The 48,328-nt window shown below is 71.2% G+C and carries 38 protein-coding genes; 20 read left to right on the plus strand and 18 right to left on the minus strand.

Annotation, left to right across the window (positions count from 1 at the left end):
* Positions 1-409, plus strand: a 409-nt coding sequence (locus KME77_RS18150; protein WP_504739335.1) for a peptidase associated/transthyretin-like domain-containing protein, incomplete at its 5' end; no start/stop codon positions are given.
* A 73-nt stretch (positions 410-482) separates the two neighbouring features.
* Here KME77_RS18150 and KME77_RS18155 read toward each other — a convergent pair.
* Positions 483-1,841 carry an amidase gene (locus KME77_RS18155; protein WP_219468955.1) on the minus strand — a complete coding sequence of 453 codons (1,359 nt, stop codon included), beginning with the start codon at positions 1,839-1,841 and terminating at the stop codon, positions 483-485.
* Positions 1,842-1,994: 153 nt separating this feature from the next.
* Here KME77_RS18155 and KME77_RS18160 point away from each other — a divergent pair, with 153 nt between their 5' ends.
* A complete protein-coding gene (locus KME77_RS18160) occupies positions 1,995-2,237 on the plus strand; it encodes a hypothetical protein (protein WP_219468958.1) in 243 nt (80 codons plus the stop codon).
* Here KME77_RS18160 and KME77_RS18165 read toward each other — a convergent pair.
* The 7 genes from KME77_RS18165 to KME77_RS18195 all read right to left on the minus strand — a co-directional run bounded on the left by KME77_RS18165 (position 2,194) and on the right by KME77_RS18195 (position 12,942).
* Complete coding sequence (locus KME77_RS18165) at positions 2,194-3,690, minus strand: aminotransferase class V-fold PLP-dependent enzyme (protein WP_308250751.1); 1,497 nt, start codon at positions 3,688-3,690, stop codon at positions 2,194-2,196. The genes KME77_RS18160 and KME77_RS18165 overlap by 44 nt on opposite strands.
* An 85-nt stretch (positions 3,691-3,775) precedes the next feature.
* Positions 3,776-3,985, minus strand: coding sequence for a DUF4236 domain-containing protein (locus tag KME77_RS18170; RefSeq protein WP_246610062.1), 210 nt, complete (start codon positions 3,983-3,985; stop codon positions 3,776-3,778).
* Between the two features lie 47 nt (positions 3,986-4,032).
* Complete coding sequence (locus tag KME77_RS30345; protein WP_219468961.1) at positions 4,033-8,037, minus strand: discoidin domain-containing protein; 4,005 nt, start codon at positions 8,035-8,037, stop codon at positions 4,033-4,035.
* 24 nt (positions 8,038-8,061) lie between these two features.
* Complete coding sequence (locus tag KME77_RS18180; protein ID WP_219468964.1) at positions 8,062-9,915, minus strand: glycoside hydrolase family 127 protein; 1,854 nt, start codon at positions 9,913-9,915, stop codon at positions 8,062-8,064.
* A complete protein-coding gene (locus KME77_RS18185; RefSeq protein ID WP_219468967.1) occupies positions 9,908-10,675 on the minus strand; it encodes a carbohydrate ABC transporter permease in 768 nt (255 codons plus the stop codon). The genes KME77_RS18180 and KME77_RS18185 overlap by 8 nt, the downstream gene beginning before the upstream one ends.
* An 81-nt stretch (positions 10,676-10,756) precedes the next feature.
* Positions 10,757-11,671 carry a carbohydrate ABC transporter permease gene (locus tag KME77_RS18190; protein WP_219468969.1) on the minus strand — a complete coding sequence of 305 codons (915 nt, stop codon included), beginning with the start codon at positions 11,669-11,671 and terminating at the stop codon, positions 10,757-10,759.
* The gene (locus tag KME77_RS18195; protein WP_219468972.1) at positions 11,668-12,942 is read right to left on the minus strand and encodes an ABC transporter substrate-binding protein; all 1,275 of its coding nucleotides are present in this window, start codon (positions 12,940-12,942) and stop codon (positions 11,668-11,670) included. The genes KME77_RS18190 and KME77_RS18195 overlap by 4 nt, the downstream gene beginning before the upstream one ends.
* Before the next feature lie 126 nt (positions 12,943-13,068).
* Here KME77_RS18195 and KME77_RS18200 point away from each other — a divergent pair, with 126 nt between their 5' ends.
* Positions 13,069-14,076, plus strand: a complete 1,008-nt coding sequence (locus KME77_RS18200; RefSeq protein WP_219468975.1) for a LacI family DNA-binding transcriptional regulator — start codon at positions 13,069-13,071, stop codon at positions 14,074-14,076.
* A gap of 70 nt (positions 14,077-14,146) precedes the next feature.
* Here the strand turns inward: KME77_RS18200 and KME77_RS18205 are convergent, their stop codons facing one another.
* The gene (locus tag KME77_RS18205; RefSeq protein WP_246610064.1) at positions 14,147-17,530 is read right to left on the minus strand and encodes an alpha-L-arabinofuranosidase family protein; all 3,384 of its coding nucleotides are present in this window, start codon (positions 17,528-17,530) and stop codon (positions 14,147-14,149) included.
* A 234-nt stretch (positions 17,531-17,764) separates the two neighbouring features.
* On the opposite strand from KME77_RS18205, the gene KME77_RS18210 reads away from it, so the two are divergent.
* The 8 genes from KME77_RS18210 to araA all read left to right on the plus strand — a co-directional run bounded on the left by KME77_RS18210 (position 17,765) and on the right by araA (position 27,201).
* Entirely contained in the window at positions 17,765-18,748 is a 984-nt protein-coding gene (locus tag KME77_RS18210; protein WP_219469049.1) for a LacI family DNA-binding transcriptional regulator, read from the plus strand.
* A 74-nt stretch (positions 18,749-18,822) separates the two neighbouring features.
* Positions 18,823-19,812 carry an ABC transporter substrate-binding protein gene (locus KME77_RS18215; protein WP_308250752.1) on the plus strand — a complete coding sequence of 330 codons (990 nt, stop codon included), beginning with the start codon at positions 18,823-18,825 and terminating at the stop codon, positions 19,810-19,812.
* Between the two features lie 58 nt (positions 19,813-19,870).
* Positions 19,871-21,382: a sugar ABC transporter ATP-binding protein gene (locus tag KME77_RS18220; RefSeq protein ID WP_246610066.1), complete on the plus strand. Its 1,512-nt coding sequence runs from the start codon at positions 19,871-19,873 to the stop codon at positions 21,380-21,382.
* Positions 21,379-22,395 (plus strand): ABC transporter permease, encoded by a 1,017-nt coding sequence (locus KME77_RS18225; protein WP_219468978.1) that lies wholly within the window; start codon positions 21,379-21,381, stop codon positions 22,393-22,395. Before KME77_RS18220 ends, KME77_RS18225 begins: the two co-directional genes overlap by 4 nt.
* A 31-nt stretch (positions 22,396-22,426) precedes the next feature.
* A complete protein-coding gene (gene yjfF, locus KME77_RS18230) occupies positions 22,427-23,410 on the plus strand; it encodes a galactofuranose ABC transporter, permease protein YjfF (RefSeq protein ID WP_219468980.1) in 984 nt (327 codons plus the stop codon).
* A 43-nt stretch (positions 23,411-23,453) separates the two neighbouring features.
* Positions 23,454-25,106, plus strand: coding sequence for a ribulokinase (araB, locus tag KME77_RS18235; RefSeq protein WP_308250753.1), 1,653 nt, complete (start codon positions 23,454-23,456; stop codon positions 25,104-25,106).
* Positions 25,103-25,750, plus strand: coding sequence for an L-ribulose-5-phosphate 4-epimerase (locus KME77_RS18240; protein ID WP_219468983.1), 648 nt, complete (start codon positions 25,103-25,105; stop codon positions 25,748-25,750). Before araB ends, KME77_RS18240 begins: the two co-directional genes overlap by 4 nt.
* The gene (gene araA / locus KME77_RS18245; protein ID WP_219468985.1) at positions 25,747-27,201 is read left to right on the plus strand and encodes an L-arabinose isomerase; all 1,455 of its coding nucleotides are present in this window, start codon (positions 25,747-25,749) and stop codon (positions 27,199-27,201) included. The genes KME77_RS18240 and araA overlap by 4 nt, the downstream gene beginning before the upstream one ends.
* 68 nt (positions 27,202-27,269) lie before the next feature.
* On the opposite strand, the gene KME77_RS18250 is transcribed toward araA, so the two are convergent.
* From KME77_RS18250 to KME77_RS18265, 4 genes are all read right to left on the minus strand, one after another.
* The gene (locus KME77_RS18250) at positions 27,270-28,349 is read right to left on the minus strand and encodes a serine hydrolase domain-containing protein (RefSeq protein ID WP_219468989.1); all 1,080 of its coding nucleotides are present in this window, start codon (positions 28,347-28,349) and stop codon (positions 27,270-27,272) included.
* A gap of 128 nt (positions 28,350-28,477) precedes the next feature.
* Positions 28,478-29,977 carry a sensor histidine kinase gene (locus KME77_RS18255; RefSeq protein WP_219468991.1) on the minus strand — a complete coding sequence of 500 codons (1,500 nt, stop codon included), beginning with the start codon at positions 29,975-29,977 and terminating at the stop codon, positions 28,478-28,480.
* Between the two features lie 25 nt (positions 29,978-30,002).
* Positions 30,003-30,704: a response regulator transcription factor gene (locus KME77_RS18260; protein ID WP_219468995.1), complete on the minus strand. Its 702-nt coding sequence runs from the start codon at positions 30,702-30,704 to the stop codon at positions 30,003-30,005.
* 9 nt (positions 30,705-30,713) lie between these two features.
* The gene (locus KME77_RS18265) at positions 30,714-31,145 is read right to left on the minus strand and encodes a PLD nuclease N-terminal domain-containing protein (protein ID WP_246610068.1); all 432 of its coding nucleotides are present in this window, start codon (positions 31,143-31,145) and stop codon (positions 30,714-30,716) included.
* Positions 31,146-31,166: 21 nt separating this feature from the next.
* Between KME77_RS18265 and KME77_RS18270 the strand changes: the two genes are divergently transcribed.
* The 3 genes from KME77_RS18270 (at position 31,167) to KME77_RS18280 (ending at position 33,743) form a co-directional block, all read left to right on the plus strand.
* Positions 31,167-32,372, plus strand: a complete 1,206-nt coding sequence (locus tag KME77_RS18270) for an FAD-binding protein (protein ID WP_219469003.1) — start codon at positions 31,167-31,169, stop codon at positions 32,370-32,372.
* Between the two features lie 90 nt (positions 32,373-32,462).
* Positions 32,463-33,314: an LLM class flavin-dependent oxidoreductase gene (locus tag KME77_RS18275; RefSeq protein ID WP_219469006.1), complete on the plus strand. Its 852-nt coding sequence runs from the start codon at positions 32,463-32,465 to the stop codon at positions 33,312-33,314.
* 36 nt (positions 33,315-33,350) lie between these two features.
* Positions 33,351-33,743, plus strand: coding sequence for a DUF3224 domain-containing protein (locus tag KME77_RS18280; protein ID WP_246610070.1), 393 nt, complete (start codon positions 33,351-33,353; stop codon positions 33,741-33,743).
* A gap of 35 nt (positions 33,744-33,778) precedes the next feature.
* Here the strand turns inward: KME77_RS18280 and KME77_RS18285 are convergent, their stop codons facing one another.
* The 3 genes from KME77_RS18285 to KME77_RS18295 are packed head-to-tail and all read right to left on the minus strand — an operon-like array spanning position 33,779 to position 36,887.
* Positions 33,779-34,678, minus strand: coding sequence for a TauD/TfdA dioxygenase family protein (locus KME77_RS18285; protein WP_308250754.1), 900 nt, complete (start codon positions 34,676-34,678; stop codon positions 33,779-33,781).
* Positions 34,679-34,705: 27 nt separating this feature from the next.
* Entirely contained in the window at positions 34,706-35,716 is a 1,011-nt protein-coding gene (locus tag KME77_RS18290; RefSeq protein WP_219469008.1) for a hypothetical protein, read from the minus strand.
* Between the two features lie 4 nt (positions 35,717-35,720).
* Positions 35,721-36,887 (minus strand): ATP-grasp domain-containing protein, encoded by a 1,167-nt coding sequence (locus tag KME77_RS18295; RefSeq protein WP_219469011.1) that lies wholly within the window; start codon positions 36,885-36,887, stop codon positions 35,721-35,723.
* A 420-nt stretch (positions 36,888-37,307) separates the two neighbouring features.
* Between KME77_RS18295 and KME77_RS18300 the strand changes: the two genes are divergently transcribed.
* The 4 genes from KME77_RS18300 to KME77_RS18315 are packed head-to-tail and all read left to right on the plus strand — an operon-like array spanning position 37,308 to position 42,241.
* The gene (locus KME77_RS18300) at positions 37,308-39,143 is read left to right on the plus strand and encodes a class I tRNA ligase family protein (RefSeq protein ID WP_219469014.1); all 1,836 of its coding nucleotides are present in this window, start codon (positions 37,308-37,310) and stop codon (positions 39,141-39,143) included.
* Entirely contained in the window at positions 39,140-40,948 is a 1,809-nt protein-coding gene (locus KME77_RS18305; protein ID WP_219469019.1) for a lysine N(6)-hydroxylase/L-ornithine N(5)-oxygenase family protein, read from the plus strand. Before KME77_RS18300 ends, KME77_RS18305 begins: the two co-directional genes overlap by 4 nt.
* Positions 40,923-41,195, plus strand: a complete 273-nt coding sequence (locus KME77_RS29935; RefSeq protein WP_219469022.1) for a cupin domain-containing protein — start codon at positions 40,923-40,925, stop codon at positions 41,193-41,195. The genes KME77_RS18305 and KME77_RS29935 overlap by 26 nt, the downstream gene beginning before the upstream one ends.
* Positions 41,192-42,241 (plus strand): FAD-dependent oxidoreductase, encoded by a 1,050-nt coding sequence (locus tag KME77_RS18315; protein WP_219469025.1) that lies wholly within the window; start codon positions 41,192-41,194, stop codon positions 42,239-42,241. The genes KME77_RS29935 and KME77_RS18315 overlap by 4 nt, the downstream gene beginning before the upstream one ends.
* A gap of 506 nt (positions 42,242-42,747) precedes the next feature.
* Here KME77_RS18315 and KME77_RS18320 read toward each other — a convergent pair.
* A complete protein-coding gene (locus KME77_RS18320) occupies positions 42,748-43,728 on the minus strand; it encodes an AF_0692 family protein (RefSeq protein WP_219469028.1) in 981 nt (326 codons plus the stop codon).
* 73 nt (positions 43,729-43,801) lie between these two features.
* On the opposite strand from KME77_RS18320, the gene KME77_RS18325 reads away from it, so the two are divergent.
* Together KME77_RS18325 and KME77_RS18330 are read left to right on the plus strand one after the other, a co-directional pair.
* Positions 43,802-45,370 carry an FAD-binding oxidoreductase gene (locus tag KME77_RS18325; RefSeq protein WP_246610071.1) on the plus strand — a complete coding sequence of 523 codons (1,569 nt, stop codon included), beginning with the start codon at positions 43,802-43,804 and terminating at the stop codon, positions 45,368-45,370.
* 489 nt (positions 45,371-45,859) lie between these two features.
* Complete coding sequence (locus KME77_RS18330) at positions 45,860-47,398, plus strand: acyl-CoA carboxylase subunit beta (protein ID WP_219469032.1); 1,539 nt, start codon at positions 45,860-45,862, stop codon at positions 47,396-47,398.
* A 50-nt stretch (positions 47,399-47,448) separates the two neighbouring features.
* On the opposite strand, the gene KME77_RS18335 is transcribed toward KME77_RS18330, so the two are convergent.
* The gene (locus KME77_RS18335; RefSeq protein WP_219469036.1) at positions 47,449-48,135 is read right to left on the minus strand and encodes an SDR family NAD(P)-dependent oxidoreductase; all 687 of its coding nucleotides are present in this window, start codon (positions 48,133-48,135) and stop codon (positions 47,449-47,451) included.
* Positions 48,136-48,328: the final 193 nt, after the last annotated feature.

Consider the following 48,328-nt stretch of genomic DNA (forward strand, 5'->3'; position numbering starts at 1 on the left):
GTCGGGCAGCCCGCCGCAGGGCGGCCCTCCGGCGGGCGACCCCGGCGCCCAGGACCTCACCCCCACCGACGACAAGCGCTACCTGCGTGGCGCGCAGGTCACCAACGGCGACGGGATCGTGGAGTTCACGACGATCTGGCCGGGCTGGTACCGCGGCCGTACGGTCCACATCCACGCGATGGTCCACTTCAGCGACGCGCGGGTGCTGACCACCCAGATGATGTTCGACGAGGCGCTCAACACGAAGGTTCTCGCCAACGCCCCGTACGCCTCGCGCACCGGGCGGGACACGCTCAACGACTCCGACAGCATCTACAAGGACAGCATGCTGATGAAGGTCACCGAGGAGGACGGCGGCTACCTGGGCGTGATCGTCTTCGCCGCCGACTCCGACAAGGACGGCGCCTGACCGAGGCCACCAAGGACGGCGCCTGACCGGGGCCATTGAGGACGGCGCCTGATCCGAGCCGCCGGAGGGCGCGTCAGTCGCGCGGGTCGAGCGGTGTCAGGCGCGGCGCCCGCGCCTCTATCGCGGCCGCCGCGTCCAGGCACAGGTCCTCGCGGAAGCGCGGCCCGACGATCTGCACGACCTGCGGCAGCCCGCCGGCCTCCCCGACGGGCACCGCGACCGACGGCAGCCCCAGCAGGTTGACCGCGACGGTGGTGCGGAGCCTGCCCGGCCAGGCGGCGGCCCAGCCCGCCTCGAGGTCCTCGCCGACGCGGAAGGGGCCGTCCGGCACGATGGGCATCAGGACCAGCGGCGTGGCGGCCATCCACGCGGCCCACGCGCCGTGGATGGCGGCCCGCTCCATCATCGGGTCGAACGCGGCCCGCCCGCCCGCCTCGGACCAGCTCTTCTCGAACCCCGCCCAGAACCGGACGAAGTCCGGCGAGGCGACGGTCTCGACCGGGGGCTGCTCCTCCTGGACCCGGCCGTAGGCGGACATGATCTGGAAGTAGATCTCGGCAGCCCGCTCCAGCGCCGGCGGCCGGCCCTCCTCCACCTGGTAACCGGCGTCGGCCAGCAGCTCGGCGGCCCGTCGTACGGCGTGATCGTCGGTCACCACCGCCACGCCGCGGCCGAGGGCGGGGCCGCGCAGGGGAGCGGGGGCGTGCCAGGGGTCGGCGGGGACGGGCCCGCACATGTGCTCGAAGGCCAGCCGCAGGTCCGCCACCCGCCGCGCCATCGGCCCGTGCACGGCCAGGAGCTGGAACCCGAACGGCAGCGCCGGGCCGGTCAGCGCCACCCTGCCCAGCGACGGCTTCAGCGCGGCGACGCCGCAGCACTGGGCGGGCCAGCGCAGCGAGCCCGCGCCGTCGCTGCCGACGCCGAGCGGGCTCAGCCCTGTCGCCACCGCGACGGCCTCGCCGCCGCTGGACGCGCCGGGCGTGTGGGCCGCCGACCAGGGGTTGCGGGTCGGGCCGTGCAGCGCGTTGTCGGTGTGCCAGCGCATGCCGAACTCCGGCATGTTCGTCCGGCCGATCGGGATGGCGCCCGCCGCGCGCAGCTGCGCGACGTGCGGGGAGTCGCGTTCGGCGACGGCGTTCCGGAGCGGGACGATGCCGTGCGTCGTCGCCGAGCCCTTGACGTCGACGTTCTCCTTGACCGTCATGGGGACGCCGCACAGCGGCCCCGGCTCGGCGCCCTCGCGCAACGCCCGGTCGGCGGCGTCCGCCGCGTCGAGCGCCTCCCGCTCCAGGACGGCGGTGATGGCGTTGACGCGCGGGTTGACGTCGGCGATGCGGTCGAGGTGCGCCTGGACCACCTCGCGGGCCGACACCTCTCCGGCGCCGACCAGCCGGGTCAGGTCCCCGGCCGGAAGTTCCCACAGCTCTGCCACGGCAAGTCTCCTCAAAGGGGGTTGGGCGGTGCCGAGGAATCTAGGGGGAATCGCGGCGAAGGTGCAGTCTTGTCTTCTCGCGCCGCTTCAGCCAGCCGCACGAGATAATGCGTTTTGCCAGCTCTTGGCGCCACTCCTGAGACTGTGGTTGGTGTGGACGGGTCGGGGGATCGCTGGATCCAGGCGCTCCAGGAGCGGGCCGCCCGCCTGGCCTTCCCGGACTGGCGGGCCGGTCCCGACGACTGGACGAGCCTGTACACCAGCTTCGGCACGGACGGCGCGCCGGTGACCGAGGTGGCCGTCTACCGGGGCCACGAGCGCCTTCACCACCGCCGTTACACCGGTGCGGAGCTCACTCGGTTCTGGACGCTGCTGATCGACTCGATCGCGGAGTGAGCGCCGCGGCCTCCGTACGGATGCGCTCCCACACCTGTTCGAGGTGGCGCCGCTCGGTCGCGGGGGAGCCGACGGCCAGGCGCAGCAGCACCCGGCCGCCCGCCTTGGTGTGGGTGAGGTAGAGGTCGCCGCTCGCGTTCAGGCGCTCCATGAGCGCGAGCGTCGCCGCGTCCGCCTCCTCCGGCTCCCTTCCCTCCCAGCGGGGACGGAGGCAGACCAGCCCCAGCGGATGCGGCTCGTGCACCTCGAAGCCGGGGTCGGCGGCCACCCACGAGGCGAACTCCCCGGCCAGCGCCACGCACGAGCGGATGTGCGCCCGCAGCCCCTCGGCCCCGTACCAGCGGATCACCGCCCACAGCTTCAGCGCCCTGAACCTGCGGCCGAGCGGGATCTGCCAGTCGCGGTAGTCCACGACGGACCCCGCCGCCGTCGCGGCGTTGCGCAGGAACTCGGGCATGCTCGACAGCGCCTCCAGCAGCGGCCCCCGGTCGGCCAGCCACAGCACCGTGCAGTCGAAGTTGGTCAGCAGCCATTTGTGCGGGTTGGTGGAGTAGGAGTCGGCGTACTCAGTAACCCCCGCGTTGAGCCAGCGCAGTTCCGGGCAGACCGCGGCGACCCCGGCGTAGGCGGCGTCCACGTGCAGCCACACCCCGTGCCTGCGGCACACCTCGCCGATGGCGGGCACCGGGTCGACGGCGGTCGTCGAGGTGGTGCCCACGGTGGCGCACACCATCGCCGGGTGCGGGTCCTCGCTCAGCAACGCGTCCAGGTGGGCGGGGTCCATCGCCAGCGTACGGGGATCGACGTCCACCACCCGCACCCCCGAGGCGCCCAGCCCGGCGATCCTGGCCGCCCGCTCCAGCGACGAGTGGGTCTGCGACGACACGTAGATCGTGTACGGCCGGTCGATCCCCTCACGGGTCACCCGCCCGCCGCCGGCCCGGTGCAGCGCCGCCAGCAGCGCGACCAGGCAGGCGCTGGAGGCCGAGTCCTGGATGACGCCGCCGCCCCGCCCGTCGGTGCGGAAATGTGGTGGCAGGCCGAGCAGCCCGGCCAGCCAGTCGACGACCATGGTCTCCAGCTCGGTGCAGGCCGGGCTGGTCACCCACAGCATTCCCTGCACGCCGAGCCCGCTGGAGATCAGGTCGCCGAGGATGGCCGGCCCGCTGGCGTTGGCCGGGAAGTAGGCCAGGAAGGCCGGGTGCTGCCAGTGCGTGATCCCCGGCAGGATGACCCGCTCCAGGTCCGCCATCACCGCCTCGAACCCCTCGCCGTCCTCGGGCGCGGCGGCGGGCAGCGCGGCCCGGATGTCGCCCGGCTTCACCTGCGACATCACCGGATAGGACTCGACGGAGGCGAGGTAGTCGGCGATCCAGTCGATCACCTGCTTGCCGTGGCGGCGGAACTCCTCGGGGCTCATGTGCTGCGCGGCCATGGTGAACTCCCGTGACACGGCATGGCCTCCTCGGGGAGGCCATGCGAAAGGGCCGGAGAGCGGGTGCCTCCGGCCCTTTTTGTCACACCGAGTCCATATCGCGCTAGTCCCGGGCGCGCCCGCTGAGCGTCTTGCGCCAGTGGAATCCACCGGGCAGGTTGACGGACAAGGTACGCCGTCCGTCCGCCGTGCGGGTGACGCGGAACAAGCGGTTGCCCCAGCTGTGCCCGACTCCCCCGCGTGACAGGTTCAGCCGGAACGGCCCAAGCTTGATCGACTTTCGGTAGCTCCAGCCCATCGAGGTTCCCTCCATGAGATCGCCAGAGCCATCAGCTACCCAAAAAGTCGCCAAATAACGGCCTAATTCACGGTCACCACCGCCTGAGCCGGGATCGTGGTGCCCGTCACCTGGCCCGTCACCGTGAACGTGCCGGGGGAGGCGTAGGCCGCCGGATCGATCGCGGCCCAGGTCACCGCGATCGAGCTGTCCTTCGAGCCGTCGTTGTACGTGGCCACGACCGTCCCCGGCATCAGCGGCGCGGACCCGGCCTTCGTACGGACCTGCTCCTCGGCCAGCGACGTGATCGTCACCGCGGCCGTCGTCCGGACGTGCACCGTGGCCTCGACCGGCGTGCGCAGCCCCTCGGCCAGCCCGGCGACCCGGAAGCTGGTGCCGCCGGTCCTGACCTGGTCGGCCGTCACCTGCTGCCAGGTCACCGCCGCCTGGCCCCGGCCGCCGTCCGCGTACAGGGTCTCGACCTTGGCCGGAAGCTGCGGCAGCGTGCCCGCGACGGTCGGGACGTGCACGGGGCGCACCGAGTCCGGCGGCACCGCGTACGCCTTCCACTCCAGCAGCCCGACCGAGGCCGCGCCCGAGACGAGCTGCAGCCGCAGCCTGGAGGTGGTGACCGGGTCGAAGGAGACGGTGTTGTAGGCGTCCACGGCGACCGGGTAGGAGGCGGCGCCGGTGACGTCCTCGAACGAGTCGCCGTCCCACGCCTGGATCTTCCACGACGCCGGGACGCGGACGCCGCCGTTGTCGTCGAAGAAGTACACCTCCGCCTTGTTCACCCGTACCGGTGACGGCCAGTCGAGCTGCACCCACTGCGTGCCCTGCTGCGGCCAGGTGCCCCAGCGCGGGTTGGCGCCGTCGTTGGAGCGCGGCGGGTCGATGCCGTCGTTGATCGCCGTCACCCGCTCCCACGGGGAGGTGTAGGAGGCGGTCGGCGTCGCGTACGGCGCCGCGTTGACCTGCGCGCCCAGCTCGCCGACCGTGACCGCGACCGTGCCCGAGGTGGATCTGGCGCCGTCGGAGGCGGTCAGCTTCAGGCGGTAGGTGCCCGGCTCGGTGAAGGAGGCGACCGTCGCCGGGTTCGCCGGGTCGGTGAAGAACGCCTGGCCGGGGCCGTCCACCATGCTCCACTGCGTGGTGAGCGCGCCCGACGGCGAACCGTCGTCCTTGACGACCGCGTCGAGCTTGGCCTGTCCCGGCCGGTTGAAGGTGGTGTCGGGCATGGCCAGCACGTACGGGGCCCTGTTGCCGATCTGCGGCGGCGCGGCGCCGCTCGCGTACGCCTGCACCTCCTTCAGGCCGGAGGAGTAGCCGGGCCGGTGGGTGATCAGCACCCGCAGCTTCCGCGCCGTGACCTGCCGGAAGCGGACCTCGTTGAGGTTGGCGCGAGGGTAGGCGGGCTCGCGCGCCTGGCGCGGCACGTCCTTCCAGGCGGAGCCGTCCAGGTACTGGACGGTGTAGAGGGCGGGCTCGCTGACGCCGCCGATCCTGCGGTCGTTGGAGAAGTACAGCCGGACCAGGTCGACCGGCCTGGCCGCGCCGAGGTCCACCTCCAGCCAGTCCTGCGGTCTGCCGGAGCCCCTGCTGCTCCAGTACGGCTCGTTGATCGTGAACCCGTCCGCCGCGCCCGCCGGGTCGCCGTGCGAGGCCGTGGCGGAGGCGACCAGGTCCGGCCGGGTGGAGCCCAGATCGGTCCCGGCCTTCTGGAACAGGTCCTCGACCCGGTCGCCGGACAGCCTCACCTGGTCGGGGGCCTTCATGGACGGCGCCTTCTCGGCGTGCACGACCGTGCCGCCCTCGACCCTGCCGGTGCGCGGGTCCCACACGGCGTGGGCGAGCCCGGACAGGGTGACCTTGCGCCTGCCGTCGACGAAGATCGAGTAGCCCTCGGGGACGCCCACGTAGTGCCGCTCGCCGCCCGGCTTGTCCCAGACGACGGTGAGGTCGCTGCCCCGGTAGTCGACGCCGTTGACGGTGAAGTGGTCCCAGCCGATGTCCACCGGCCACAGCTCCACCTTGCCGTCGGAGCGCGGGCGCAGGCCCATCACGTCCTCGATGACGGTCCAGTTGCTGCTGCCGAGGATCGTGTGGTGGATCCAGGAGCGGTAGCCGATGGTCTTGGTGGCGGGGTTCCAGTTCGCCCAGAACTCGTTGGCGTCCGGGTAGCGGGTGTCCCCGCCGACGAACTGCGACCAGGCGTTCCAGTACAGGAGCTGCTTGTACTGCTCGGCGGTGATGTACGGCGAGGCGTAGTCGCGCAGCGCCTTGGAGAACAGCGCGAAGTTCCGGGTCGAGTTGATCTGCGAGAAGTTGTTCGAGCCCGGGTGTCCCGCGGCGGCGGCCTCCGCCTTGTCCTTCTGGTTAGCCGTATACGCCGGGAATATCGGATATTCGGCGGGGTCGGTCCACAGCCGGAGCGGCTCGCGCCACTTCGGGTCGTCCGTCGGGACCAGGCCGGTGGCGTACGGGATGTAGTTGTTGGACTCCTTCCACGGGATCAGGTTGCCCGTGCGCAGGTCACGGTGCTTGAACAGCTTGTTCTGCTCGTCCCACAGCAGCGTCAGGATGCCGCTGCGCACCTTGTCCGCGACGCCGCGCAGCTCGGCGGCCTTCGCCGTGTCGCCGATCAGCGTGTACGCCTGCGCCGCCGCCATCGCGTTGGCGTAGACGTAGGCGCCCTCCAGCCGCTCGTTGGAGCGGTTGTAGTAGTGGAACGACACCGCGTCCGCGTCGTTGCCGGTCAGGGCCTCCCAGTCGTACTCGATCACCCCGTTGCCGTTGGTGTCGTAGGTGGCGAGCTGCCCGTAGACGTCCTTCTCGGCGTAGCGGGCGAGGTTGCGCAGGATCGACGGCTGGCCGCCGTGGATCTGGTAGCTCTCCAGGGCGGAGGCGGAGATGTACTGGGTGTAGCTGTTCGACCAGTTCTCCGGGTCGCCCGGGTTGTCGGTATATTTCGCGTTCCGCGACACCTCGCCGGCCGACACCCACGGCCCGTACGAGTAGATCGGGTCGCGCAGGTACTTCAGGTCCTGGAGGAACATCGGCACGGTCAGCACGATCGCGTTGTTGTAGCCCAGCGCCCCCTCGACCGACGTCGGGAACTGGAAGTCGTTGCCCGGGATGTCGGCGTCGAGGAAGTTGAACCGCATCAGCCACCAGCGGTAGTACACGAACTTCTTGATGTTCTCGTCGGGCACGTCGATGTACGGCAGGTTCCCGGCCCACCAGGCGTTGTAGTCCTGGAGCTGACGCCGCAGCGCCTTCTCCGGCGAGCGGCCCCTGTAGCCGTCGTACTCCTCCCGCGACCCGGGCAGCTCCTCGGTGACGAAGCCCATCTGCACCTTCGTCCGCACGGTCCGGCCCGGCGCGACGGACAGCGTCCCCTTCAGCGCGCCGTCCGCGGCCCTCAGGCCGTCGCCGCTGAGCCGGGGGAAGATCGTGGTCAGCCGGTTCTTCGCGGCGACCACCCCGGTCAGCTCGCGCTCGCCGTCGGCCGTCGTCGCGTACGGGGAGGTCACGCTGATCGGTACGTCCCGCTTCACGGTGCCGGTGTTGGTGACCGACAGCGTGGTGACGGCGACGTTCTGCTGGGTGATGAACTTCTTGACCGACACCGCCAGCCCGTCACCGGTGTACCGGCCGCTCCAGTGGCTGGGCATCTGCAGCCGCTCGGCGACGTCCTCGGTGAGCGCGGTCCCGAGCGAGACCTCGTAGGCGTCGCGGTTGTCGATGCTCTCCCAGTACGCCACGTAACCGCCGAACCCGATGACCGACGGGTCGTGCTCCTTCATGAACAGCGCCCGCCCGCGCGACATCAGCCACGTCCCGGCCGGGTCGGCTCCCGGGCGGGCGAGCATGCGGTCGATCCAGTACGAGTCGCCGCCCTTCTCCTTCTGGTAGATCTCCTCCATCATCTTGCGCGGGTCGTAGCGGACGGGCTCGGCCGGCACCGGATCGGCGCCGGTGAACACCGGCATGCCCAGGTCGTCCACGAGAGCCTTGGCGGGGGACACGCTCGCGAGCAGGCTGCCCGCGATGGCTAACGCCGCCAGGCCCGGAAGGGTCTTGCGCACGGGATCCTCCAGGAAAGGGGGGTGTCACTCGGCTATGGGGAGCCAGACGCGCATGGTGGCCGGGCCACGGTTGCCCCAGCGGTGGTAGGGGACCAGCCGCAGCGTGTGGTCGGCGCCGCCGGCCGGGTCGGGGTCCGGCCCGTACGGCCAGCCGTTGGAGTGGGGCCTGCCCAGGGCGGCGGTCAGCTCCACCCCGACGACCGGGTCGGCGCCGGAGGGCGCCACGTCGCTCGGCGGACGGGACACGCGGGCCGCCACCTCCGACAGCGGCACCTCGTCGGCCACCGACTCCGCGCAGTACACCAGCGGGCCGCGCTCGACCGCGACGCTGCCGCGCAGGGCGTCCACGCGCCGGTCGGGATAGGTCCACCGGGGAGCCATGGGCAGCTCCAGAGTGATCACGTCGCCGGGCAGCCAGTCGCCCTCGACGACCGCGTAACCGGGATCGACCGCGCGGGTCGGCGTCCCGCCCTCGGGGCGGGGGGAGGACGTGGGGGCCTCCGCCGGGGCGTACGAGAGCGTCGCGCCGGCGGCCCAGGCCGGCACCCGCAGCGAGATCCGTCCGCTGCCGCCCGACAGCACCCGCACCGCCACCATCCCCGACCACGGGTAGCCGGTCTCCACCCGCAGCGCGAGCGGCCCGTGCGTGATCTCCGACGGCGTGTAGTGGTGGATCTGCACCCCGCCCTCGTCCGAGGTCGCCAGGTAGGCGGGCAGCGAGGCGAGCGTGCGGGCGATGTTGTTCGGGCAGCACGACACGTCGAACCAGCGCGAGCGCAGCCCGCCCTCGGCGGCGTGGTTGACCCCTTCGAACGGCAGCGCGGCCACCCGCACCTGCAGCGGGTTGACGTAGAAGAACGACCGCCCGTCCAGCGCGACCCCGGTGGCGAGCATGTTGTACAGGGTCCGCTCGGCCACGTCCGCGTACCGGACGTCACCGGTGGCCAGGAGCAGCCGGTGCGCCAGCATGATCGAGGCGATGCTCGCGCAGGTCTCGTTGTAGGCCCGGTCGGGCGGCAGCTCGTAGTCCTCGCCGAACGACTCGTCGGCGTGCCGCGAGCCCATGCCGCCGGTCAGGTGGGTGCGGCGGGCGACGGCGCGCTCCCACTGCGACTCCACGGCCTTCAGCAGTTCCTGGTCGCCGGTCTCGACGGCCACGTCCACGACCCCGCTGGCCAGGTAGAGCGCGCGTACGGCGTGCCCGCGCAGGACCTGCGCCTGCCGCACCGGGACCTCGTCCTGGAAGTAGGCGCGCCCGAAGGGGATGTCGGCGAGGGCGGGCCGGCCGCGCCGCTCGACGAAGCGGCGGGCCATCTCCAGGTAGCGTTCGACGCCGGTGGCCCGGTACAGCTCGACCAGCGCCATCTCCACCACCGGGTGGCCGCACGTCTCCGTGGTGTCCATGAAGCGGCGGCAGACGTGGTCGGCGGCCCGGCGCACCACCTCGGTGAGCTGGTCCTCGCCGTGCGCGCGCAGCCTGGCCACCCCGGCCTGGATGAGGTGGCCGTAGCAGTACAGCTCGTGGCCCCACTCGAAGTCGGTGTAGCGGTTGCCGGCCCAGCGGGTGTTGAGGTAGCCGTCGCCCTCCTGGGCCGAGGCGACGGTCGCGGCCAGCTCGGGCAGCGCGGGATGGCCGGCCCACGCCATCCCCTCCAGCAGCTTGTACGTCTCGGAGTCGCTGAACTCCCGGCCCCTGCGGGGGCGCTCGCCGCGGAAGTTGCCGATCCATCCCTCGCGCTCCTGCCATTCGAGGCAGTGGGGGATCGTGGCCTCGCGGTTGAGCGCGATCCGGTCGCCCCAGAAGCCGGCCGGGACGCGCACCGCGTCCAGGCCGAGGGGCGACAGCACGCCGGACGAGGGCAGGACAGGATTAACCACGTAGGGCTCCCGACATGAATCCGCGCACGTAGTGGCGCTGCAGAATGACGAACAGGATGAGGCAGGGAATGGCCATGACCATGACGCCGGCCTGGAGCATGCCGTAGTCGATGGCCCCGAACGTGCCCTGGGTCATGCTGACCACGGCCACGGGCAGCGTGAACGACGCGCCGTCGTTGAGCAGGATCAACGGGGCGAAGAAGTCGTTCCAGGAGGCCAGGAAGGCGAACAGGCCGACCGTCACGAGCGCGGGCCGCACCGCGTGCAGCAGGATCCGGGAGAAGGCGCGGAAGGTCCCGCAGCCGTCCACCAGCGCCGCCTCCTCCAGCTCGCGCGGGATCGCCTCGAACGCGTTGCGCATCATGAACAGCGCGAACGGCAACTGGAACATCACGAACACCAGCGACAGCCCCACCAGCGAGTTCTGCAGCCCGATGTAGCCGAGCAGCACGTACAGCGGGATGAGGATCGTCGCGTACGGCACCATGAGGATCGCCAGCGTGGCCAGGAACAGCACGTTCTTGCCGGGGAAGTCGAAACGGGCGAAGGCGTAGCCGCCCAGCGCCGAGACCAGCAGCGTCCCGGCGACCGTCATGCCCGACACCAGCACGCTGTTGGTCGCGTACGTGCCGACGCCCTCGCCGAAGCGGGCCATCCGCAGGTAGTTGTCCGGCTCCTCCAGCGACGACCAGCCGCTCCACACCAGCGGGAACAGGAACAGGACGGCCAGCGCCCCGACCGTCGGGTAATACCGTGTCATCGGTCGTTCACCACTCCTCACTCCCTCCGCGGGCCGCTCGTTCCTCACGGACCGCTCCGCTCGCTGCGTCGGGTTCTCTCCTCACCGCAGCCTCCGCATCATCAGCGTGTTGAGCCCGACCAGGGCGACCAGCAGCACGACCGACAGCGCCGCGGCCCCGCCGAGGTCGAAGCGGAAGAAGGCGTCGCGGTAGACGACCATGACCATGGTGGTCGTGCTGTTGTCCGGGCCGCCGTTGGTGAAGATGAAGAACTGGTCGAAGGCCAGCAGCGAGCCGGTCACGCTGAGGATGAGCATCAGCGCCAGCGTCGGGCGCAGCAGCGGCAGCGTGATCTTGGTGAACACCTGCCAGCGGTTCGCGCCGTCGCTCCTGGCCGCCTCGTACACCTCGGTGGGGATGGCCTGCAGGCCGGTCAGCAGGATGAGCATGTTGAACCCGGCGAAACGCCACAGCACGAGCGCGATCGTGGAGAACAGCGCCATGTTGGGCGTGCCGATCCACTTGATCGGCTCGTCGATGACGCCGATCGCCCGCAGCATCGGGTCGATCGGGCCGAAGTCGTTGTTCAGCATGCCGTAGAACAGCAGCGCGGCGGCGGCGAAGCCGACGGCTCCGGGCAGGAAGAACGCGGTGCGGAAGAAGCCGACGCCGGGGCGGCGCTCCTGCACGAGCAGGGCCAGGCCGAGCGCGACCGCCGACAGCAGGACGGTGGTGATGGCGGTGTACTTCAGGGTGAAGAGCACCGCGTCGTAGAACAGCGGGTTGCTGGGGATCTTGGCGTAGTTGCCGGGGGCGTTGAACGTCGCCTGGCCGAGCAGCGGCCACTTGTTCAGCGACATCCAGACGACCAGGATCAGCGGGGCGATGAACAGCACGGCCACGATGACGGCGGTCGGCATGGCGTACAGCCAGCCCTGCACGCGCCTGCCGCGCCATCGGACGGGCGGCGCCGAGTGGGCCGCCCGTCCTCTGGGCTTGCCGAGGGTCAAGCTCATTGCTGCTGCAGTGACTTCGTGACCTCGGCGTTCAGCTGGGGCACCTTCGCGGCGTCGCCGAACACCGCCTCACGCGCCAGCCGCAGCCAGGGCCCCTGCGGGTCGTTGAACGTCTGGCCGAAGCGCAGCGCGTACGGCGTCTGCCCCTTGGCCACCAGCGAGTTGATCAGGACCACCCGAGGATCCTCCGCCGAGTACTTGTTGCTGGCCAGGTCCGTGCGCGCCAGCACGTCCTTGTTCTTGGCCATGACCTCGACCTGCGCGTCGTCGCCCACGGTCCAGGAGATGAAGTCCCAGGCCGCGTCGGCGTTCTTGCTGGTGGAGGAGACGCCGATCGAGTCGCCGCCGACGAACGTGGACTCGCCGCCGTCGGGGCCGGCGATGGGCGTGACGCCGATCTTCATGTCCGGGGGCATCGTGCCGAGCGTGGTGGAGGGCATCGGCATGACGCCGATCTCACCCTTGGGGAAGAAGCCGGTCCAGGTCGGGCCCTGCTCCTCCTTGGCCGTCGGGCCGGTGACCTTCTTGTCGTACAGGCCGCGCCAGATGGCGAACACGTCGTTCATGGCCTTCTGGTCGTTCAGCGAGGTGGTGCCCTCGGGGTTCATGACCTGGCCGCCGGCCGCCCAGACGGAGGGCCAGAACGTGAAGACGTAGCAGCCGCCGCAGTTGCCGCCGAAGAACGTGCCGTGGACCTTGCCGTCCTTGCCGAGCTTGTCCTGGACGGCGGTGGCCTGCTCGGCGAACTCCTTGAGCGACTTGGGGCCCTTCTCCGGGTCGAGCCCGGCCTTGGTGTAGAGGTCCTTGTTCCAGAACCAGACCGACAGGTCCAGCGTGTGCGGGAGCGTGTAGAGCTTGCTGTCGAGCGTGCCGAGCTTCATGTGCGAGGGCGCGAGCTTGTCCTTGAACGGCAGGGCGTTGATCCGGTCCGTGAGGTCCATGAACAGGCCCTGCGAGGTGTAGTTCGGCACGAAGATCACGTCGGCCGCGAACACGTCGGGCAGCTGCTTGGCCCCGGCCGCGGCCGCGATGCGCGGCTGGTAGTTGTCCGTGGGGATGACGGTCAGCTTCACCTGGTTCTTGTGGCTGCTGTTGTAGGCCTTCACCAGCCGCTCGGACTGGGCCTGAGTGGCGGCGCGGGTCCACATGGTGATCGTGACCGGGCCCGCCGCCGTCGGTTGCTGCTGGCTGCCGCCGCCACCGCTTCCGCAGGCAGCGGCTGTGAGCGCTAACAAACCGAGGAAGGCTATCCCGGCCAGCCGTCGTCTCATGGTTGTCTCCTTCGGGACCCCCGGTGAACTGAAAGGTTTTCGGAAACGTAGAAGAAACGTAGAGGCCTGTCAATGGGTGTTATGGTTCGTCCAGGCTATCGATTGACTGAAAAGGGTTTCGAGAATATGGCGGGTAGGCGCGCGACCATCAACGACGTGGCCTCCCTGGCCGGGGTGTCGATCGCCACGGCCTCCAAGGCGCTCAACGGACGGCAGGACGTGCGGGCGTCGACCCGTCAGCGCGTGCTGGCCGCCGCTGAGGAGCTGGCCTTCCAGCCGAACGCCCTGGCCCGGGGGCTGCTGTCCGGGCAGACGCGGACGGTGGGCCTGCTGACCTCCGACAGCGCGGGCAGGTTCGGCATCCCGGTGCTGCTCGGCGCCGAGGACGCGTTCGGCGCGGGGGAGATGGCGGTGCTGCTGTGCGACGCCCGCGGCGACGCCATCAGGGAGCAGCACCACCTGCGCGCGCTGCTGTCGCGGCGGGTGGACGGGCTGATCGTGGTGGGCGAGAGCACCGACGTGCGGCCCTCGGTGAGCAGGAACCTGGGCGTCCCGGTCGTGTACGCCTACGGGGCCTCCGACGACCCCGAGGACGTGTCGTTCGTGCCCGACGACGTGGGCGGGGCGGCGATGGCCGTGCAGCACCTGGTGGCGCTGGGGCGGCGCAGGATCGCGCACGTCACCGGGCCCGACCACTACAAGGCCTCCCGCGACCGCGTCGAGGGCGTCGAGCTGGCCCTCGCCGAGGCCGGGCTGGAGCAGGCGGGCGAGACGCTGTGGGGCGCGTGGTCGCAGCGCTGGGGGCGGCACGCCGCGGAGATGCTGCTGATGGCCCAGCCGGACATCGACGCGGTGTTCTGCGGCAGCGACCAGATCGCGGCCGGGTTCGTGGAGACGGCGCGCGAGCGGGGCCGCCGGGTGCCCGACGACATCGCGGTGATCGGCTACGACAACTGGGAGGTGCTGTCCACCGAGACGCGCCCCGCCCTGACCACCGTGGACATGAACCTGGAACTGCTCGGCAGGACGGCCGCCCAGCACCTGTTCGCCGCCATCGACGGCAAGGCCACGCCGGGCGTGCACCGGATGCCCTGCCAGCTCGTGATCCGGGACTCCACCGGCTCCTCGACGTGAGCGTGCCCGGACAGACAGGCGTGAGCGTGCCCGGACAGGGAGGGCAGGTCCCTGCCCGGGCACGGGCCCGCTACCTCCTGCGCAGCTTGACGAAGGTCACCGAGTGGGCGGGGAAGTCGTAGGCGAACGCCGACGAGACGCCCTCGACCTCATGTCTCTTCGCCGAGATCCGGTCGGGGTCGGTGAGGGAGTTGACGTCGGCCGGGTCGCCGGTCAGCGAGACGACCTGCGCTCTGCGCTCCACCCGCGCCCCGCCGAGGTCCACCGCGGCGCGCACCGCGATGTCCTGGGCGTTGACGACCTTGAGCGTCACCGTGTCGCCGTCCTTGGACACCACCTGGTAGAGCGGCTCGACCCGGGCGTCGTCGGTGAAGTCGTTGATCTTCTGGCCGTCCAGCCAGGTGGTGATCCTGCGGCCGTTCACCTCGATCCTGAGCCGGTAGTCGCGCCCGGTCTCGACCGTCGTGGCCGAGGTGGCGATCGACGACTTGCCGCCGTTGACCGCCTTCTCGATCGCCGACTGGGTGTTGCCCCAGCCGCCGACGTTCCACCAGTAGAAGTTGCCGGTGTCCCTGACCCCGAACATGATCAGGAAGCCCTCGGCGCCGCCGGTCTTGCGGGCGGTGACCTCCATCGTGTAGTTCGACCAGCCGGCCGAGCCCGAGGTGGAGCGGGCGTCGGTGACGTTGGCCGTCTGTACGTACGCGCCGTCCTGAACCGACCAGGTGCCCAGCCCGGGGGTCCAGTTGCCGGCGCCGGCCGAGAAGTCGTCCGACAGCAGCACGGTGCCGTCGGCCCCGGTCACCTTGACGTCGTCGTAGCGGACCTGGGTGGCCCAGGAGCCGAGCCCGACCGCTCCGGAGATGTCCGGGACGTGCTGGGCGTCGCCGGTGAACGTGCTGGGCAGCACCCGGTCGCCGACGTCGGTGGAGAACAGCTTCTGCACGTGGTAGCTCGGCGAGCCGTAGAGCTGGTCGTTGTCGAACCAGATCAGGTCCGGCGTCCAATCCACGTAGTCGACGTTGGCCAGTAGCGGCGCGTACGAGGCCAACTCGACCACGTCGGAGTTGCGCTCGATGCCGGTCAGGTAGGACGCCTCGGTCAGCGCGTTGTGGAAGGTGTTGCCCTGCGAGGCGTACTCGCCGACGAACACCTTCGGCCCGGCACGGTCATAGGTGTCGTAGCGGTGGTTGTTGGTCAGGAACCACGTGGGGTTGTTGTAGTAGTGCTCGTCCACGAGGTCGGCCTTCTGGTCGCGGGCGAACTGCCACATCCGGTCGAACCACGCGCCCTGCGAGGTCTGCCCGCTGTTGCTGATGATCTTGATCTTGGGGTACTTCGCCCTGATCGCGCCGGCGAACTTCGGGTAGTTGGTGAAGAACTGCTCGTAGATCTCCTCGTTGCCGAGCCCGATGTAGTCCAGCCCGAACGGCTTGGGGTGCCCCATGGCCGCCCGCTTCGCGCCCCACGCGGAGGAGGCGGGGCCGTTGGCGAACTCGATCAGGTCGAGCGTGTCCTGCACCCAGCGGGCCAGCTTCGCCTCGTCGGTCAGCGGCCGGTTCTCGCCGCAGCCGTTGACGCCCACCGACAGCACCGGCAGCGCCTCGGCGCCCAGGTCCTCGGCGAACTGGAAGTACTCGTAGTAGCCGATGCCGTAGCTCTGGTTGTAGCCCCAGAAGTTGAAGTTCGTCGGCCGCTCCTCGACCGGGCCGATCGTCTCCTTCCACTGGTAGATGCGGCGCCTGTCCTGCCGGTCGGAGTACGGGTCGTACGTGCCGACGTTCGTCACGCAGCCGCCCGGGAAGCGCAGGAAGCGCGGCTTGAGGTCGGCGACGGCCTGCGCGAGGTCCTTGCGCAGGCCATGGCCCTTGAAGGTGTCGCGCGGGAACAGCGACACCATGTCCAGGTCGGTTCGCCCAGCGGGCGCCCGCACGATCAGGCGGCCCGCGTCGGTGGTGCCCGACGAGCGGAACGAGGCCGTGTACTTCGCCCAGCCGCCCGCCTTGACCCGCAAGGTCGCCGTGCCGAGCACGAGCGCGCCGTCCTCCACGGTCACCGTCAGCGGACCGGCCTCCGCGCGCCTGGCCCACAGCGACAGGTCGTAGCGCGCCCCGGCCTTGAGCGGCAGGCCGCGGTTGAACCCGGCGTTGCTCACCCCGCCGCTCGCCGCCACGTCCAGCCGCAGGTAGTTGCGGTTGTTCGGGTTGAGCGGCTGGTCCGTGGCGACCGTGGGCGCGGCGTCGCCGACCCTGCTCCACGCGGTCAGCCCGTTGTAGGTGCGCTCGTCGGTGGCGTTGAACTCGAACGAGCGGTTCTGCACCAGTTCGGCGTAGAGCCCGCCGTCCGCGGCGTGGTTGATGTCCTCGTAGAAGATCCCGTACAGGTTGGGGCTGACCTTGGTCCCGGCGGCCCTGGTGTTCACGCCGAGCCTGCCCGTGGAGTAGGGCTCGATCCGGAACTTCGTCGCCGCCGTCCCGGAGACGAGCGTCCTGTCACTGATGGAGACGCTCTTGCCGCCCGAGGTCAGCGTGACCTTGCCGCCGCCCGCGTCCCTGAGCTGGAACGGCGACCCGGTCCTGGACAGCCGGACCTTGGCGGCCGCCTCCAGGTACCTGCCGGTGGCGACGTCCTTGAGCCTGACGCCCGCCTCGCCGGCGGGCTCGGCGCTCAGCGCCAGGCTGGTCAGGCCCGGGGTCGCCGACGCCCGCACCACGCCCTTGTCCGCCGACAGGTACGGCAGCCCGGGGGCGCGCAGCGTGAACGTCGCCGGCGGGGTCACCTGCTGCCCCTCGGCGGCCTTGACCGCGAAGTAGTCGAAGTCCGCCGCGACCGGCGTGCCGTTCTGCGCCGACAGCGCGAACAGCCCGACCTGCCTGACGTCGATGTCGGCTGTCATCCTGGAGGCCTGCACCCAGGCCGAGCCGTCCCAGTACGAGGAGACGAACTCGTCGCCGGTCCTGGCCAGCTTGATCGTCTCGCCGGTCGAGCCGGTCCTGGCCGCGAAGCCGGCGCTGAACAGCGCCCGCACCTCGGTGTCGGTCTCGATCACCCGGCCGCCCGCGGAGCCGACGTGCGCCAGACCGGCGCGCACGTAGTTGTCCCAGTCCTGCCAGGCCAGGATGCCCGCGTTCTGGAAGTCCAGGTCCACCGTCGCGCTGACCTTGGTCACCACCTCGAAGTCGCCGGCGGGGACGTCGAGCATGAACAGGTTCCTGGCCGTGTTGACGCCCTGGTAGGTGTCACCCGGCAGGGAGTGGACGCGCAGGGAGCCGGGCTGCTCGCTGAGCGACCAGCGGGAGGCGTCGGGGGCCAGGACGGTCCAGTCCTGGCCGAGCGTGGCGGCGTCGAACTGGTCGACGAGCGCTCTTTCGGGGATCGGCTCGGCGGTCGCGGGCGCGGCGACGGCCACGAGGGACGCCGCGATCAGCACCCCTGACAAGGCGGTTCGTAACATGAGTGGACGGTCCTCACTTCTGTTAGCGTTAACATTCGCAGTGAGCGTTCACACGGAGATTGGCGTCAAGTTAAGAGCGGTGGGACCAGGCGTCAAGGGGGTGCCGATCGGGTCGCTGCGTGACGCGACCGTAATCAGCCGGACTCTTGACGTTGGTGTTGTTAGCGTTCACAGTCGTGCCAAGCCAGGAAGGGAGAGGCAGTGAGATCGATCCAGGGGCGACGCCCGCCGGTCATGGCCGATGTGGCCAAGGAGGCCGGCGTGTCGCACCAGACGGTCTCCCGGGTGCTCAACGAGCACCCCAACGTCCGCAGCGAGACCCGCGCGAGGGTCATGGAGGCGATCGACAAGCTCGGCTACCGCCGTAACCTCGTCGCCCGCGCCCTGGTCACCAAGCACTCCAGGACGCTGGGCGTCGTCAGCTTCGACACCACGCTGTACGGCCCGGCCAGCACGGTCTACGGCATCGAGCAGGCGGCCAGGGCGGCCGGCTACTTCGTCAGCATCGTGAGTCTCAAGTCCATCGACAGGGCGGGGGTTCGCGACGCCCTCGACTACCTGGCCGACCAGGGGGTGGACGGCATCGTCGTGGTCGCGCCGCAGCGCTCGGCCGCGCAGGCGCTGGCCGACCTCCCCTTCGACAAGCCCACGGTGGCCGTCGAGGGCGGCGAGGCGGGCGAGGTGTCGGTCGTCTGCGTCGACCAGTACGAAGGAGGCCGGCAGGCCACCGGCCACCTCCTCGACCTGGGACACGAGACGGTCTGGCACATCCGCGGCCCCTCCGACTGGCTGGAGGCCGAGGGGCGGGTGGCCGGCTGGCGGTCCGTGCTGGAGCAGGCGGGCCGGCCGGCCCCGGAGCCGCTCGCCGGAGACTGGAGCCCGCGCTCGGGATACGAGGCGGGGCGCAGCCTGGCGAGCATGAAGGACGTCACCGCCGTGTTCGTCGCCAACGACCAGATGGCGCTGGGCGTGCTGCGGGCGTTCACCGAGCGGGGGGTGAGAGTCCCCGAGCAGGTCAGCGTCGTCGGCTTCGACGACATCCCGGAGTCGGAGTTCTTCTCGCCGCCGCTCACCACCATCAGACAGGACTTCGGCGCGGTGGGCAGGCACAGCATCGAGGTGCTTCTACGGCAGATCGAGGGTCAGGGCTCCCACGAGCGTGAACGGCTCGTGGTCCCGCCCGTGGTCGTCCGGCGGGCCAGCACGGCCCGGCGGTAGGCCGTAAGGAAAGGCAGGATGGCACTGACACCTCCATGCGGTGTTAGCGCTCACACCAGAAGGGAACCCCCCACGTGTTGAAGAGGATCTCGGCGTTGGCGCTCGCCGGCCTCACCGCCCTGGCGATGGCCGGGTGCGGTGGAGGCGGCGGCTCGACCAGCGCGCAGAGCGGCGGCGGTGGCGACAGCTCGATCACCATGGGCTTCTCCCAGGTCGGCGCGGAGAGCGGCTGGCGCACCGCGAACACCAAGTCCGTGCAGGAGTCGGCCAAGGAGGCCGGGATCACCCTGAAGTTCTCCGACGCCCAGCAGAAGCAGGAGAACCAGATCAAGGCGATCCGCTCCTACATCCAGCAGAAGGTGGACATCATCGCCTTCTCGCCGGTGGTCGAGTCGGGCTGGGACACCGTGCTCAAGGAGGCCAAGGACGCCAAGATCCCGGTCATCCTCACCGACCGGGCCGTGGACTCCAAGGACACGACGCTCTACAAGACCTTCCTCGGCTCGGACTTCGTGGAGGAGGGCAAGAAGGCCGGCAACTGGCTGGTGGAGGAGTTCAAGGACACCAAGGACACGGTGAACATCGTCGAGCTCCAGGGCACCACCGGCTCGGCGCCCGCCAACGACCGCAAGTCGGGCTTCCAGGAGGTCATCGGCGCCGATCCCAAGTTCAAGATCGTCGCTTCGCAGACCGGCGACTTCACCCGGGCCAAGGGCAAGGAGGTCATGGAGGCCTTCCTGAAGTCCACACCGGACATAGACGTCCTTTACGCGCACAATGACGACATGGGGCTGGGAGCGATCGAGGCCATCGAGGGCGCGGGCAAGGTGCCCGGCAAGGACATCAAGATCGTGACCGTCGACGCGGTCAAGGACGGCATGCAGGCGCTCGCCGACGGCAAGATCAACTACATCGTCGAGTGCTCCCCGCTCCTCGGCCCGCAGCTCATGGACCTGGCCAAGAAGGTCGTCAAGAACGAGACCGTCCCGGCCCGCGTGATCACGGAGGAGACGGCGTTCGACCAGGAGCAGGCCAAGACGGCCCTGCCCAACCGCAAGTACTGACCGCGAGGGCGGGCCGGTCCCCCCGGCCCGCCCCGCCTCATGGAGGAGACCAGCGCACATGCCCCCACCCGCGCCGATCCTGCGGATGAGCGGAATCGGCAAACAGTTCCCCGGTGTGAAGGCCCTCGACGGCGTGGACCTGCGACTGCTGCCGGGCGAGGTGCACGCGCTCATGGGCGAGAACGGCGCGGGCAAGTCCACCCTGATCAAGGTGCTGACCGGCGTCCACCCCATCGACGCGGGCACCATCGAGCTGGACGGCAGGGCCGTCGCCTTCACCAGCCCCCTGGAGGCCCAGCAGGCCGGCATCAGCACGGTCTACCAGGAGGTCAACCTCTGCACGAACCTCTCGGTCGCCGAGAACATCTTCGTCGGCAGGGAGCCGCGCCGCCGGGGCCGCATCGACTGGCCGCGCATGCGCGCCCGCGCCGTCGAGTTGCTGGCCAGGCTGGACCTGCGGCTCGACGTCTCGGCGCCGCTGTCGGCGTACTCGCTGGCCGTCCAGCAGATGGTGGCCATCGCGCGGGCGATCGACATCGACGCCAAGGTGCTCATCCTCGACGAGCCCACCTCCAGCCTCGACGCCGGTGAGGTCGAGCAGCTCTTCCAGGTGATGCGCAACCTCAAGGAGGAGGGCATCGCGATCCTGTTCGTGTCGCACTTCCTCGACCAGGTGTACGAGATCTCCGACCGGATGACGATCCTGCGCAACGGACGGCTGGTGGGCGAGTACCTCACCCGGGAGCTGCCGCAGGTCGAGCTGGTCGCCAAGATGATCGGCCAGGAGCTGGCCGCGCTGGAGAAGCTGCACGGCGAGGCCAAGGAGTTCGGCAGCCCGCTGGTCGAGGCCCGCGGCCTGGGCAGGGCCGGGGCGATCGAGCCGTTCTCGCTGACCATCCACGAGGGCGAGGTCGTCGGCCTGGCCGGGCTGCTCGGCTCCGGGCGCACGGAGATCGCCCGGCTGCTGTTCGGCGCCGACCACGCCGGCACGGGCGAGGTGGCCGTCGGCGGCACGCCCGTGTCGCTGCGCACGCCGCGCGCCGCCATGAACCACAAGATCGCCTTCTGCTCCGAGAACCGCAAGTCCGACGGGCTGATCCCCGACCTCACCGTCAGGGAGAACATCGTCCTGGCCCTCCAGGCCACCAGGGGCTGGACCAGGCCGGTGCCGCGCGAGCAGCAGGACGAGCTGGTCGGCCGGTACGTCGCCGCGCTGAAGATCAACCCCGCCGACCCCGAGCGCCTCGTCCGCGATCTCAGCGGCGGCAACCAGCAGAAGGTGGTGCTGGCCAGATGGCTGATCCTGGAGCCCCGGCTGCTCATCCTCGACGAGCCCACCCGCGGCATCGACGTCGGCGCGAAGACCGAGATCCAGCGGCTGGTCACCCAGCTCTCCGACGGCGGCATGGCGGTGCTGTTCATCTCCGCCGAGCTGGAGGAGGTGCTGCGGCTCAGCCACAAGGTCGAGGTCCTGCGTGACCGCAGGCTGGTGGCCGAGCTGCCCAACGACGACGACCTCACCTCGGACGTGCTCATGGAAACCATCGCAAGCGGGGGGAGGGCCTCGTGAAGCGGCTGCTCTGGCCGGTCGTCGTGCTGCTCCTGCTGCTCGTCGTCAACCTGGTCTTCACCCAGAACTTCTTCTCGATCCAGATGCGCGACGGCCACCTGTACGGCAGCCTGATCGACATCCTGCGCTTCGGCGCCCCGCTCATCCTGGTCTCGCTCGGCATGACGTTGGTCATCGCGACCGGCGGCATCGACCTGTCGGTCGGCTCGGTGGTGGCCATCGCCGGGGCGCTGGCCTGCCTGCAGATCAGCGAGGACGCGAGCCTGTTCACCGCCGTCGCGCTGGCCCTGGCGCTGTCGGTGCTGCTCGGGGCCTGGAACGGCGTGCTCGTCGCGGTCGTCGGCATCCAGCCGATCATCGCCACGCTGATCCTCATGGTCGCCGGGCGCGGCCTGGCCCAGCTCATCACCGACGGGCAGATCATCACCGTCAACAGCGCCTCGTACAAGGTGATCGGCGGCGGCTACTGGCTGACCGTGCCGTTCAGCATCATCCTGGTCCTGGTCGTGCTGGCGATCACCGCCTTCCTCACCCGCAGGCTCGCGCTGGGCCTGCTCATCGAGTCGGTCGGCGGCAACGCCGAGGCCAGCAGGCTGGCCGGGATCCGCTCGCGCGGCATCATCATCATGGTCTACGCCTTCGCCGCCCTGTGCGCGGGCGTCGCCGGGCTCATGATCAGCTCGAACGTCTCCAGCGCCGACGGCAACAACGCCGGCCTCTGGATCGAGCTGGACGCCATCCTGGCCGTCGTCATCGGCGGGACCTCGCTGTCGGGCGGGCGCTTCTCGCTCGGCGGCACCGTGCTCGGCGCGCTCATCATCCAGACGCTGACCACGACCATCTACTCGATCGGCGTGCCGCCGGAGACCACGCTGCTGTTCAAGGCGCTCGTGGTGACCGCGGTCTGCCTCATCCAGTCCGCGTCGTTCCGCGCGAAGGTGTTCGGCCGCCGCGGCCGGGCCGCGCCGCCCAGTCCGGCGGCCCCCGAGGAGAAGGTGCGGGTGACGGCATGAGCCGCACGGCGCGGGAAGAGCGGGTGACGGCATGACGACGGCGGCCCTTGACCTGAGCCGGCGGATCCCGGCCAAGTACGTGCCGGTGCTGGTGACCGGCTGCCTGTTCGTGGCGATGTTCGTCGTGGGCGGGATCCGCTACGAGGGGTTCGCCAGCGGGCAGGTGATACTCAACGTCTTCGTCGACAACGCCTTCCTGCTGGTCGTGGCCGTCGGCATGACGTTCGTGATCCTCACCGGCGGCATCGACCTGTCGGTCGGCTCGGTGGTGGCGCTGTCCACGATGATCTCGGCGAGCCTGATGAAGGGGCCCGGCTGGCCGCCGTACCTGGTGATCCCGCTGGTGCTGGTCATCGGGTCGGTGCTCGGCATGGTGATGGGCTACATCATCCACGCCTTCGACATCCAGCCGTTCATCGTCACGCTGGCCGGGATGTTCCTGGCGCGCGGCCTGTGCTACACGATCGGCACCGACTCGATCCCGATCGAGGACGCGACGTTCACGGCGTTCGCGCAGACGAAGGTCAACCTGTTCGCCGGGATGTGGGTCTCGCCGAGCGTGGTCATCGCCGCCGTCGTGGTGCTGGTGGCGGCGTACGTGCTGCACTACACGCGCCTGGGCCGGGCCGTCTACGCCACCGGCGGCAGCGAGCAGTCGGCGCTGCTCATGGGCCTGCCCGTCGCGCGGACGAAGATCACGGTCTACACGGTCAGCGGCTTCTGCTCGGCGCTGGGCGGGGTGCTGCTGTCGTTCTACATGCTCTCCGGGTACGGGCTGCACGCCGTCGGCATGGAGCTGGACGCCATCGCCGCCGTGGTCATCGGCGGGACGCTGCTGACCGGCGGGTCCGGATTCCTGCTCGGGACCGTGCTGGGCGTGCTGGTGCTGGGCCTGATCCAGACGGTGATCAGCTTCGAGGGCACGCTCAGCTCCTGGTGGACCAAGATCTTCATCGGCCTGCTGCTCTTCGTCTTCATCCTGCTCCAGCGCCTGTTCTCCGCGCGCCGGACGTGATCTCCGGTGCGGCAGCCGCCGTACCGGTCCCTAGGGAGATTGTGTGAACGCTAACAGCGACAGGTACGTGATAGGCGTCGACTTCGGCACGCTGTCGGGGCGCGCCGTGGTCGTGCGCGTCTCCGACGGGGCCGAGGCCGGCACCGCGGTGCACGAGTTCACCCACCGGGTCATCGAGGACCGGCTGCCCGGGACCGGTATCCGGCTGGGCCCGGACTGGGCGCTCCAGTCGCCGCAGGACTGGCTGGACGTGCTGCGCACCGCCGTGCCCGACGCGGTGGCGGCGGCGGGCGTCGATCCGGCGCAGGTCGTCGGCATCGGCACCGACTTCACCGCCTGCACGGTGCTGCCGACCACCCGCGACGGCACGCCGCTGTGCTTCCTGACGCCCGAGCGCCCGCACGCCTGGCCCAAGCTGTGGAAGCACCACGCCGCGCAGGCGCACGCCGACCGCATCAACGCGCTGGCCGCCGAGCGGGGGGAGAGCTGGCTGCCCCGGTACGGCGGCAAGATCTCCTCGGAGTGGGAGTTCGCCAAGGGGCTGCAACTGCTGGAAGAGGACCCGGAGACGTACGCCCGCGCCGACCGGTGGGTCGAGGCGGCGGACTGGATCATCTGGCAGCTGGCCGGCGTCGAGACGCGCAACGTCTGCACCGCCGGATACAAGGGCATTTATCAGGACGGGCACTATCCGTCTGCGGAGTTCTTGGCGGCGCTCAACCCCGACTTTTCCGGATTTGTCGGGAAACTGGGCCAGGAGGTGGCACCGCTCGGCGGGCTCGCCGGCCGGCTGACCGCCCAGGCGGCCGAGTGGACCAAACTGCCCGAGGGCATCGCCGTCGCCGTCGGCAACGTGGACGCGCACGTCACCTCCGCCGCCGCCGACGCGGTCCGGCCCGGCCAGATGGTCGCGATCATGGGCACCTCCACCTGCCACGTGATGCCCTCCGACCAGCTCTCCGAGGTGCCCGGCATGTGCGGCGTGGTCCGCGACGGCATCGTCCCCGGGCTGTGGGGCTACGAGGCCGGGCAGTCGGGCGTGGGCGACATCTTCGCCTGGTTCGTCGACAACGCCGTGCCCGCCTCGTACGCCTCCGCCGCCGCCGAGCGCGGCCTGTCCGTGCACGACCACCTGACCGAGCTGGCCGCCGCACAGCAGGTGGGGCAGCACGGCCTGGTCGCGCTCGACTGGCACAACGGCAACCGGTCGGTGCTGGTCGACCACGACCTGTCCGGCGTGGTCGTCGGCCAGACCCTGGCCACCAGGCCCGAGGACGTCTACCGCGCGCTCATCGAGGCCACCGCGTTCGGCGCCCGGGTCATCGTCGAGACGTTCGAGGCGTCCGGCGTGCCGGTGCGGGAGTTCGTGGTCGCCGGCGGGCTGCTGAAGAACGCCTTCCTCATGCAGGTCTACGCCGACGTGCTGCGCAGGCCGCTGTCGGTCATCGGCTCCGACCAGGGGCCCGCGCTCGGCTCGGCCGTCCACGCGGCCGTGGCCGCCGGCGCGTACGAGGACGTCCAGGAGGCCGCCACGGCCATGGGATCGCGGCAGGAGAACGCGTACACGCCGGACCCCGGCCGGGCCGACGCCTACGACCGCCTCTACGCCGAGTACCGCGAGCTGCACGACTACTTCGGGGACGGAAGGATGCTGCACACACTGCGCGCCATCAGGAACGAGGCGCACCGGCCATGAGGCGAGTCGTCTGCGAGCTGCACGCGGAGCTGGTCCGCAACAACCTCGTCGCCTGGACGGCCGGGAACGTGTCAGGACGGGTCCCAGGTGAGGACCTGTTCGTGATCAAGCCGTCCGGGGTCTCCTACGACGAGCTGACCCCGCAGGACATGGTCGTCTGCGACCTCGACGGCAACCTGGTCGAGGGCGAGCACGCGCCCTCCAGCGACACCGCCGCCCACGCCTACGTCTACCGCCACCTGCCCGAGGTGGGCGGCGTCGTGCACACCCACTCCACGTACGCCTCCGCCTGGGCCGCGCGCGGCGAGGCCATCCCGTGCGTGCTGACCGCCATGGCCGACGAGTTCGGCGGAGAGATCCCGGTCGGGCCGTTCGCGCTGATCGGCGACGACTCCATCGGCCAGGGCATCGTCGCGACGCTCAAGGGCCACCGCTCCAAGGCCGTGCTCATGCAGAACCACGGCGTCTTCACCATCGGCCCGACCCCCAAGGCGGCGGTGAAGGCCGCGGTGATGTGCGAGGACGTGGCCCGCACCGTGCACGTGGCCCGGCAGCTCGGCGAGCCGCTGGCCATCGCGCAGGCCGACGTCGACCACCTGTACGACCGCTATCAGAACGTCTACGGACAGAGGAGCCCGCGTTGAACATCTGGTTCCTGACCGGCAGCCAGGGGCTGTACGGCGAGGACACGCTGCGCCAGGTCGCCGAGCAGTCGCAGCGGATCGCCGCGCAGCTCCCGATGCCCGTCGAGTGGAAGCCCGTGCTCACCGACGCGGCCGCGATCAGAAGGGTGATGCTGGAGGCCAACGCCGACGACTCGTGCGGCGGCGTGATCGCCTGGATGCACACCTTCTCCCCGGCCAAGATGTGGATCGCCGGCCTGGACGCGCTGCGCAAGCCGCTGCTGCACCTGCACACGCAGGCCGACGTGGAGCTGCCGTGGAGCTCCATCGACATGGACTTCATGAACCTCAACCAGGCCGCCCACGGCGACCGCGAGTTCGGCCACGTGCAGACCCGGCTCGGGGTGCCGCGCAAGACCGTGGCCGGGCACGTCAGCGACCCGTACGTGGCCGAGCGCGTCCTGTCCTGGACGCGGGCCGCCGCCGGCCTGGCCGAGGTGCGCACGCTGCGGCTGGCCCGGTTCGGCGACAACATGCGCGACGTGGCCGTCACCGAGGGCGACAAGGTCGAGGCGCAGCTGCGCTTCGGCGTCTCGGTCAACACGTACGGCGTGAACGAGCTGGTCGAGGCCGTGGACGCGGCCTCGGAAGGCGACGTGACAGCGCTGGTCAAGGAGTACGCCGAACAGTACCGGGTGGCCCCCGAGCTGCTCGGCGAGCGCAACGAGTCGCTGCGCTACGCCGCCAGGATCGAGCTGGGGCTGCGCGGCTTCCTGGAGGCCGGCGGCTTCAAGGCGTTCACCACGAACTTCGAGGACCTCGGCGGCCTGCGCCAGCTCCCCGGCCTGGCCGTGCAGCGCCTCATGGCCGACGGGTACGGCTTCGGCGGCGAGGGCGACTGGAAGACCTCGGTGCTGCTGCGCACGCTCAAGGCCATGAAACCGGGCGGCACGTCGTTCATGGAGGACTACACCTACCACCTGACGCCCGGCGAGGAGCTCATCCTCGGCGCGCACATGCTGGAGGTGTGCCCGTCGATCGCCGCCGGCACCCCGTCGTGCGAGATCCACCCGCTCAGCATCGGCGGGCGGGAGGACCCGGTGCGGCTGGTGTTCGACGCCGCGCCGGGGCCGGGCATCACGATCGGGCTGGCCGACATGGGGGACCGGTTCCGGCTCGTCGCCAACGAGATCGACGTCGTGCCGCCGCCGCACCCGCTGCCCGCCCTGCCGGTCGCCCGCGCGGTCTGGCGGCCCCGGCCGAACCTGCGCACCTCCGCCGAGGCCTGGCTGACGGCGGGCGCGCCGCACCACACCGTGCTGTCCACGGTCGTGGGGGTGGAGGAGCTGACCGACCTGGCCGACATGCTCGGGGTGGAGCTGCTGGTCATCGACGCCGACACGACGCCCAGGTCGTTCGCGAAGGAGCTGCGCTGGAACCAGGCGTACTACCGGCTGGCCCAGGGCCTGTGACGCGGTGATCTTGCCGGTGGGGTGCCCACCGGCAAGATCGCCGTTGCCTGTAGTTCGGCGGTCGGTGGTCAGCGGGTCCTGGCGACCTCGGCCGCCACGGCGCGGAAGGCCGTCAGGGCCTCCTGCTGGTCCGGGCGCCCGCCGGAGGTGACCGACTTGACGATCACCACGTCGTGCTTGGGCGAGACGTAGATGTACTGGCCGCCGAACCCGGCCGCCATGAAGTCCCCGCCGCTGCCGCCCAGCCACCAGTGCAGGCCGTAGCCGGGGTTGGCCGGGGACGGCTGGAGCGACGCCTTCACCCAGGACGCCGGGACGACCTGGCGTCCGCCGGCCTTGCCGCCGCGCAGGTACAGCAGCCCGAAGCGGGCGAAGTCACGGTCGGTGGCGTAGTAGCAGCAGTACCCGAGGCTGTCGCCGCGCGAGTCGTGGCCGACGGTCGCCCAGGACTCCATCCCGGCCGGCCGCCAGATCTTCCGCTCCACGTACCGGTGGTACGGCACGCCCGTCGCCTTGGTGAGCAGCCGGGCCAGGACGAAGGAGTTCATGCTCGTGTACTCGAACCTGCTGCCGGGCTCCCACCCGCGCACCTGACGGGCGGCCAGCTTCCTGACCGAGGCGCCCTTGTTGACCGCGGCCTGCAGGCGCGGCGCGTCCGTCAGCTCGTCCCACTCGATGCCGGACGACATGCGCAGCAGCTCGCGGACGGTCACCTTCGCGTAGCCGGAGCGGGCCAGCTCGGGCAGGTACTTGTCCACCCGGTCGTCGACCGAGCCGATCCGCTTCTCGGCCAGCGCGATCCCGACGGCGGCCGAGGTGAACGACTTGGCCATCGACCAGGACTGGAACCGGGTGTCGCGGGTCGCGTCCCGGTACCGCTCCAGGACGACGTCCTGGCCGTCCAGGACCACGAAGCCGTTGGTCCTCGTGCGGGACAGGAAGTCGTTCAGGGTGTGCTCCTGGCCCTGGTAAGTGTAGGTCACCGTGAGCTTCCTGGGCGCGGTGCGTAGTTTGACCGGATGTGCCGACGGTCGCAGCACGTCGGCGCGCTCGGCCTTCGACACGGGGCTGGCGGCGGCTGAGGTGGCAGGCGCGCCGGTCAGGACTGCTAGCAGCGTGATGGGTAGCACATAACGGGCGATGTGCATCTTTTCTCTCCTCCGAAGGGTGAGTGCTCCGGGCGGAATGGTGGCGCGTCTTCTTGGCATCTTTCTGGCAGAGCTTGTGGCGGGGCCTTCTGGCGGTGCTTCATGGCAGGGCTTTCTGGCAGGGCGGGTTACTCCAGCCAGGACCGTGCGATCTCCGCCGGACCGGTTCTTCTGGGAAGGCGCACCTCGGCGCGCGTGCCGGGCCCGTCGAGCGGGACGCCCAGCGTGGCGCCGCCGCCGTGGAGCGTCGCCTGCTGCCGTACCAGCGTGAGCCCGAGCCCCGAGCCGGGGCTGCCGGAGCGGCGGCGGAAGCGGCCGAACATCGCCTCCCGGTCCTCCGGCGGCACCCCGGGACCGTCGTCCTGGACGGCCAGGACGACCGCCTCCTCCCCGGTCTCCACCGTCACGGTGATCGCGGCGGAGCCGTGCACGGCCGCGTTGTCGAGCAGGTTGTCGGCGATCATCCGCAGCCCCTCGGCCCAGCCGCGCACCCGCGCGCCGTCCGCGAGCCCGGTGGTGATCGTGGCCTTCGGGTGGCGGCGGCGGGCGTCCTCCACCGCGTCGTTGACGATCTCCGCCACGTCGGCCTCGGTGAACGCGGCCGGGTCGATCAGCTCCCCGCGTGCCAGGCAGCGCAGCATCGTGATCAGGCGCTGGATGCGGCCGTGCTCGGCGAGCAGGTCGGCGATGATCTCGGCGCGCTCGGCGGGGTCCAGGCCGGGGTGGTCGAGGAGGGACAGGTTCGGGCCCATGCTGGTCAGCGGGGTGCGCAGCTCGTGGGCGGCGGTGGCGGCGAAGGCGCGCGCCGTCTCCAGGGCCTCGCCGGTGCGGGCGACGGCCGCGTCCCGGCGGTCCAGGAGGTCGTTCAGCAGCCGGGCCAGCTCGTCGATCTCGGCCACACCGGCCGTCGTGGTCAGGCGCGTCTCCGTACGGGGGAGGGGATCGGCAGTGCGGGCGGCGCCTGTGCGGTCGGGGGGATCGGCGGTGCGGGCGGCGCCTGTGCGGGCGCGGGGATCGCTTGTGCGGGCGGGGGCGTCGTCGGCGCGGGCGGTCGCGCCGATCGTACGGGCCTGCCGGCCGAGCCGTGACAGCGGTCGCACCGCGAACGCGCCCAGCGCCAGCCCCGCCACCACGCCGACGCCCGCCGCCGCCACCGTGACCGGCACCAGCCGCTGGGCCAGCGCCGCGATCTGGTCGCCGAGGCGCTCCTCCGGCTCGAACAGGATCAGCCGCGCGTCCCCCTGCCACCCCACGGCCCCGGCCACGAACCGCCAGCGCCGCTCGCCCTCGACGTGGTCGCCAGGACCGTCCCCGGCCGGCGGCGTCCCCGGCACGTCGCCGATGACCAGCAGCTTCGTCCCCTTCAGCACGACGCACGCGCCGCCCGAACCGGCGGCGGTGACCAGGCGCTGCTGCAGGAAGTCGGGCGGGATGGCGGGCAGCACGCGCGCCCGCCACGTGTACGACGCCGCCACCGGGGTCAGCGCCCGCAGCCGCGCGGCCAGCCGGTCGTCACGCTCGGCCCGCAGGTCCTGCGACACCAGCGCCAGCACCACCAGCCCGGCCAGCGCGACCAGCAGCGGGACGGCGACGGCCAGGCAGAGCGCGAACCGCGTGGACAGCTTCACGGCGGGGGGTCCCGCAGCGCGAGGTTCATGGCCGCGAACCCCCGGGCTCCCGCAGCACGAAGCCGACGCCGCGTACCGTGTGCAGCATGCGCGGCTCGCCGTCCGCCTCCAGCTTGCGCCGCAGGTAGCCGACGAACGTGTCCACCGCGTTGCCGGTCACCTCGAAGTCGTAGCCCCACACCCGCTCCAGCAGCACCGAGCGGGACAGCACGATGCCGGAGTTACGCGCCAGCACCTCCAGCAGGTCGAACTCGCGCCGCGTCACCACCACCTCCCGCCCCCGCAACGTGACCCGGCGCGCGTCCGGATCGACGGCCAGCGGCCCCACCCGCACCGCCGCGCCGGGTGCGCGTCCGGCCCGGCGCAACAGGGCGCGCAGGCGCAGCACCAGCTCGCCCAGGTCGAACGGCTTGACCACGTAGTCGTCGGCGCCCGCCGCCAGCCCGGCCCTGCGGTCGGCCACCTCGTCCATGGCCGACAGCATCAGCACCGGAACCTCCGACCCGGCCTCCCGTAACCTGCCGCACACCTCGATGCCCGACATCTCCGGCATGGACACGTCGAGGATGATCGCGTCAGGCCCCTCGCCCGCCCGTTCCAGCGCCTGCCGCCCCGAGCCGGCGGTGTCCACGGCGAACCCCTCCAGCCGCAGCCCGCGCCGCAGCGAGCGCAGGATGGCCCGGTCGTCGTCCACGGCCAGGATCCGGTACGCGGTCGTCGCGGTCATCGCCGCCGCTCAGTCCTCCTCCTCGGGCTTCTTCGGGGCGTTCCTGCGCTGCTCCTCGGCCCGCTCGCGCAGGCGGCGCAGGAACTCCTCGTCGTCGTCCGGGTTCGACGGCACGGCGGGACCCGGCCGGTCCTGCCCGGGGCCCGGCCGGTCGAACGCCGGGTACGAGCCGCCGCCCGCCTGCCGGGGCACCCGCTGCGGCCGGCCCGCGATCAGCCAGACGACCGATCCCACCAGGGGGAACAGCAGCACGATGACGATCCACACGATCTTCGGCAGGTTGCGGCACATCTCGTCCGGCGTGGTGATCGCATCGAACAGGCAGTACAGCCACAGCACGAGCGTGGCCAGGCCGAAAGCTTCGGACAGGTAGAGCACGATGATCTCCTCGATGGCCGAACCGATGGCCGAAACCAGCCGCCCGCACGCGGGCGCTGACAAATCGTATGGCAGGGTGGCACGGTGACGCTGACCAACTGGGCGGGGAACATCACGTTCCGCGCGCTGACCGTTCACCATCCCTCCACGCTCGACGAACTCCAGCACCTGGTCGCCGATTCGGCCGCCATCAGGGCGCTGGGCAGCGGCCACTCGTTCAACGACGTCGCCGACGGCCCAGGTGACCTGGTCACCCTGGACCGCCTCCCGTACCCGATCGAGATCGACAAGGACGCGGCCCGCGTGCGCGTCGGGGCGCGCACCACGTACGCGGAGCTGGCGCCCGTGCTGCACGCGAACGGGTTCGCGCTGGAGAACATGGCGTCGCTGCCGCACATCTCGGTCGCTGGCTCGGTCGCGACCGGCACGCACGGCTCGGGCGTCGCCAACCAGAGCCTGTCCTCGGCCGTGTCCGCGCTGGAGCTGGTCACCGCCGACGGCTCCGTGGTCGCGCTCGAACGCGACGACGACGACTTCCCCGGCGCCGTCGTGGCGCTCGGCGCGCTCGGCGTGGTCACCTCGGTCACGCTCGACCTGGTGCCCGCCTTCGAGCTGCGCCAGTACGTACGTGAGGGCCTGCCCGAGGACTTCGACTTCGAGGCCGTCATGTCGGACGGGTACAGCGTCAGCCTGTTCACCGACTGGCGGGACACCGCCAACGTGTGGATCAAGCGCCGCACCGAGCTGCCTGCCGGGGACTGGCACGGGACCCGCGCCGCCGACGGGCCGCGCCACCCGGTGCCGGGCATGCCGCCCGGAAGCTGCACCGAGCAGCTCGGCGTCCCCGGCCCCTGGTACGACCGGCTGCCGCACTTCCGCGCCGACTCGCCGCCGAGCAGCGCGGGCGACGAACTGCAGACCGAGTTCCTGCTGCCCAGGCAGCACGCCACCGAGGCGATCCGCTCGCTGCGGGGCATCGCGGACCGCATCCGGCCGGTGCTGCAGATCTCCGAGGTCCGCACGATCGCGGCCGACGAGCTGTGGCTGAGCCCCTACCGCGGTCGCGACACCGTCGGCATCCACTTCACCTGGAAGAAGGACTGGGCCGGGGTGCTGCCGGTGATCGGGCTGGTGGAGGAGCGGCTGGCGGAGTTCGAGCCACGGCCGCACTGGGGGAAGCTGTTCACCCGGTACCCCGCCTGCCCGGAGCGCTTCTCCACGCTGGCGCGGCGCTACGACCCGGCGGGCAAGTTCCGCAACGACTTCGTGCGCGTACTGCTGGGGGAGTAGGCGGGGAGCGGGCGTTTGCGCCTGGCGCGGTATCGGATCACCGGTCTCGCGGACGATGTACCGGGGGCGCGGGTGGCCGATCGTGGGAGCATGCGTACGCATCCGTTCAGATTCGGCGTGGTGGCCGGTCATGACCTCCATCCCGACGCGTGGGGCGAGCTGGGGCGCCGCGTGGAGGGGCTCGGCTTCGACACGCTGCTGGTGCCGGGGCCGGCGGGGCCGCTCGGGGCGTCCGGCATTCCGGATGTGGCGTCTTCAGGGACGGTGTCCGCGTCCGGGGCGGTGGCGTCGTTCGGCGGCTTGGGGGCCGTCGCCGCCGCGACCACCACGCTGCGCGTCGGCACGTACGTCGTGGACGCCCCGTCCTGGACGCCGGAGCGCGTCGCGCGTGCGGCGGCCGGGCTGTGCGCGCTCAGCGGCGGCCGGTTCGAGCTGGGCCTGGGCGCCGCCCCGCCCACGACCGTCGACACCCCCGCCGACCGGCCCACGACCGCTGACCAGCCCACGACCGGCGACACACCTGCCGACCAGCTCAAACGCCTGACCAGGACGGTCGACGCCGTACGCGCCCTGCCCGGCGCCGACGGCGTGCCCGTCCTCATCGCGGTGTCGTGCAGCGGCCTGCTCAAGGTGGCCGCCGAGAAGGCCGACACGGTGGCGCTCCAGGTGCCGCCGTGGTGCCCGGAGGAGCGGGTGGCGGCCATGCTGGACGAGCTGTACGAACTGGCCGGCGACCGCTACGACCGCCTGGAGCTGCACCTGTCCCTGGCCGCGGTGGGCGCGAGTCCGTACCAGGGCGCCGGAGTCCTCACCGGGACCGTGGACCAGATGGCCGGCGTCCTGCTGGAGCGCAGGGACAAGCTCGGCATCTCGTACGTGTCGGTGAACGCCCAGGCCATGGAGAACTTCGCCCCGGTCGTGGCGATGCTCAGCGGTACCTGACCGTATCTGACAGGTATGGCCGCCACGATGGTACGCATGACAGCAAAGGGAACCTTCGACACCGCCGGCTGGACCCCCGACTCCCCGTACGAGGACAGCGACGGCGTCTCGTTCGGCCACGTCACCTTGAACAAGACCTTCCACGGCGACCTGACCGGCACCAGCGTGGTCCACATGCTCGTGGCCGGGACGCCGGTGGAGGACTCCCGCGCGTACGTGGCGATGGAGCGGGTCGCGGGCAGCCTGGACGGCAGGCAGGGCAGCTTCGTGCTGCAGCACTCCGCGGTGGGCGACAGGGGGGAGCAGTCGCTGCGCGTCAGCGTCGTGCCGGACTCCGCCACCGGGGAGCTGAGCGGCCTCAGGGGCGAGATGGACATCGTCATCGCCCCCGACGGCTCACACTCGTACACCTTCGACTACCGGCTCTGACTCCCCGGCCCGCCACGCCGGCCGCGGACGTGCCGTCACACCGTGACCGTGTCCTTCGTGCCGGCCACCGCGCGGCTCGGCCTGCCGTCCACGCCGACCGGCAGCTCGCCGGCGAGCGCGACCCGGTGCAGGCGGCGTCGTTCGCGGCCGAAGTCGTGGACGACGCGGTGCTGGGTGGCGCGGTTGTCCCACACGGCCACGTCGCCGGCCGCCCAGCGCCACCTGACGGTGTTCTCCACCTGCGTGACCTGGTCCTGGATCAGCTCCAGGACGGAGGCGGAGGCCTGCGCGGACATGCCCTGCACGTACTTGGCGCTGTAGCCGAGCAGGATCGCCCGCTCCCCGGTCTCCGGGATGACGTGGACGACAGGGTGTTCGGTCTCGTACACCGTGGAGGTGAACGCCTTGTACCGCTCCCTCGACTGCTCCGGATCGTCGGCGTCGACCACGCGGGCGTAGTCGTACTGGTTCGTGTGCACAGCGCGTAACCGGTCGAGAAGGTCGCGCAGCTCGGCGGGCAGGTGCTCGTAGGCCGCGACGGTGCTGGCCCACAGGGTGTCGCCGCCCGCGGACGGGACGACGAGCGCCCGCAGTATCCCGGCCATCGGCGGGCGCGGGACGAACGTGACGTCGGTGTGCCAGCGGTCGACCTTCTTGCCGCCGAGGTAGTCGATGTCGAAGATGTAGGCGTTCTCGTCGTGGGCGGGCATGGTCGGGTGGGCGGTGGTCAGGTCGCCGAGCAGCCGTCCGAAGGCCACCTGCTCACCTTCGTCGAGGTGGTCCTGGTGGCGGAAGAAGAGCACCTTGTGGCTGAGCAGGGCGCGGCGGATCTCGGCGACGACGTCGGCGGGCAGGCCGCCGCCGAGGCGGACGCCGCCGACCTCCGCGCCGATCCGGGCCGTGAGGCGGGTGATGCGCATGATGGTTCCCTCCACGTGGTGCTCCGGCCGCCGCCCGCGGGGCTAGGCGGGCAGCAGCAGTCGGTCGGCGGACAGGGAGCGCAGGGCGTGGAGATTCCGCTCCGTCCTGCGCCTGACGAACTCGCGCTGGCCGGCACTCAACGGCGCCCGATAATGCGTCCCGGCCGGCTCGAACCTCTCGGTGGCCAGTCCCTTGGAATACCTGAGCGTTTCCTCGTCGAAATTGTCGGGGAGTTTCTCCGATTGCGGCAGGGCGAACCAGGATTCGAGCGCGTGGAATGTTCTCGCCGCGTCGGCGGCAAGACTTCCGTATTCCATTGCCCGCCACGCCACCCCCGTTCCGGAATCGCCGGAGAAAAGCTCCGCCGTCGCGTTCCACACGCCGGTGTAAAGCTCAAGCAGACCCTCCGGCGCGCCCTTCGCGACATACCCCTCACTTTCCAGGTACGTGCGCAGCGCGCGCTCCTCCTCGTTCATGTCGCACCAGGGCGGCAGCACGTCGCGCAGGGCCGCCATCACCCTTTCCGGCTCGCGCCAGAGAAGCACCCAGCGGGCGTCGGCATTTCTTGTCGCGGCGAGCACCACCGGCGCGATCCAGCTTCTCAGCTTCACCACGAGGGCGCGCCGCGACATCGCCGCCGTGGCCGCCGAATAGGCGACCAGCGCGCGAATGAGGCGATACGCCGACTCCCGCTCCGCCGGGCCGGTCGCGTAAACGGCGTTCCGGCTCGCCGAGACGAGGAAGTACGGCTCCTTCAGCACCATCGTGTCCGGGCGGAGCGCGACGAGATTGGCCATGAGGGTGGAGCCGCACCGCATCGTGTGGCCGATGAAGCGGGCGGGCCCCTCGGGCTCCATCTTTCGCGCCTGACGGACGAAGTCGGCCAGCGGGAAGCAGGTCTCCTCCATGCCGCCGCTCACCTCGACGACGTCGGCGTACCAGACCTCGCCGAGCAGGACCGGACGCGGGATCCGCCGCAGGATCACCTCGTCGCCGGTGACCGCGACGGGCAGGAACCCCTTCGCGGCGTGGCTTTCCAGAGTGGCGCGCATGCCTTCAGCACCTCCGGGTCGACGTGGACGCGTGCTGCCGTACCTCCTCCATCGCGGCCTCCAACGCCGCTGTGTCGTCCGCCACGACGACCACCGCGACTTGTGCCGACTCGGGCGCCGACCAGTCGGTGACCGCGCTGACCTGGGGAATCCCGGTGATGGTTCGCGTCTCGTGGGCCGGCAGCACGAGCATCCCGGCCGCGCCGGTGACGCGGGGCGGCGCGGGCAGCCGGCCGGTGGCCAGCACCTCCAGCACCGCCTCGTACGGGCGGGTCCGGCCGCCGGTGGCCAGCGGCACGAGGTGGGAGTTGATCAGGTCGCCGCCGAGCCGCGCCCCGACCTCCAGCACGACCGGGCCGGTCGTGGTCAGCCGCAGGTCCACGTGGAAGCCGCCGGAACACAGCCCGACGGCCCGCACCGCGGCCTCGGCCGCGCGCACCACCTCCTCCAGCCTCGGCCCGGGCAGAGCGGAGGGGAACACGGTGGTGTGCGTACGGAGGTCCTCGCCGACGGTCTTGTCCGTCACCCCGAGGACAACGATCGAGCCCTCGCCGGCCACGCCCGCCACCGAGTGCTCACTGCCCTCGGCGAACTCCTCGACGACGAACGCCGGCGACGGCACGTAGTTCAGTGACGCGCTCCGGACGATCTCCTCCAGGTCGCAGCCCGGCGTGACGAACCGGATGCCGAGGCCGCCGGAGGTGTGGGCGAGCTTGAAGACCAGCCCGGCGGCCTGGGGCGGGCCGGTCACCGCCGCGCGCAGGTCGGCGATCGTGCTGCCGGGGCGCCACCAGGGGTTCAGGCCGCAGGGCTCCAGCGCGCGGCGCTGGGCGACCTTGTCGCCGCAGGTGGTCGCCGCCGCGAGCCCCGGACCGCGCAGCCCCAGGGCGTCGGCCACATGGGCGGTCAGTCGTACGTACCGGTCGCCCCAGCACGTGACCACGGCGGGCGGGCGCCGCAGCCCGGCGACGATCTCCTTGGCGCACTCGGCCGCCTCCGCCCGCCATCGGAAGGCGCCCGTACGCACGCCGGGCAGGCTGACGTGACCCAGGTCGGCGTCGGACAGCACCTGGACCCCATGCCCCAGCCGGGTCGCCGCGTCGAGCTCCGCGCGCCATTCCAGGGGCGAGGGGCGGAGTCCGAGGTAGAGGAAGTCCCATTTGTCGGACATGCCGCACCTCGACTGATCGGGAACCTGGAACGGGCCCAGATGACCTTGAGCACATAGTGCAGTACCCCCGGCGCGGCGCGAATACTCGTGACATTTCAGTTTCCCGACAATGGGCCGTTACCGGCGTGACGGTTGAGTTCTCCGACGGCCGGGCCGCTTTCCTGAGTTTTCGCATCTCAGCACGAGAATATCGCCGCCGAAAGGCGTCCCGAACGGCACGTTGAATTAATCACTGTGAACCCTCATTCGCCTGTCCGCCCCGTCTGGGAGAACTTACCGGACCGCTACCATCAGGAAGGCGGCACGCCTTGTAGCGTTAAGATCGCCCATTGTCCTCCCATGTGAGGAAGTGATTAACGCATCGTCCTGTGCTCGCGAATGCTCCTTGACCAGCACCCCCCCTGACGGGAGCGCGCTCGAATGAACCGTGATGCCTTGCTGATCACGACCTCTCCGCCGACCCCGAACGGCGATCTGCATCTGGGGCACCTTTCCGGCCCCTATCTCGGCGGGGACATTCTCGCCAGACACCTGAAACGCCGCGGCCATGCCGTCGCCTGCGTCTCGGGCATGGACGACCACCAGAGTTACACCGAGCGGACCGCCGCGAGACGCTCCTGGTCCGCCGACAAGACCGCGGACTGGTACACCGAGCGCATCCTCCGGGCATGGGCCGGGGCCGGCGTCGTCGTCGACGAGTGCTGGTTCCCCCGAAGCTCCGTCGCGCACGCCGAGTCGACCCGGACGATCTTCCGCAAGCTGTACGACGAGGGCGCGATCGTCCCCAGGACGACCGGCCTGCCCTACTGCGCGCGCTGCCGCGCGTGGCGCTTCGAGGCGTACGTCACCGGCGGCTGCCCGCACTGCGGACGGACGTCCGGCGGCAACTCCTGCGAGGAGTGCGGCCTGCCCAACGACAACCGCGACCTGCGCGAACCTGCCTGCGTCACCTGCGGAACCGCCTGCGAGATCCGCCCGTGCCCCCGGCTGTACCTGCCGCTCGAACCCTGGCGCGAACGGATCGAGGAGCATCTCGGCCAGACCACCATGGACCACCACCTCACGGCCCTCACCTCCCGGCTGCTGGCCGCCCCGCTCCCCGAGATCGCGGTCAGCCATCCGACGACGTGGGGCCTGCACGTGCCCGTCGAGGGGTTCGACGACCACTGCGTCTACGTCTGGATGGAGATGGCCGTCGGTTACCTCACGGCGACCCGGCAGCTCGCGGCCGACGTGGACTGGATGGCGCTGTGGCGGGCACCGAGCAAGGTCGTCCAGTTCATCGGCTTCGACGGCGGGTTCTTCCACAGCATGCTGATCCCGACGGTCCTGCACGCCTACGACCGCGAGCTGGCCGGGCCCTCGGCGCTGATCTGCAACCAGTTCTACCGGCTGGGGGGCGGGAAGTTCTCGACCAGCCGCGACCACGCCGTCTGGCTGCTGGACGCCCTGGAGACGGTGCCCCCCTCGCTGCTGCGCCTGTACGTCGCCTGGACCCGGCCGTCGACCGCGCAGACCGGCTTCACCTGGGAGGACTTCGACGCCTTCCACGCTTCGGGGCTGCCGGCGAGCTGGCGCACCTGGCTGACCGCCCTCTCCGACCGCCGCACCGCCGCCGCGCACCACCGCCGCGCCTCCACCATGGGGCATCAACGCGACCAGGCCGAAGAGCACCGACGCGACCCCGCCGGGGGACACCCGCGCCCTCACACCGAAGGACACCGAGACGCCCTCCATGTCGCGGGACACCGAGATGCCCCTCATGTCGCGGGACACCGAGATGCCACCCACACCGAGGGACACCGAGACATCGCCCATGTCGTCGGACAGTCGTCCGGCGACCACCAGACGGACCTCCTGACCGTCCGGTTCCTGAGCCGCGCGCAGGACGTCCTGAGCGACGTGGACCTCGCCCTCTCGGCCGAGGAGTTCTCGCCGCGCCGCGCCCTCCTGCTGCTCCATGAGCTGGCCGAGGACGCCAGGGAGTTCGGCGGCGGCCTCGACGCCCTCAGGGACGTGCCCGGCGGCGCGTACATCCAGGGCGTACGCGCCGAGCTGGCGGTGGCCGCCGGGTTCGCGGCCGGGCTGTACCCCATCGCTCCGGACCTCGCGCAGGAGCTGTGGACCGCGTTGCGCCTCGACCACGGCCCCGCGGACACGCCCTGGCAGGACGTGGCCGCCATGGCCGTCCCGGTCCCCCTGACCCCGGGGAACCTTCCAGCCGACTGCCCGCTCCTCTGGGCGAGAGCCGGATGAACCGCCGCACCCGGCAGTCCCCGCAGGAATGCGACTTCATCGGGGTCGGCGTCGGCCCGGCCAACCTCAGCCTGGCCGCGCTCAGCCACCCCGTCCCCTGGTTGCGCGGCGTCTTCATGGAGCGGCGCGAGCAGTTCCAGTGGCACCCCGGCCTCATGCTGCCCCGCGCGCAGCTGCAGGTCAGCTACCTCAAGGACCTTGTCACCCTGGTGGACCCGACCAGCCGCTACTCCTTCCTGAACTACCTGGCCACGCAGCGGCGTCTGTATCGCTTCCTCGTGGCCAGTCGTGACGGCTGCTCCCGCCAGGAGTACGAGACGTACTGCCGCTGGGTCGCCGCGGAGCTGCGGACCATCAGGTGGGGCTGCCAGGTCGAGGGGGTCCAGTTGCACGGCCCGGCCGCGTTCGAGGTCAGGACGGTGAACGGCGGCAGGTTCAGGAGCAGGACGGTGGTCGTGGGCACCGGGCGCACTCCCGCCATGCCCGACTTCGCCCGCCGCCTGCGCGGCAGCCGGGTGCTCCACAGCGCCGACCTGCTCACCGTGAACCCGCGCGTACGCGCCAAGGACGTGCTCGTCGTCGGGGCCGGACAGAGCGCGGCCGAGACCTTCCTCCACCTGAGCTGCGACGACTCCCAGCTGCCCAAGTCGCTCACCTGGCTGTCGTCCGGGCCGGGTTTCCAGCCCCTCGACGACTCCCCGTTCACCAACGAGTGGTTCAACCCCTCGTACGTCGGCTACTTCCACCGCCTCAGCCCCGCCAGACGCGAGGGGCTGCTGCGCGAGCAGCGGCTGGCCAGCAACGGGATCAGCCAGTCGCTCCTGCAGGCGATCTACCGCCGCCTGTACGACCTGGACGTCCAGGACGGCGAGCGCATGAGGCACCGCCTGCTCACCAGCCGCAGACTGCTCGGCCTGGAGGAGAGGAACGGCCGCGTCCTGGCGTCCGTCCACGACCTGGATCTCGACAGGACGGAGGTCCTGCGCTGCGACGTGGTGATCTGCGCGACCGGCTACACCAGCGACTTCCCCGCCTACCTGGAGCCCATCCGCGGCCGCTTCAGCTTCACCGGCCGCGGCTTCGACGTGCGCGAGGACTACTCGGTGCGGTGGGACGCCCCCGCCGGACTGCAGCTGTTCGTCCAGAACGCCGCCGAGCACACGCACGGGGTCGCCGACCCCAACCTCAGCCTGCTGTCCTGGCGCAGCGCCCGAATCCTGAACGCGCTGGCTGGCCAGGAGGTCTACGACATCGAAGGATCGGCCACGACGATCACCTGGGAGCGCGATGGCCGACCACACAGCCAGGAAGACGGCCGGTCGAACGGACGGGAGGCCCTCTGGGCGCACGATCGGAAAGACACCCGACCGTACGGCCAGGACGATGACCGGCCGTACGGCCGAGAGGATGACCGGCCACCGGGCCAGGCGAACGGCCAGGCGTACGGACGGGAAGGCCGCCGGACGCGCTGCCAGGAAGAGGCTCAGCCGAACGGCCCGGAGGACGACCGACCGCAGGACCGGCAAGACGGTCAAGCGAACGGCCGACCACAGGACCGGCGAGACGCTCAGCCGAACGGCCGGAAGAACGGCGGGCCAGAGGGCCGGCGAGACGCTCAGCTGAACGGCCGGAAGAACGGCCGACCGTACGGCCAGGGAGACGACCGGCCGTCCGGCCAGGAAGTAAGTCAGGAAGTCGGCCAGGAAGGATGCCCCGATGAAGGCTCCCAGCTCACCGATACGCCTGCACCACGACACCCCAGCGGTATCCGCGTCCGGCGTGGCGGTCGCCGAGTTGCTCTGTGATCCTGCCCCTTTCTCCTCGTCGCTGTTCACGGTGCCGCAGGGCGCGATCACCGACCCTGACCAGCACGAGGTGGTGGAGATGTGGTTCATCCACCGCGGGGCCGGAACCCTGCTCTCCGGAGGTGAGGAGCTGCCGGTCAAGGCGGGCGACACGGTCCTGCTCCGCAGCCAGGTGCCCCACCAGGTCCGCAACACCGGCACCGAGCTGCTGGAGGTGCTCAGCATCTGGTGGAGGCGACCCCGATGACGGTCTACGACCTGGCGATCGTCGGCGGCGGGATGTTCGGCTGCCTGGCCGGTGACGAGGCCGCCCGGCGGCACCCGGACTGGAACATGCTGCTGCTCGACCGATCCGGCCCGGCCGCGGGCGCCACCGGCTGGTCGCTCGCCGCCGACATCCCCTTCGCCCTCACGCCCGCCCACCGTGACCTGATCGAGGAATGCGAACGGCAATGGCGGCGGCTGGCCGGCGAGCCCGCCGCGAGCCTGGCACGCGGCATCCGGATCGTCTACGTCACCGGCCAGGACCGGCTGCCCGCGCTGCAGGCGCAACTCGGCGAGCGGAAGCTGCGCGAGGCGTCTCCCGCCGAGATGGACACCGTGCGCCGCATGCTGCCGGACGTCCGGATCGGCGCCCACGAACTCGTCGTGACGCACGACGAGCCCGGCTCCGTGCTGCCGTCCCGGGAGTTCGTACGTGAGCTGCTGCGCGCCGGCCCCATGAAGGCCAGCACGCGCCTCGCCACGCCGCACCACGTCACCGCTGTTCGCGGCGGCGAACCCTGGTACGAGCTGGCCTGCGAGAGCGGCGACCTCTGGAGGGCGCGCAGGGTCATCCTGGCGACCGGTCCTTGGCGGCTGCCGCACCTGCCGGCGACACCCGCGCCGTTCACGCGTTCGGTGGTCAAGCGGGTGGCCGCGCTCCGGGTGGCGCTTCCCGTACGCGCCGGCGACCCGATCGTCTTCTTCCCCGAGGACGACCTGTACGTGCTGCCGAGCACGGACGGGACGGCGATGGTCAGCTTCAACCGGAGGTGCTGGGGACAGGATCCGGACCTGCTGGACGGCTCGCTGGAGGAGGCCGACCGGCGCTCCGGCGTGGCCGTCCTGGCGGCCAGGTGCACGGCCGCCGCCGGTCGCGTCGTCGGCGGCCAGGCGTTCTGCGACCGGTACACGGACGACCGCCTGCCCTACGTGTGGCGCGCGCCCCGCCTCGCGGCCATGCTGGCGGGCTCCGGGTCCGGCGTGAGACTGGCCCCCGGCATGGCCGCCCGCGCGGTCTCCGCCCTGTAGCGGCGCTCCACGCCGGTTGACCACCCCGGCAACACGGTCACGCTGACCGACCACGCCGGTCGCCCCGCCACGGCGATCGCCCACGTCGGTCACATAGTCACGACGATTGATCACGACGGTGGCGCGGTCACGCTGATCAGGCCGAATGCGCCACCAATGCCGTCCCGCCGTCCGTTGCCGTCTCACAGCCGGTTGCCGTCTCACAGTCCGTGCGGCGATCACGTCTCTCCTCGTCCGGAGCAAGCTGAGGGCATTTCGGGATCCAGGGCAAGCTGCAGCATTTCGGGCACCGACTCCGCAGGGCGACCGCTGACGCCGAGACGATCTCGCGGGGAGGAGCCAGCTCTCTGGGAGTGGAGCGTGCGAGGAGAGGGCCAAGTAAGCACGGTGACCACCGGAGGTCGTCGCTCTGGGAGGGCCGCGTGAGAAGAGACCAGCTCCTCTGAGAAGCGGGCGCCAGGAGAGGACCAGGAGAGGGCCAGGAGAGGGCCAGGAGAGGACGCTCGCTACCGGCTCTGAGGGGCGGCGGCCCGAAGGTCGTTGGTGGTGGCGCGGCGGGCGGCGAGGACGAGCAGCGTCACCGCGCCGAGCCCGAACACGATGTGGCTGGCCAGGTCCACCGCCGGTGTGCTCGGCACCAGCGGATGGGAGAGGAAGCCGTGCCACACGTAGGTCAGCAGCGCCCCACCGGCCAGCGCCATCCGGTGCCTGCCGTCCCAGCCGGGCCTGGCCGACCAGATCAGGGCCAGCGCCACCATCCCGATCTCCGCCCCGGCCAGCACCGCGATCGTCAGCGCGACCTGGGCGTTCGGCAGCAGGGTCGACGCCTCGAACACCAGGCCCGCCACCAGCGTCACCACGAGCACCAGCCACGGCGCGGGCGCCCGGCGCGGGCCGGGGCCGCCGGCCCGGGGGAGGCGGAAGGCCAGCACGACGAGCGCCACCACGATCACCACGATCGACACCAGTTGCGGGACGGAGGCCAGGAAGAAGCCGTTCATGTAGCTGAACACCGTTGTCATCGCCGCGCCCAGCACCGCCACCACGGCCGTCACGGCCAGGCCCACCTTGCCGAGCCACGGTGTGGTGCGCCGCTCGCCCGTCAGCTCCTCGGTCAGCGCGATCGGCACGCTCATGCTCCACACGGTGTGCAGCGCCAGCACGAACAGCGTCCACGGCACCCCGATCCCCAGCGCCGGGACGTACCCGGGATCGAGCAGTCGCTGCCCGGCGTAGTTGGGGTTGAACAGCGACATCGTCATGATCCCCTCCTCGAGCACGCCGTAGGCCAGGGACATGAGCACGATCGCCGGCCAGCCGAGCCCCGCCCTGCGCGCCACCTCGCGGATCAGCAGCGCAGCGCCGCCGTACGTGGGGGCGAGCATGAGCAGGAAGTGCAGCGAGCTGATCGGGAAGTCGCCGAGCAGGAACTCGGCAACAAGAGGCGACAGCAGGGCAAGCCCGAAAGCCGGGAGGATTCTTCGCATGACATCGATCGTGTCCGGATCCGGTCGCGAGGGGAGGTGTCATCGATCCTGACCTTGATATGACAATCTTCCTATGGCTGTGAGCTGTTGGGCGTGGGGCGCCGAGCCGAAGCTGGACGAGCTGCGGGAGACCGCCCGGCTGGTCAATGAGCACACCGGTCTGGGTGACATGTCCACCTGGGAGGATCCTGTCCCCTTCGACCGGGTACGCCTGCCGCCGCCCCGGCTGCCGGTGCCCGAGGCGTTGAAGGACTTCTGCGACGCCGAGCCGTACGAGCGGGCCCGGCACACGTACGGTCAGGCGTACCGGGACCTGATCAGGGCCTATCGCGGCGACTTCGGCCCCGCGCCGGACCTGGTGGCGCGGCCGCGCGACGAGTCGGAGATCGAGCGGACGCTGGAATGGGCGGCGGCCAACCAGGTCGCGGTCATCCCGCGCGGCGGCGGCACCAGCGTCGTCGGCGGCGTCGAGGCCCGCTTCGACGGGCCCGCTCTCTGCCTCGACCTGACCCGCATGAACCGCGTCCTGTCGGTGGACGCCGACTCCCGCGCCGCCCTCGTCGAGGCCGGCGCCTCCGGTCCGGGACTGAACGGGCAACTCCCGGAGGGGTTGCAGCTCAGGTTCTTCCCGCAGTCGTACGAGTTCTCGACGCTCGGTGGATGGATCGCGACCAGGGCGGGCGGGCACTACGCCACCCTCCACACGCACATCGACGACCTGGTCGAGTCGGTGCGGGCCGTCACCCCGGCGGGCGTCTGGGAGTCGCGCAGGCTGCCCGGCTCCGGCGCCGGCCCCTCGCCCGACCGCTGGCTGCTCGGCTCCGAGGGCGCCCTCGGCGTGATCACCCGGGCCTGGGTGCGGCTGCAGCGCCGGCCTGTGTACAAGGTGTCGGTGCCGGTACGGTTCGCCGAGTGGCGGGCGGCGGTCGCGGCCGTCCACGACCTCGCCCAGTCGGGACTGCACCCGTCGAACTGCCGGCTCCTGGACGCCCGCGAGGCGGCGCTGACGTCGGGCGGGGACGGGCGGCACGCGGTGCTGATCGTCGGCTTCGAGTCCGCCGACCATCCGGTGGACGCCTGGCTGTCCCGCGCCCTGCAGATCACCGCCTCGCACGGAGGCCGCCCGGACGAAGCGACTCGACGCGGCGGCGTGGCGGATGGCGGCGCGACGGGTGACGGCGTTACGGGGGGCGGGCGTCAGCGTCAGGACCAGGCGTGGCGCAACGCCTTCACCCGCATGCCCTATCTCAGGAACGCCTATCCCGGGCTGGGCCTGATCGCCGAGACCTTCGAGACGGCCGTCACCTGGGACCGCTTCCCCGCCCTGCACGAGGCCGTCATGGCGGAGACCAGCGCGACCTGCCGCTTCGCCTTCGCCTACCCGGACGGCCCCGCGCCCTATTACACGGTGGTCGTGCCCGCCGTACGGGGTGAGGAGGTCGCCCAGTGGGACGACCTCAAGCGACGTGTCTCCGACCTGCTGCTGCGGCACGGCGGCACCATCACCCACCACCACGCGGTCGGCCGCGACCACCGGCCGCACTACGACCTGCAACGCCCGGACCCGTTCGCGACGGCCCTGCGCGCGGCCAAGCAGGCCCTGGACCCGCACGGCATCCTCAATCCGGGTGTCCTGGTGTGACAGCTCGCGCCCCGCGTGCGACGTGCTCTCGCATCGGGCGCGTTCCGCCAGGGCCGGCCCGGCCATGGCGCGTGCTTGCCCCGCCCACACGTTCGGCGTGCTCTCTGAGCGCCCGGGTACGACCGGGACCGGCCCGGCTGTCGTGAGCGCCCGCTTCGCCCGCGCACGCGGCGCACCCTTCGAGCGGCTGGGTACCGGATCGGCGTGAGCGGCGATCGGCTCGTCTCCAGAGCCCCGCCGGTGTGGTCGCGGGAGGGGGTCTGCCGGTCGCGGTCGTTTACGGGGCGCTGGGCGGCGGCTAGCGTACCGACCAGCCGGTATGGCAGCGTGACCGACCAGAGCACCCCAAAGAGCCAGAGCACCCCAAGAAGCCAGAGCAACCCGCAACACCAGAACAGCCCAGAGGGCCGAGGCAACCAGAGCGAGCAGGCCGCGCGCGTGGTCTGCACCGCCATGACCGGCAAGCACCTCACGAAGGGACGGATCGCTGTGTGGGAACCCGAACTCGCCGAACTGGAGCGCCGCAAGCGGCTGGCCGAGCGCATGGGCGGCGAGGAGCGGATCGCCCGCCAGCACGCGACCGGACGCCTGACGATCCGCGAGCGCCTCGCCGCGCTCACCGACAGCTGGCAGGAGGTCGGCGCGCTGACCGGCCGTGCCGTGTACGGGGAGGCGGGGCTGGAGGACTTCACCCCGTCGAACGTGATCATCGGCAGGGCGGTGATCACCGGGCGCCGGGCCGTGGTGGCGGGTGACGACTTCACCGTGCGCGGCGGGGCCGCCGACGCCGCCATCCACGAGAAGCAGGTGCTGGCCGAGCGGATGGCGGGCGAGATGCGGGTGCCGCTGGTCAGGCTGATCGACGGGACCGGCGGCGGGGGGAGCGTCAAGCAGCTGGAGGACTACGGGCGCACCTACGTGCCGCACAACCCCGGCTGGGACCAGGTCGTGGCGAACCTCGGCCGTGTCCCCGTGATCGCCCTGGCCCTGGGGCCCGTCGCCGGGCTCGGGGCGGCGCGGCTGGTCACCTCGCACGTCTCGATCATGGTGAAGGAGCTGTCGCAGGTGTTCGTGGCCGGGCCGGCCGTGGTGGAGGCCGGGATGGGGGAGAGCGTCAGCAAGGAGGAGCTCGGCGGATGGCGCGCCATCTCGGCCGCCGGGACCGTGGACCTGGTCGCCGGGTCGGAGGAGGAGGCGTTCGGGCTGGCCAGGCGGGCGCTGTCGTACCTGCCGCAGAGCGCCTGGCAGAGGCCGCCCGTCACGGCCGCCGACGACGCGCCGGACCGGGAGTCGCCGGAGCTGAGCGGCCTCGTCCCGCGGGACCGGCGCAAGCCGTACGACATGCGGCGCGTGCTCGACCTGGTCTTCGACGGCGGGAGCGTGCTGGAGCTCGGCAGAAGGTTCGCGCCGTCGACGATCACCGCGCTCGCCCGGCTCGACGGGCACCCGGTGGCGGTGCTCGCGGCCGACCCGCGCGTCTACGGCGGCGGGATGACGGCGCAGGGGGCGGACAAGATGGCCAGGTTCGTGGATCTGGCCGAGACCTTTCACCTGCCGGTGGTGCACCTCGTCGACCAGCCCGGCTTCGTGATCGGCACCGCCGCCGAACGCGCCGGGACCATCCGGCACGGCGCCCGCGCGCTGGCCGCCGTCTACCAGTCGACGGTGCCGTGGGCGTCCGTGCTGGTCCGCCGCGTCTTCGGCGTCGCCGGAGCCGCGCACCGGCCGCACGACAGGTATGGGCTGCGCGTCGCCTGGCCCTCGGGCGACTGGGGGTCGCTGCCGGTCGAGGGCGGGCTGGAGGTCGCCTTCAAACGCATGCTGGCCGAGGCCGGCCCGGAGGCGGAGAAGCTGAAGGCGGAGATCGCCCAGCGGCTGGAGGCGGTCAGGTCGCCCTTCCGCACGGCGGAGGCGTTTCTGGTCGAGGACATCATCGACCCGTCGCGGACGCGGCCGGTGCTCACGGAGTGGGTGCGCGACGCCTACGCCGTCCTCGACCCCGGCCCCCGTCACACCACCCGCCCCTGACGACCGTTGCACAGGCGCTTCTCCTTCTCCGCACACCGGAACGCGGCCCGTCAGCTGTCGGAGGACGTCAGCTGGGCGATCGCGGCCTGCACCGTGGCCAGGTCGCCCAGGATCACCTCATGCCGATCCCGGTCGGTGTGCAGGCGCCAGTGGGTCTCCGCGACCGCCTCCGGGGAGGCGGGGGAGCCGGGGGCGACGGCGGCGGCGATGGGCACGTGGCCCACGTGGACGCCGCGCGGCCCCACGGCCTGGGCCAGCGCGAGCGCGTAGTTGCGCAGACCGGCGACCGCGATGCCGATGTTGCCCAGGAAGTCGATCGGGTGCACGGCCGAGATGCCCGAGGTGAACAGCAGCGTCCCGGAGCCGCGGGAGAGCATGCCGGGCAGGACCGCGCGGACCGCCGTCACCGCGCCCAGCACCGCCCCGTCGAAGGCGTCCTGGGCGCTTTCGGGGGTGACGCCGAGGGCCGAGGTGCGGGAGCGGGCGGTGCCGCCGCCGTTGTAGACCAGGACGTCGACCGGGCCGATGCCGTCGAGAGCGGCCGACAGGGCGGTGGGATCGGTCAGGTCGGCGGGATGCGCGGAGGCCGGGACGCCCTCCTCACCGAGAGCCGCCACGAGCGAGGCCAGGCGGGTGGCGTCTCGCGCGGTCAGCGCCACGCTGAAGCCCTCCCGGCCGAACCTGCGGGCGACGGCCAGCCCGATGCCGGGACCGGCGCCGATGACAGCGATCTTCATGAGGGACGGACTCCTTAAGTCGAGGGCGTGCCTCAGGTTAGCATGGAAATCGAGGGTGAGCCTCGACTTGGATAGGATGGGCCGCATGATGCGCCGTGACGCCCAGCGCAACCGCGACGCGCTGGTGGCGGCCGCCCGCGCCGTGCTCGCCGAGCGCGGGGTGGACGCGCCGCTCGAAGCCGTGGCCAAGCGG

Origin of the sequence: Nonomuraea rhizosphaerae, from assembly GCF_019396405.1 — a bacterium.
Lineage (GTDB): Bacteria > Actinomycetota > Actinomycetes > Streptosporangiales > Streptosporangiaceae > Nonomuraea > Nonomuraea rhizosphaerae.

What these genes read in the sequence shown, in the direction of transcription:
- KME77_RS18290 (WP_219469008.1), bottom strand. Translation starts at nt 35,716, where the DNA reads ATGCGCGCCACTCTGGAAAGCCACGCCGCGAAGGGGTTCCTGCCCGTC.
- KME77_RS18315 (WP_219469025.1), top strand. Translation starts at nt 41,192, where the DNA reads ATGACGGTCTACGACCTGGCGATCGTCGGCGGCGGGATGTTCGGCTGC.
- KME77_RS18250 (WP_219468989.1), bottom strand. Translation starts at nt 28,349, where the DNA reads ATGCACATCGCCCGTTATGTGCTACCCATCACGCTGCTAGCAGTCCTG.
- KME77_RS18240 (WP_219468983.1), top strand. Translation starts at nt 25,103, where the DNA reads ATGAGGCGAGTCGTCTGCGAGCTGCACGCGGAGCTGGTCCGCAACAAC.
- KME77_RS18185 (WP_219468967.1), bottom strand. Translation starts at nt 10,675, where the DNA reads ATGACACGGTATTACCCGACGGTCGGGGCGCTGGCCGTCCTGTTCCTG.
- KME77_RS18300 (WP_219469014.1), top strand. Translation starts at nt 37,308, where the DNA reads ATGAACCGTGATGCCTTGCTGATCACGACCTCTCCGCCGACCCCGAAC.
- KME77_RS18275 (WP_219469006.1), top strand. Translation starts at nt 32,463, where the DNA reads ATGCGTACGCATCCGTTCAGATTCGGCGTGGTGGCCGGTCATGACCTC.
- KME77_RS18220 (WP_246610066.1), top strand. Translation starts at nt 19,871, where the DNA reads ATGCCCCCACCCGCGCCGATCCTGCGGATGAGCGGAATCGGCAAACAG.
- KME77_RS18205 (WP_246610064.1), bottom strand. Translation starts at nt 17,530, where the DNA reads ATGTTACGAACCGCCTTGTCAGGGGTGCTGATCGCGGCGTCCCTCGTG.
- KME77_RS18210 (WP_219469049.1), top strand. Translation starts at nt 17,765, where the DNA reads ATGGCCGATGTGGCCAAGGAGGCCGGCGTGTCGCACCAGACGGTCTCC.
- KME77_RS18190 (WP_219468969.1), bottom strand. Translation starts at nt 11,671, where the DNA reads ATGAGCTTGACCCTCGGCAAGCCCAGAGGACGGGCGGCCCACTCGGCG.
- KME77_RS18170 (WP_246610062.1), bottom strand. Translation starts at nt 3,985, where the DNA reads ATGGAGGGAACCTCGATGGGCTGGAGCTACCGAAAGTCGATCAAGCTT.
- yjfF (WP_219468980.1), top strand. Translation starts at nt 22,427, where the DNA reads ATGACGACGGCGGCCCTTGACCTGAGCCGGCGGATCCCGGCCAAGTAC.
- KME77_RS18320 (WP_219469028.1), bottom strand. Translation starts at nt 43,728, where the DNA reads ATGCGAAGAATCCTCCCGGCTTTCGGGCTTGCCCTGCTGTCGCCTCTT.
- KME77_RS18325 (WP_246610071.1), top strand. Translation starts at nt 43,802, where the DNA reads ATGGCTGTGAGCTGTTGGGCGTGGGGCGCCGAGCCGAAGCTGGACGAG.
- KME77_RS18305 (WP_219469019.1), top strand. Translation starts at nt 39,140, where the DNA reads ATGAACCGCCGCACCCGGCAGTCCCCGCAGGAATGCGACTTCATCGGG.
- KME77_RS18295 (WP_219469011.1), bottom strand. Translation starts at nt 36,887, where the DNA reads ATGTCCGACAAATGGGACTTCCTCTACCTCGGACTCCGCCCCTCGCCC.
- KME77_RS18335 (WP_219469036.1), bottom strand. Translation starts at nt 48,135, where the DNA reads ATGAAGATCGCTGTCATCGGCGCCGGTCCCGGCATCGGGCTGGCCGTC.
- KME77_RS18200 (WP_219468975.1), top strand. Translation starts at nt 13,069, where the DNA reads ATGGCGGGTAGGCGCGCGACCATCAACGACGTGGCCTCCCTGGCCGGG.
- KME77_RS18195 (WP_219468972.1), bottom strand. Translation starts at nt 12,942, where the DNA reads ATGAGACGACGGCTGGCCGGGATAGCCTTCCTCGGTTTGTTAGCGCTC.
- KME77_RS18280 (WP_246610070.1), top strand. Translation starts at nt 33,351, where the DNA reads ATGACAGCAAAGGGAACCTTCGACACCGCCGGCTGGACCCCCGACTCC.
- KME77_RS18260 (WP_219468995.1), bottom strand. Translation starts at nt 30,704, where the DNA reads ATGACCGCGACGACCGCGTACCGGATCCTGGCCGTGGACGACGACCGG.